We start from the raw sequence: 57,671 nt of genomic DNA on the forward strand, positions 1-57,671 counted from the left end.
CGCCCAGCAGCGTGTCGTTCCCGACACCCCCCTTCAGCGTGTCAGCCCCGTCCCCACCGTCAACAACATCATTCCCGCTGCCCCCATCAACACTGTCAGAACCGATCCCGCCGTATAGCTGGTCGTTTCCGGTGCCACCGGCGAGCGTGTCGTTGCCGTCATTGCCAAGCAGGCGGTCATCCTCGCTGCCGCCGTCGAGGCTGTCATTGCCCAGGCCGCCATCGAGTGTGTCGTTGTTTTCGTTGCCGGCCAGAGTGTCGTTGCCGTCACCGCCCGAAACGCTGTCGTTGTTCAGGCCGCCCGAAAGGGTATCACTCCCCGCGCCACCATCCAGCGTGTCGTTGCCCGCGCTGCCGGTGATGCTGTCGTCGTCACCGCCACCCGCAACAGAGTCGTTTCCGTCACCCCCGGCGAGGGTGTCGTTTCCGGCACCACCGGCGAGCGTGTCATTGCCGGTGCCGCCGTCGAGACTGTCGGTGCCAAGACCGCCATCGAGGCTGTCATTGTCCTCGTTGCCACTGAGCGTGTCGTTGCCGTCGCCGCCGGAGAGGGTGTCATCTCCGAAGCTGCCGACGAGCTTGTCGTCGCCTTCAGCTCCGTCGACCACATCGTTCCCGTTGCCGGCAAAGACCGAGTCATTGCCCGCACCTGCCGCGACGCTGTCGTTACCGGCACCGCCATCGACGGTATCGTCACCCGCGCCTGCGGCGACCGTGTCGTCGCCCAGACCCGAGGCGACCGAGTCGTTGCCCGTTCCCGCGGCAAGGCTGTCATTGCCTGCGCCACCGACCAGGGTATCGTTGCCCGCCCCGCTGTCGGCATTGATGGGTCCGGTTGCCGCGCTGCCGTTCAGGCTGTCGCTGCCGGATCCGGTCAGAACCTTTTCGATTTCCGAGAAGGTGACATCCACGCCCGCATCGGCATCGAGGCCGTTGACCGTGCCGTTCTTGGGGTTGGTTCCATAGATGACGGTCTGCGCCGCCGAACCTGCCGAGAGGTCAAGCTGATCGCCCGCGTCACCGTTTGCGGCATCGTCGGCCGCGCCCTGCGTGCCGTCGGTGCCGCCGTTGACGGTGGCGGCAATGTCGGCGCCGGTATCGGTGCTGTCGACGGTGAACACATCGTCGCCCGTGCCACCAGAGGCAGAATCCGCGCCGCCAAAGGCGATGTCATCATCTCCGGCCCCGCCCGAAAGCGTGTCGGCACCCGGACCACCCGAAAGCGTATCGGCACCGTCGCCACCGTTCAGGCTGTCGTTGCCGTCACCGCCCGAAAGACTGTCTTCGGCCGCGCCACCATCGAGCGTGTCATTTCCCGCCCCGCCGGCAAGGGTATCGCGCCCGTCGCCACCGGTCAGGCTGTCGTTGCCCGCCCCGCCGTCGAGGCTGTCGTTGCCAAGACCACCCGACAGCGTGTCGTCGCCCAAGCCACCCGAGGCCGTGTCATTGCCGTCATCACCTGCGAGGCTGTCGTTGCCGACATTGCCGTCGAGGCTGTCGTCGCCCGTGCCGCCCGACACCGTGTCATTACCCAGTCCGGCATCGACCGTGTCGTTTCCGGAACCGGCCGACACGCTGTCATCGGGTTGGGCACCGTCGATCTGGTCGCCCTGCGGATCGGTATAGGGCGTGCCGCCGGGGCCGCTGGTCGGGGTGATGTTATCCCCCGAAGCGGTGCCGTCGATGACCCCGTTGCTGTCGACAAGGACCTGCTCGATCTGGGAATAGGTGATCGTGACGGTCTGTCCGGCCTTGTTCGTATAGGTCGCCGTGCCTGCCTCGGGGCCTGTCGGTGTCAGGACGACATTCGCAAGGCCGCGCAGGTCGAGCACATCGCCCGAGCCGCCGTTCGTCGGATCCGTCAGATCCTCGGCCGACTCGCCGCCGATGATGGTGATGGGCGCGGTTCCGGCAAGATCGGGATCGATGCGGAATTCGTCATCTCCGTCACCGCCATTTGCGGTGTCGCCCGCGCTGGCCACGATATCGTCGTCGCCTGCGCCGCCGGAAAGGGTATCGTTGCCGACACCGCCTGCCAGCAGGTCAGAGCCGTCGCCTCCGGACAGGCTGTCGTTGCCATCGCCGCCGTCGAGCGTGTCGTTGCCGACATCACCCGAAACCGTGTCATTTCCGGTTCCGCCAAGGAGCGAGTCGTTGCCGTCGCCACCCGAAAGGGTGTCGTCATTCGCGCCACCGTCCAGCGTGTCGTTGCCAAGGTCGCCCGAGAGGCTGTCGTTGCCTGCACCACCGGTCACAGTATCGTCGCCCGCGCCGCCCAGCGCCGTATCGGCACCGTCACCAGAGGCAATACTGTCATTGCCGTCGCCGCCGCTCAGGCTGTCGGCGTCGGCGCCCCCGTCGAGGCTGTCGTTGCCAAGGCCGCCCGCAAGGGTATCGGCCCCGTCGTTTCCGGCAAGGGTATCGGCCCCGTCGCCGCCAGATGCCGAGTCGTTTCCGGCACCGCCAAGCAGCGCATCATTGCCCACGCCACCGTCGAGGGTATCGGCCCCGGCGCCACCGTCGAGGCTGTCATCACCGACGTTTCCGGCAAGGCTGTCGTTGCCTTCGCCGCCCGCGACGGTGTCGTTGCCCTGACCGGCATCGACGGTGTCATTGCCCGCGCCCGCGGCGATAGTGTCGTTCGGGCCGTCGGCCCCGTCGATTTGGTCGCCCTGCGGGTCGGTGAACGGCGTGCCGCCCGGACCGCTTGTCGGGGTCATGTTGTCGCCGCCGCCGGTTCCGTCGACCGTGCCATTGGCGCTGAGCAACACGTTCTCGATTTCCGAGAAGTTGATCGTGACGAGTTGACCTGCAGCGTTGCGATAGGTTGCCGTGCCGCTTTCCGAGGTGCCGGTCAGCGGGTTGGGGTTGGTGTAGGTCACCACAACATCCGTCAACCCGCGCAGGTCAAGCACGTCGCCGATACGGCCACCGGGGTTGTTGGTCGGGTCGGTCAGATCTTCGCTGGCCTCGCCACCCGTGACCGTGATCGGGGTCGATCCGGCAAGCGTCGGGTCGATGGTAAAGACATCGTCGCCATCGCCGCCATTCGCCGTATCGCCCGCGCCGACGACGAAGGAATCGTCGCCCGCACCGCCCGAAAGCGAGTCGTTGCCTTCGCCACCGGCCAGAGTGTCCGAACCTTCGCCGCCGGACAGCGTGTCATTGCCCGTGCCGCCGACAAGGCTGTCGTTGCCGACACCGCCGACAAGGCTGTCGTCGCCGGTTCCGCCATCGAGCGTGTCGTTGCCTTCGTCACCGGCCAGCGTGTCCTTGCCATCGCCGCCGATCAGCGAGTCATTGCCCAGACCGCCGCCAAGGCTGTCGTCGTTCGCGCCACCGTCGAGCGTGTCGTCGCCCGTGCCTCCGGCAAGGGTGTCGTTGCCCGCGTCGCCTGTCAGGCTGTCATTGTCGGCGCCGCCATCGAGGCTGTCGTCACCCGGACCTCCGGCAAGCGTATCGTTGCCGTCGCCGCCCGCCAGCGTGTCGTTGCCATCACCGCCTGCAAGGCTGTCAGCGCCCGCTCCGCCTGCAAGGCTGTCATTGCCGGCACCGCCGTCCAGCGTGTCGTTGCCCAAGCCGCCGTCAAGCGTGTCATTGCCTGCGCCACCGGCAAGGCTGTCGTTGCCGTCGCCGCCCGACAGGGAATCCGCCCCTGCGCCGCCGTCGACGGTATCGTTGCCCGCACCTCCGGCGACCGTATCATTGCCTGCGCCACCCGTGACCGAGTCATTGCCAGCGCCGCCGTCGACGACGACCGGACCTGTCGCGGCCGAGGCATCGACCGTATCGGCACCCGTCCCCGTCAGAACCTTTTCGATTTCCGAGAACGCGATATCGGTCGCGGCATCGGCATCCAGCCCGTTGACGGTGCCGGTCTTCGGGTTTGCACCGAAAACGACCGTCTGCGCGGTCGTGCCGCCTGACAGGTCAAGCACATCGCCCGCGTCGCCATTCGCGGCATCGTCCGCCGCGCCCTGCGTGCCATCGGTGCCCCCGTCGACGGTTGCGTTGACGTTGGCATCCGTATCCGTCGGATCGAGGGTAAAGACATCGTCACCCGTGCCGCCGGTGGCCGAATCCGCTCCACCGATCGCGATATCGTCGTCACCCGCGCCGCCCGCAAGCGTGTCAGCTCCGGGGCCGCCTGCAAGGGTGTCGGCACCAGCGCCACCGGCCAAGCTGTCATTCCCGGCCCCGCCCGTCAGGCTGTCTTCGGCAGCCCCACCGTCGAGCGTGTCGTTTCCAGCCCCGCCGTCCAGCGTATCCGTGCCGTCACCGCCAGCGAGGCTGTCGTTGCCATCGCCGCCACCAAGGCTGTCGTTCCCAGCCTCGCCTGCAAGGGTATCGTCGCCGACACCGCCCGCGACCGTGTCATTGCCATCGCCTCCGGCAAGGCTGTCGTTGCCGACATTGCCGTCGAGGCTGTCATTGCCCGTGCCGCCTGCAACCGTATCGTTGCCCAACCCTGCATCGACCGTGTCGTTTCCGGCACCGGCGTCGACGTTGTCATTGGGCTCGGCCCCGTCGATCTGGTCACCCTGCGGGTCGGTGAACGGCGTGCCGCCCGGCCCGCTTGTCGGGGTCATGTTGTCGCCACCCGCCGTTCCGTCGACGACGTTGTTCGAGTCGATCAGGATCTTCTCGATCTCGGAATAGGTGATCGTGACGGTCTGGCCCGCCGCATTGGTATAGGTCACCGTTCCGGATTCAGGACCGGTCGGCGTAAGAACCACATTCTGCAAGCCCCGCAGGTCGAGCGTATCGCCGGTCCCGCCGTTCGTCGGGTCGGTCAGGTCTTCGATAGTTTCGCCACCGACAATGGTGATGGGGGCGCTGCCCGACAGGGTCGGGCTGACCTTGAAGATATCGTCACCCGAGCCGCCGTTCGCGGTATCTCCGGCACCGACAAACAGGCTGTCATCGCCGTCACCGCCGTCAAGCGTATCATTGCCTTCGCCACCGCCCAGAGAGTCGGACCCCGCCCCGCCTGCAAGGCTGTCGTTCCCCGTGCCGCCGTCGAGCGTGTCGTTGCCCAAGCCACCGTCGAGCGTGTCGCTGCCATCGCCGCCAAGCAGCGAGTCGTTGCCGTCACCGCCTGCAAGGCTGTCGGCATCGGCACCGCCGTCAAGCGTATCATCGCCCGTCCCGCCAAGCAGCGTGTCATTGCCGACATCGCCCTTCAGGCTGTCATTGTCGGCCCCGCCGTCGAGGCTGTCATTCCCCGCGCCACCGTCCAGCGTGTCGGCTCCGGTATCGCCAGCCAGCGTATCGGTGCCGTCGCCGCCGCTCAGGGAATCCGGACCGGCCCCGCCTGCAAGGCTGTCGCTCCCCGTGCCGCCGTCGAGCGTATCGTTGCCCAAGCCACCGTCGAGCGTGTCGCTGCCATCGCCGCCAAGCAGCGAGTCGTTGCCGTCACCGCCTGCAAGGCTGTCGGCATCGGCACCGCCGTCGAGCGTATCATCGCCCGTCCCGCCAAGCAGCGTGTCATTGCCGACATCGCCCTTCAGGCTGTCATTGTCGGCCCCGCCGTCGAGGCTGTCATTCCCCGCGCCGCCGTCCAGCGTGTCGGCTCCGGTATCGCCAGCCAGCGTATCGGTGCCGTCGCCGCCAAGCAGCGAGTCATTTCCGTCGCCGCCTGCAAGGCTGTCGTTCCCCGTGCCACCGTCGAGCGTGTCCGCCCCCGCGCCGCCGTCGACCGTGTCGTTGCCGGTGCCGCCGTCCACGCTGTCGTCGCCTGCGCCTGCCCCGACGCTGTCATTGCCGCCCGCCGCAAGAATGGTGTCGTTCAGGTTCGCCAGGCCGTCGATCTTGTCGCCGTCCTTGTCGGTGAAGCCCGGCGGCATGATGTCATCGCCGTCGGTCCCGTCGACGATACCGTTCGGAACGGCGAAAATCGTGCAGGTGGTGAAGTCGGGCGTGGCGTTCGGATCGACCGCCTTGTCGAACCACAGAAACTGGTAGCTGAAGTTGTTGAAATAGAATTGCTGGTTCGTGGCCGTCGGGCTCCACGAGCCGTTGGTGTTCTGCTTCCAGCCCGCCGCAAGGGCAGCGGTGGAAAAGGCCGCTTCCTGTCCGGGAGGGGCCTTGATGCTGGCCCCGTTGCCGCCGAAGCCGTCGGAGGAAACGACCTGGCTTGTTTCGTTCGTGGCAGGCGCGCCGAGGACGAGGTTGTCGTTGCCCCCCGCCATCGTGATCTGCCCGACGACATACCAGCCGTCGCCGATCTGGATGTATTCGTTGCGGCCCGCGGTCGGGTTGTTGCTTCCCGAGATGTTTCCGCCGACCGAGAGATTGTCACCGATGACGACGCCGTTCTTGGCATCGGTGCCGCCGAACACCACGCTGTTCGTGACGGTGAGGTTGTTGCCGATGCGGACGAGCTGGTCGGTTACGTTGCTGCCAAGGTTCACGTCGCCCTTGACGGTAACGAAGTTGCCGATCGCAAGGCAGTTCTCGGCGTTGTTCGAGTTCATCGCGATCGTGCCGACACCCTTGGCACCGATGATCGTATTGTCGCCGATCTTGAGGTCGTTGTCGCTGAAGTTCGAATTCAGGAAGATGTTCGCGCCGACATCGGAATTGGCCCCGATGATGACGGTGTTGTTGCTGTAGTTCGAATGCAGATCGACGTTGAACCCGATCGAGGCGTTGTTGCCCACGATGAAGCTGTTGTTCGAATAGTTCGACTCCATCGCGACCGTGCCGGTGATGACCAGATTGTCACCTGCCGTGAAGGCCATCGAGTTCTGGTCGCCCGGCGTGCCGTTGCCGATCATGTTGACGGTGCCGTTGATCCGCGCGTCCTGACCAAGGGTCACGGTCTTGTCGACGTTGTTGCCCGGCAGCACGACGTCGCAATTGAAGGTGGCACGGTCGCCGGCCACAAGATCCATCTTGGAATCGAAGCCGTTCATCGTGACCTGGGTGTTGAAGGTCACGTCGCTTCCGACAGTCACCTTGCCGACGGTGCTGTCGCCCATGACGATACCGTTGAAGGTAACGCCATTTCCTGCGGTGATCGTATCGGTCCCCGGCGAGCCGACGATCTGGCCCACGGTCGAGCCGCTGCCTGCGTCGACGGTGATGTTCTTGGCACCGGCAGCGTTGAACTGCATCGCATCGGCATCGACACCCGCGCCGATGTTCACCGTGGCGTCGATACCGGGGTTGAAGGTCGTGATAAGCCCGTTCGTCTGCGGAACGCCGGTGACGTTCTGGTTCAGGTTCACGGTCACCGAACCGGTCTGTCCGTTCGCGAGCTGGATGGTACTGTTCGCGTTCACACCGCCGTCGACGAAGAAGACGTCGCCGGGCTGCGCGGTGATGACACCTGCGTTGACCTGCGGATAGCCGTTGACGTTGCCGGGATCGATGGTTCCGACGGGTGCACCAGCGGCAATGATGTAATAGGTGGCCATACTCGTAAACTCTCGACTATCCGGCCCCGTCGGGGTCGCGGAGGAAATGGGGAAGCAAACGGCGCTGCACCGGAGGCCGCTTCGCGAAGGAGATCAGCTGAGGTGGGAACTCTGCCTACGTGTCACGCGGCCCGTGCGGGCGGCGGCGCTGGCGAGGACGACCCTGATCGATGTCCGGCCCTGCGGCGGGACAAGGGGGCGTTCCGGTCTATGGAGTATCATGGCAGTGAACCCTTGCGACTGGTAAAACGAAAACACACCGACGGGATCGCCCCGACGCACCCTGCCGACACCCCGTGTTTCCTGCCCCCACATGAAACACGCGTACCGACGCGGGCCGTCGCGACGGGATCGAATCCGAATCCACGCCTAGCGGTCACCGTAGCAAAGCGATGCGGCCCCGGTCCTATCGGATGTCGCAAAAGGATCAATTCGACTAAAATTAATACGTAAGTTCACCTTTGCGTAATACTTTTGGCTGTATCCGAGTCACGAATGCCACTTCACGCCGGAAACACGGCATTTGATTGTTTCCATAGTTCGGCAGACCCGCGCGCCCCGACCGCGCATGACGCCAGTTTCACTTGGCGACAGGCGCAAAGACGTAAAAACCGCCGCGCGCACGGCCGATATACGGCAGAATGTATGAAACTGGCGTTTTTCACATCCGACGTCGCTTGAAATGAAACTCGTCACGGTCTTAGTAGACGTTACGTAGGTACGAGTGTCGTGACTGGAGCGAGTGGATGAGTGTCTCTCGGGGAACTGTTCCCTTGGCGGAAATAAGGTTTGCTGACGGAAAGCGCTATTGGATCGCGCCCGCACCGGTCAGCGAGTTCCTTTTGAACCCCGTTTTCCTGAAATTCTTCCTGTGCTGTCTTCTGATCTACGGGCTTCTCGACGCGAACAGCGCCACCGAGGCCGCGCGCGAGACCGGGTTCGCGACCATCGTCCTTTGGACCCTGATCGGTGGCATCGCCCTGCTCTGGTTTGCTGCGGTGCTTGCCGTCCTGCGGTTCCTGTGGCGGCGCGGTCTGGTGCGGGTGATCTATACACCCTTGGTCACCCTGACGCTTTTCGTCTTTGCCGCATCGGCGACGCGTCTGGTCCTGAACGGGTTTCCACACTGGCAATCACTGCTCGAGGCCGCCTGGATCGACGGGCTGGTGCGGGATATGATCGTCATCATCGTGATGGATATCCTGTTCGGCAGTTTCGTTGCGCCGATGCATCCGGTGTTCCTGCCCCATCCTTCCGGCAAGCCCGAGGGCAACGAACCCCTTTCCGCAACCGTCATGGCGGCAGGCATCGAAACCGGTCCCGCGACAAGCCTGCCTGAACCGGGCGTCGAACATCCGGCCGCGAATGACACCGCCGTCCGCATCGGTGCAGAGGACATCTTTCCTGCCGAGCTGGTCTATATCCGCGCCGAGGACCACTATCTGCGCGTCGTCACCACGCGGCGGCGCATCCTTACCCGCGGGCGGCTTTCGGATGCGCTGGCCCAACTGGATTTCCGCCTTGGCATTCAGGTGAACCGCTCAACATGGGTGGCCTTTTCCGCCATCGAAGGGGTCGAGGATGACAGCAAGGGTATCCAGACCCTGACGCTGACAGGAGGCGAGACGGAGCGCGTGGCGCAATCGCGGCGGATCGCCTTTCAAACGGCGATGACCGGTTGGGCGGCGGCGACAGGAACAGTCTAGCTTGCGATGCGCAAAAGCGGGCGCTGCGCGGCGCGGCTGACGACCGGCACGACAGGCGCGCGCGCGTCGAGCAGATCGCGCCGTCGCGCCACCGGGCGCGCCGTCGGCCCGTAAACATCGGCCGCCGGGGCCTGACCCGTCAGGCAAGGTGCCAGCGCCGGAAAGCGCGCAGCCAGATCGGCGACGGCGGCTTCGCCCAGTGCGGCAAGCGCGACCGGACCGGGGTAAAGCGTTTCTGTCGCCATGCCGTTGGCAAAGACGATGGAATGGCACCCCAAGAGGATGTGGTGATAGGTCACCTGCTTCTTGCCCCGCGCAAGTCGGAACCGCTTGTCTCCGATTGCGGCAAGATGGCCTGCGCGAACGAACACCTCGGCCCCGTCAAGCCGGGCAAGGATCGCATGGTTGGGCGACACCATGACATCGCCACGGTTGCCCATCGCACCGTCACGGATGACGACGGGGCGCAGCAGGGGTTCCCGATCCAGCGCGGCGCGGTCCAGATGGCGACGGCCCGCCCAGAGGATCGGCTGTAGACCGTGATCGAGTGTCATGACCAGATCGCCCGCGCGCAGGTCTTCGACAGGGCGCTCGCCGCGATCCGTCAGGATCAGGCTGCCCGAGGTGAAACAAGGCACACCGATCCGCGCGAGGTTGTGCTTGCCCCTGACTTGCGATGGCGCAACCCCCTGAAGCACCAGCCTTTCGCCCATCGGAAAGGTCAGCACGGCATTGCCCGCGCCATCGTCCGTCACGACAATGTCGGCCCAGTCGACCGGGTTGCCCTGCAAATCGCGCAAGGCCGAAACGTCGATCTGGTCGCTGGCCGCCACCCCGCCCGAAACAGGCGTGCGCTGGAAATCGAGGATCTGGTCGGAACCGCCATTCGCCGTCAGGAAAAAGACGTTCTGTCCGGCACCGCCCGAAAGCGTATCGTCGCCCGCGCCGCCGGTCAGAAGATCGTTGCCCTGTCCGCCGGAGATCAGGTCGTTGCCATCATCGCCCAGCAGCGTGTCATCGTCGATGCCGCCATCGAGGCTGTCGCTTCCCGTGCCGCCGTAAAGCAGATCGGCATCGTCCGCGCCAAGGACCGAGTCATTGCCCGCGCCGCCATAGATCGTATCGCGTTCATTGGCGGGGGCGAGATCGGTCGCGTCGGTGATGACGGTCGTATCGACTTCGGTCGGGAAGGTGCCGCCAAAAATGGTGTCGTCACCGTCGCCGCCGTCGATGCTGTCCGACCCCTCGTTGCCCGCTATGCTGTCGTTGCCCAGTTCGCCAAGGACAGTATCGGCATCGAATCCGGCGTCGAGCGTATCGGCCCCGATGCCTCCGTAGACAAGGTCGGCGTCATCGCCGGTCAGGACCGAGTCGCTGCCGGCGCCGCCAAAGACCGTGTCGCGGTCGTCAAAGGGGTTCGCGTCGCCGACGAATGTGCCGGGGTAGCCGATGTCAGGCAGGCCCACCGTCGGGCGGGTGTTGATGAGATCATCGCCGTCGTCGCCGTAGACAAGATCGCTGCCGTCGCTGCCAAAGACCGTATCGTTGCCAATGCCACCCAGAACGGTGTCGTTGCCCGCATCGGCGCGGACCGAATCTGCGCCGTCACCGCCCAGAATGCTGTCGTTGCCAGCTCCGCCGGTGAAGGAATCGTCACCCGCAGCGCCGTCGAGCAGGTCTTCGCCCGCGCCACCGTCGAGAGAGTCGTTGCCGATCCCGCCGTAGACAAGATCGTTATCCTCGTTTCCGGCAAGGGTATCGCTTCCGTCTCCGCCGTAGAGCGTATCGTTCCCAAGGCTTCCGAGCGCGCGGTCGGCACCGTCGCCGCCGTCGATACTGTCATCGCCCGCGCCCGAGCCGAGCGTATCGTTTCCGATCCCGCCAAGAAGCGTGTCGTTGCCCGTGCCGCCATCGAGCGAGTCATTGCCGTCTGCGGCGTCGAGAAGATCGTCGTCCTCGTTGCCGGCCAGAATATCGTCGCCGGTGCCGCCCAAGACGATGTCATTGCCGAAACCGCCCGAGAAGCGGTCGTTCCCCAAGCCGCCGTCCAGCGTATCGTTGCCGGTGCTTGCCGTGATGCTGTCGTCACCGTCCTGGCCGAGGAGTGAATCGTTGCCCGCCCCCCCGATGAAAGAGTCGTTTCCAGCACCGCCTTCGAGCGTGTCGTTGCCGTCGCCGCCGTCCAGCGAGTCGCTGCCCGTTCCGCCATAGACAAGGTCGCTGTCCTCGTTGCCGGCCAGCGTGTCGTTGCCGTCACCGCCAAAGGCCGTGTCGTTGCCGAAACTTCCGGTGACACGGTCATCACCCGCTCCGGCATCGACGTAGTCGTTCCCGTCATTGGAAAAGACCGTATCGTTTCCGCCACCGGAATCGACCCAGTCGTTGCCCGCGCTTCCGAAAACCGAGTCGTTGCCTACACCCAGCACGATCCGTTCGATCTGCGAAAACGTGACGGTGGTGAAATTGTCGTTCAGCGCGCCGGTTTCGGCGGCGCTCATGTTGATGTTGACGTTGACGCCCAGCGCCGAGGCATCGAGAACGTCGCCGGTCGTTTCGGCTGTCTCGCCGCCAAGGATCACATCCGTGCCGAAACCCGTTTCGATGAAGAAGGTATCGTCGCCATCGTCACCGGACAGAGAGTCGGGACCCGTCCCGCCATAAAGCCGGTCATTGCCGAGCCCGCCGAAGAGGGTGTCGTTTCCGGCCTCGCCGAATAGCAGGTCGGCCCCGTCCTCGCCCCGAAGGGTGTCGTTGCCAAGCCCCCCGTAAAGCGTGTCATTCCCCGCCCCAGCCGAGAGCGAGTCGTTCGCGTCACCCGCCCAGAGGATGTTCGCGGCCGTCGAGCCGGTCAGCGTATCGTTGAACGATGTCCCAAGCAGGTTTTCAAAGCCTGCAATCGTGTCGCCCAGCGCCCCGCCCGATGTCGCCCCGGTTGCAAGGTTGACCGAAACGGCTGTCGTCGAGTCGGAATAGTCGAGCAGGTCGTTGCCCGTGCCGCCGTCGAGGCTGTCGTTCCCGATTCCGCCGCGGACCGTATCGTCTCCGCCATTCGCGGCGATGGTGTCGTTTCCCGCCGCGCCGATCAGCGAGTCGTTCCACGCCGAACCGAAAATGCTGTCATTGGCCGCCCCGGTATCAAGCGTGATGCCCGAGGTGAGAGCGCCTGCGTTCACCGTGTCGTTTCCGGCCCCGAAAAGGATCGTCTCGATGCCGCTGAAACTGCTGGTCTGGCCGCCGTTGACAAAGGTGCCGGAACTGCCGCTCGCAAGCGTGATGGCGATGTTCGGGGCAAGGGTCGACAGATCGAGGATGTCGCCCGTCACCTCGCCGCCAGTGTCGCCGAGGATCGTATCTGCCCCCTCGGAGGCGCCGATGACGAAACGGTCATCGCCCGTGCCGCCGGAAAGCAGGTCGTTTTCCGTGCCGCCAAGCAACGTGTCGTTCCCTGACCCGCCGTAAATCGAGTCTGCCCCCGCACCGCCCGAGGCTGAATCGTTTCCTGCGTCCAGCACCACGGAATCGGCGCCGACACTGCCGCTGAAAGTATCGTTGCCGATGCCAAGCGCGATTTGCTCGACCTCGAAGAAGGTGTCGGTATTCGCCCCTTGCACCAGATTGCCAGAGCCGACCCCGGTCATCGTGACCGTCATGCCGGTCGTGATGGCAGATGCGTCGAGAATGTCGGCGGTCGTCTGTGTTCCGCCGTAGTAGAAATCCGACCCGTCGTTCACCGCGACGATGATGCGGTCATCGCCTCCGCCCGCATAGACGCTATCCGCGCCGTTTCCGGCGTTGATGGTGTCGCCGCCTTCGAAAACCTGAATGAAATCTGCGCCATCACCCGACAGGATGCTGTCGTTCCCGTTGCCGCCGACCATGTTGTTGGCCGCCGACTGGGTGAAGGTCTGGTTGACAAGATTGCCATAGCCTACCGTCGAAAGGCCCGTGTCGCTGTTGATGCTGACGGTGGCGGTGATGCCGGGTTGGAGGTCGGTGCTAGACGCATAGCCGACGACCGTTCCGTTCACGTAGACTTCGTAAAGCGTGACGGTCGAAACGCCGTTGCTGAACGTGTAGCCGAAACCGAGGCGGGCCGGACCCGTGGCGACGACCGTTCCCGTGGCACTGGTGACCACGGCGGTCTGCTGCGATGTATCGAGCTGTGTGGTGCTGCTGCCGCCGAAGAACGGATCGTCGTCGGTGATCTCGAATGTGAGGCCGAGCGTCGTGACCGAAAAGTTCGACGCGATCATCGCCGTCGAGCCTTGGGCCAACGGCCCGCCGCCGGTTACGATGATCTGTGACGCGGGAATCCCGACGAACTTGTAAATCGCCATACTCGCAAACCGCCACTGGCTACACTGGTTAAACGCCGGTTACCCGACACCTCACCAAAGACCGTCAAATCGGGCAAAAGAATGACATTGTTGCCAAATATGATCTGATAAGCGCCGCGAACGGATTGATTGTCGACAGTTTGGCACAAAAGACGCGGGTGATTGGCGCGATGGACGGTGCGAAACGCCGGGTGCGCCGTGCCTCGCGACTGCATGGCTGCATTAATATTTCTTAAATTTGGACCGTTGTTGAGTCGCCTCCTGCCTGACGCCGGAGGGCTGACGGGGGTTTCATGACATCGAACCAAAGCAATCGGGCGCGGGTGACGCGGTTCGAGCGGCAAGAGCCTTGGCAGCCGCACAGCTTCGGCCCCGTGCAAAGCCGCCTGTGGCAAGCCCTTGTTGCGCTGACGCTTCTGACGGGGGCGTGGTATCTTGTCTGGCGGTGGACCGTGTCGATCAACTGGGATGCGACATGGGTTTCCCTGCCGCTTGCCATCGCCGAGACGGCAGCCTTTGGCGGAATGGTCCTGCATGGCCTGTCGAACTGGTCGGACTGGCGGCCCGAACGTCCGGACCTGCCCGCCTTTCCGGGGCATATCGGGCTTGACGGGATGCCGCGCGCGCTGAGTGTCGATGTGTTCTTTGCGACCTATGACGAGGACGTCGACATGCTGCGCGACGGGATCCGCGATGCCCGCGCGATGTTCTATCCCTATCCGCTCGATCTGCGCATCCACGTGCTTGATGACGGACGCCGCCCCGCGATGGCGCAGATGGCTGCGGCCGAAGGCGTCGGCTATATCACCCGTGCGAACAATGTCGGCTACAAGGCGGGCAACCTGCGCAACGCGATGGAGCAGACCTCGGGCGACATGATCGTCATCTTCGATGCCGATACCCGCCCCTTCCCCGACTTTCTGACCGAGACGCTGGGCTATTTCCGCGACCCCAAGGTGGCGTGGGTGCAGACACCGCAATGGTTCTGGGACATTCCGCCCGGCGTGCCGCTGCCCGCCTGGCTGGGCCGCCGCTTCGGTGCAGCAGGCCGCGCGATCGGCCGCGCGGTCGAAGCCACGATCGGCCCCGTGCGGTTCGGTGCCGACCCTTTCGGCAATGACCCGCAGATTTTCTACGATTTCATCCAGATGCGGCGCAACGTGGCCTATGCCTCGTTCTGCTGCGGGGCGGGTTCGGTCCACCGGCGCGAGGCCTTGATGGAGGCCGCCATCCGCGCATGGGTCGCCGAACTCGAACGGAACATGGCAACGCAAGAGGCCGAACTTACGGCCATCGGCGCAGGTGGCGCAGATACCGAAACCGAAGGCGCCCTGCGCCACATCACGGCACAAGAGGTGGATTTCACCCCGTTCAAACTGCATGTGTCGGAAGATATCTATACGTCGATCATGCTGCATTCGGACCGCGAACGCGGCTGGCGGTCGGTGATGCACCCAAAGGTGGTCAGCCGGATGCTGTCACCGCAGGATCTTCTGGCCTGGACGATCCAGCGTTACAAATACGCGGGGGGATCGCTCGACATCCTTGTGCATGACAACCCGCTTTTCCGCAGCGGGCTGAGCGCCGGACAAAAGCTGATGTATGCGGCAACCTTCGTGCCCTATCTCTCGCCCCTGTGGACGCTGGTCCTGCTGCTGGCCCCACCCGCCTATATGCTGACCGGAGCCGCGCCGATCGACGCCTATACCGCCGACTACTTCCTGCACCTTCTTCCGTTCCTGCTTTTGAACGAGGTTTCGCAGACCATCGGATTTTGGGGGGCCAACACGCAGGCGTCCAGACGCTGGTATGTGGCGATGTTCCCTCTCAAGCTGAAGGCGCTGGTCGCCGTGCTGCGCGGCGAACGCATCCGCTTTCCGGTCACCCCCAAAGACAGGGCCGAGGGGGCATTCTACCGGCTTGTCCTGCCGCAGATCGGGCTTGTCGCCCTGACACTCTTTGCGCTGGCCTGGGGCTGGGGCCGCAACGCCGCGGGGGCCGAAGGCTATGGTCTTGGCGCGATGATCGCGAATACGCTCTGGTCGGGATACAACATCGTTTCGCTCTGGCCGATCATCAACGCCGCCATGTGGAAACCTGATCCGGAGTTCGATCTTCCGGTCATGACGGAATATCGCAATGTCCTTTCGTAACGGCCTGATCGCCGCACGGGGGCAGATCCTGTGGATCCTGCTTCTTGCTTTGTCCTCGGTGGCGATCCTTCGCACCGATCTTGACCTGACGCCGTCGCGCCCGCCGCTTGAAGCCGCCCCCTAGCGGCGGCGGACCAGGCGAAGGCGCGACAGCTCGTCCTGTTCGTGCAAGGTCACCTCGTCCATCAGGACCATGATCAGCGCCAGACCGCGCCCGCTTTCGGGAATGGCCTGAACGTCGTCGGCATCGAACTCGAAGGTCGCGGTGCCCGCACGCTCCAGAAGGTCGGGCGGCATGGGCGAGGTGAAATCGACGATGTCGATCGAAATGCTCGCATCCGTCAGGTCGATCTCGAGCCGGATGGGGCGGGTTTCGTGCGGAGGGCCGTGGCGGACGATGTTGGTCAGGGCCTCGACCAAGGTCAGGTCAACCGCATCGCGGGCGTCCTCGTCCCATCCGACCATCAGCGCGGTGACGGCCTGCGCGGCAGGGCTTACCTCGGTCAGGGCGCGAAGCATGGCGTGTTCGTGATGCATGCCTCAGCCCGCCGACAGGGCCGAAACCGCCTCGGGCGTTCCGGGATGCATGGCGAAAACACGGTCCATCCGCGTGATCGAGAACAGCCGCGCGACGGCAGGCTGCACGCCCGCAATCGCCAGCTTGCCGAGCGGGTCCATCCGCTTGAGAACCGCGATAAGCGCCCCGAGGGCGGAACTGTCGACAAAACGCACGCCGGACAGATCGAGCACCAGCGCCTTGGCACCGGCTTCGATATGACCGATCAGCGCCTCGCGGATGCTGGCGGCATTGGTGGCATCAAGCCGCGCATCTTCGGGCGTCAGCACAAGCACACCGGCTTCGGTGCGGGCATTAATGGGCATAGGTGGGTTCCTTCGCTTCAAGGATAAGGATGGTGACGTCGTCATCGAAAGCCTCGGTGCCGCACCAGTCCCAAAGGGCCGAGTCGACACTGGCGAACAGCGATTTGACATCCGGTCGGACCGGTCGCGCCAATAGCCCGAGATAGCGGTCATCGCCGAACATGTTCCCGTCGGCATCGGCGGCTTCGGTGACGCCATCGGTCGTCAGGATCAGCCGGTCGCCGGGGTGGAAGGCGCAGGTCAATTCCTCGTATTCCGCCCAAGGCAGCGCCCCGACGGGCATTCCCCCGTCACCCACGGTTTCGACGCCACCAACCAAGGGAAGGCGCAAAAGCGGCGGATGGCCGGCCTGCACAACGCGGGCGGTTCCGGCGCGCGGGTCGATCTCGACGAGAAGCATGGTGAAATAGGGCAGCTCCTCGCTCCATTCACGGTTGATGCGGCTGATGATGTCGGCAAGGCTTTCGGACGGCGCGGCCTGCTGCAGGGCGGTCTTTACCGCGATGTGCGACATGACCGAGACAAGCGCGGCAGCGGCACCGTGGCCAGAGACGTCGATCTGGAACAGCCGCGTGCGCCCGTCGGGCAGCGACACATAATCGTAGGTGTCGCCCGCAATCATGCGGGACGGACGGTAAAATGCGTGAAACTGCGCTCCGGGCAGATCGCATGACGGCGGAAGCTGTGCCGCCTGCACACGGGCCGCCGCCTCGAGTTCGGCGGTCATGCTGTGGTTGGCGGCAACCACACGGTCGTTCAGGCGCGCAAGTTCGGCTTGCATCTTTTCGCGGCGCAGGGCGTTTTCCCGGAACACGGCCAGCGCGTCATACATGACCTGTATTTCGGCAAGACGTGTGGGCGGAACAGGTTCGAAGGTCAGGTCGTCGTTGGCAAGGCGCAGCATCCGGCTGTGAACCTGTTCCAGCGGCGAGACGATGCGGTGCAGCGTGAACCTGACCGCCGAAAGCAGCAGTGCCAGCGCCAGCGCGACCGCCGTCCCCCAGAGCATGATCGCGGCATGATCCTGCTTTTCGGCAAGACGCAACCGCGACCCCGCTTCGGCTGCAAGGGCGGCTTCGGCATTGGTCAGATGTGTCACGGCGTCGTGCGAAGACCGACGCCATGCCGCAAGCGAAGCGTCCCGCGGAGTGCCGGTCAGCATATCCTCGAGCACGCGCATTTCGGCCGGAAGGTAATCTGCCACAAGAAAATCTGTGGCCGACGCGATGCTGCCGAAGGCCGGAGCCCGATCCGAAAGGAACTGGTCCTCGGCCAGATTGGCCGCGCCACGCAGCTGGGCCGAGGAATCGGAGAGCATGACGAGGTGGATGGCGTCTGCCTGCCCGGCGCGGACGGCATCTTCGATTGCGAAACGGTTCGCGATCAGCGCGCGGAAGGCGAAGAGCGCATAGTAGCGCAGCGTCGTCAGTTGCGCGATCCTTGCCGCAGGTTCGCCGGACTCGGCAATCAGGTCATGGCTGATGCCTTCAAGATCGGGATAGGCGGCGTCCAGATACCGGCGCCAATCGTGCAAGGCTGCCTGACGCGCACCCTCATCCGCCCGCAGCGCCGCCGATGCCGCGGCACGCCGCGCATCAAGACCGGCGCGCAGGTCGGACAGCAGGCTGGCCGAGGCGGCATGACCGCCCTGATCGTGGCCGACCAGCAAAGCGGCCGTGCGGTCCAACGCGGCGTCCGTGCTGCGCGCGCCGTCTTGTGGCGAAATCAGCGGCGGCTCTCCGGACAGGGCCTGAAACAGGGCCATATCCTCGCGCCGCAGATCGTAGGACAGCTGGATCAAGGCATCGGTTTCGGCACCGCGCCCGAGTTCGGCCTGTATCCGGAAATGTTCGGACACGGCTGTGCCGAGGTTCCAGACCAGAACCCCAAGCGCAATCATCCCGAGCCATGCAAAGAGCGCGAGCAGGTTGTTACGGAGGGTGTTGTAGATCAGGGCCATGCTGCGCATAACGGCAGATCGGAAAACCTTTTACCCAAGGCCTGCGGTTTGCCGGTCACCGGCACCCATCATAACGGATGGGGTATGTTCGCATGCCGGATGTGCCTACTGCGTGCGGGCGGTTGAAAGCCATGCGGCAAGCGCAGATTTATCGATACAGGCCGGACCAAAGGATCGGCCCTTGGTCACTGGATATGGGCGGACACTGCAAATGGCAGGTCATGCGATGGGGTTGCGCGGCCGGTTCGGCCGCTGGATGACGGGCGCTCCGGTTGTGGAACGGGTCGCCGGAAACGCTGTGCTGCCAGTGGTTCCGGCCATGCGCAAGGCCCATGTGTCGCATCAGCCCCCCGCCGACAGCCTTGCCCCCTTTTCGGGACGTGAGGCTTTGGTCGCGGATGACAACGAGATCAACCGGCTGATCCTTAAGACATTTCTGGAACGTCTCGGTTTTGGCGTCACCCTGGCCTCGGACGGGCTCGAGGCTGTCGAGAACTGGCAGCCGGGCCACGATCTTGTCTGTCTCGACATCGAAATGCCGGGTCAAGACGGTATCGCCGCGCTGGCCGGCATTCAGACCGCGGCAAAAGCCAAGGGCGCGGATATGCCGCTGGCCTTGGCCGTCACGGTGAATTCGCTTAGCCATCAGGTCGCGCAATACCTGTCTGCGGGCTTCGACTCGTGCCTGCCCAAGCCGTTTTCGCGCGCCGAGCTGGAAGTGACCCTGCGCCAACGCTGGCCGCAATAAGGGTCGCGCAGGGATCTGGCCCCTGCGCGCCGGGCGGCTCAGGCGTAGATGTAACCACCTGAAACGATGATATTCTCGCCTGTCATATAGGTGTTCTTCGGCCCGCCTGCCATCAGAACCCATTCGGCCATTTCCGCAGGCTCGCCGCCGCGTCCCAAAGGGCTGGCCGTTGCCAGTTCGCCCAGAAAGCCTGCCTCGCGCGCTTTTTCCGTCGCCATTCCTGCGGGCGCGACCGAGTTGACCAATATCCCGTCAGGGGCGACGGCATGGGCCATGCTTTTCGTCAGGCTGACGACCGCCGCCTTGGTGGCTGCGTAATGCGCGTTCTGCGGATGGGCTTTGAACGCATCGACCGAGGTGATGTTGACGATCCGCCCCCGCACCTTGCCCACCGGTTCCAACCCCTGCATGTGACGGATCGCGGCGACCATCATGTGATAGGTGCCCTTCACGTTGATCGCATTCGACGCATCCCAATCGGCATCGGTGATTTCGAGGATCGGTTTGCGCGGATAGATCGCCGCCGAATTGACCAGCGTATCGACGCGTCCAAGATCTGCCGCCACCTTGGCAAAAGCGGCATGCGCGGCTTCGGCGGTCCGGATGTCGCATGCGGCGAAACTTGCCGGAATGCCCGCGATCCGGGCCGGAGCCAAAGCGGCCTCGGCGGCTTGGGCATTGATGTCGATGATCCCGAGGGCGCTGGCACCGCTTGCCACCGCCATCTGCGCGAGCAATGCGCCAAAGCCCGCTCCTCCGCCCACGATCACCACTGAAAGACCCTGCATCCTCAATCGTCCTTTTTCTGTGCGCCCGTCACGGTCGCCTGATGGGTGGGAAGAATGTCGAACCGCGCCACATCGACAGATTTCGGCAGGCGCAGGGCGGCAAGAACCATCGCAGCCACATCCTCGGGCTGCACTGCGGACTGTCCGGCATACATCGCCTCACGCGCTTCGGGGGACAGCAGGTCTTTGTAAAGACCCGTCTCGACACGCCCGGCCACGATCTCGGTGACGCGCAGACCATGCGGCGCAAGATCGAGCCGCAGGGCCTGCGCGAAACCTCCGATGGCGGCTTTGGTCGCACAATAGACTGCCAGCTTGGCAAAGGGCGCATGGCCTGCGGTCGATCCGGTAAAGAACAGATGACCACCTCCCCGCGCCTTCATTCCGGGAACGATGGCCCGTGTCACCCGCAACGCCGAAGTGAGGTTGACCGAAACGGCGCGGTCGATATCGGCTTCGTCGAGTTCGTCGAAGGGCAGCAAGGGCGGCATCATTCCGGCATTGTTCACAAGGACATCGGGCGCCAGCCCGGCCAAGGAATTGCGCACCGCTTCGGCATCGGACAGGTCAAGACGCAGCGGATGCAGGCCCAGACGGCCAAGGTCGTCCAGAGCCACCGGATCGCGCCCGATGGCGGTCACCGCATAGCCTGCGCCGTGCAGGGCAAGGGCGATGGCGCGGCCGATCCCGCTTGTCGCTCCGGTCACCAATGCTTGCATCATTCCCCCCGTTCCCCGTCATCCGCCGCTGCGCGCGGCCCCTCGCCCCATTCCCCGACGATCCAGCGGCAGAATTCGGCCACCGTCTTGATCCGTCGGTGCGATCGCGGAAGCACCAGATAGAAACCGGGCACCAGCGCCTCGGGCATCTGCTGCATCACCTTGACCCCGAAAGGCGCGACCAGCTTGCCAAGCTTCAGGTCCTCGGTCGCATCGACCGTCGAAATCAGGCCGACGCCCAAGCCTGCAAGGGTCGCGCTGCGCATCGTGGCAGCATCCTGAAAACGGATGTCCTTTTGCCCCAGACGGCCAGCGATGCCGAGATGCCCAAGCACATTGATCCAGAGTTCCGGCGACAGCACCGGATGCAAAAGCGGCAGGTTGCGCAGATCCTCGGGGCCTGCGATCTGCCGCGCCAGTTCGGGCGTGCAGCAGACGATCTTGTAGTCGCGCAAAAGCAGCGTGCTTTCGTAGGGCTTCCACGTGCCGTAACCCCATTGGATCGCCACATCCACCTCGTCCGCGACGAAATCGGGCAGGTCGACCATCGTGGTCAGGCGCAGGTCGGCATCGGGGGCCAGGTTGCGGAAGCCCGCGATCCGGTCAAGCAGGTAGCGGGTCGCGAAATAGGGGCTGGCGTTGACGTTGATGCGGTTGCGCGTCGTGGCCTTTGCGACCCGCCGCACCCCTTCGGCAAGTTCGTCAAAGGCGGCCTGCACATAGTGGGCCAGAAGAATCGCCTGCTCGTTCGGTTCGATGGCGCGGCCCTTGCGCTCGAACAACTCGACGCCCAGCGTCTCTTCGAGCAGTTTGATCTGCTGGCTTACGGCCTGCGGCGACACGCTGAGTTCATCGGCGGCACTGCGAAACGACCGGTGCCGCACCACCGTGTGGAAGACGCGCATCGCGTTCAGGGGCGGCAGCCGCACAGAAGAGTTACCCATCGATCCGCCTTTTCCCTTGCTTCCGGACTGCCGGTCAGATCACCGCCTTTTCGAGGAAAGGCCGCCCTTCGACGATACGTTCGTAACCGACCTCGGAAAGGTCAAGCGCGCGGAAGCCACCGTAGAGGATCAACTCGGCCACCCCGCGCCCCGTGGCGGGCCCCTGTTGCAGACCGTGGCCCGAAAAACCGTTGGCAAAGATGAAGTTCCGCACCTCGGGGTGCGGGCCGACGATCAGGTTATGGTCAAGCGTGTTGAAATCGTAATGTCCCGCCCATTGGTTGACCACCTTGATCGCCTCGAAAGCGGGCGAGCGCCCGGCAAGGGCGGGCCAGATGCAGTTTTCGAATTCTTCCCAACGCGGCTCGAAATCGTCCCAGTCTACGGCGGGGTCGTCAGCCGGTGCGCAGCCGGACAGGAAGTAGCGCCCTTCGGGGCGGCAAAAGACGCCAGTCGGGTCGATCATCAGCGGCAGACGCCCGTTGTTCACTGTGGCCGATCCTTCGGGCGTATGCGCGCAATCAAAGACGAAAAGCGTGCGTTTGCGGGGTTCGACCGGAACGTCCAGCCCGGCCATGCGCGCTGTCAGCGCCGCCCGCGGACCCGAGGCGTTGACGATTGTGCCGGCAGCGATCTTTGCGCCCGATTTCAACGTGATACCTGTCACGCGGTCGCCGCTGCGGGTGATGCCCACCACTTCGTCGGTGATATAGTCGGCCCCCAATTCGCGGGCCTTGGCCTTGAAGCCGTTCATCAGGCCGGTATTGGAAAACCACCCCTCGCCCGACTGGCCATAGCTGGCAAGGCGGATATCGGCGACGTCGAGGTGGGGAAAAGCCCGGGCCAGTTCATCGGGGCCCCACAACACCACATCGGCCCCGCAGGCCTTCTGGACGGCATGGTTTTCGCGCAGGGTGCGTTCCTGCGCCGCGGTATTGGCAAGAAACAGGTAGCCACCCTGATGGAAGTTCAGGTCCGGCCCCGGTTCGCCTGCCACCTGCATCGTCGTGGCGAAATCGCGGATAAAGGCTGATCCGAACTGGCTGATCCTGACGTTGATCGGGTTGGAAAACTGCGTGCGGATGGACGAGGACGAGAGCGAGGTCGAAGCCTTGGCATAGGTCGGGTCGCGTTCCACGACCAGAACCGAGCCGTCGAAATCGGGGTTCGCGGTCAGGAAATAGGCGACAGCCGATCCGATCACCGCCCCGCCGACGATCACCACATCAAAGCTGTCTTTCATTTCGCGGCCCCGTCATCGGGGTGACCCAGATCGACGAACCAACCGCCAAGGCATTGAACCGAAGGGGCTTTCGGGTCGGGCACGGGCACTTTTGCCTCGACGCCGGCGCGGAATCCTTCGGTGTTGTCTTGCGGGTGATAGCCAAGGTGGCCTGCCAGACGGTTGTCTACCGGCTTTACCGCATTGTCGGAAATGCCGAAGGACAGGGTAAAGCCGACGCGCGGTGCGGTCAGGGCCGCAGTCACAAGGCGGACGCAGTCGGCAAAAGAGAGCCATGACCACAGCATCCTTCGGTCGGCCGGTTCGGGAAACGAGGAAAAGATGCGCAGGGCGGCCGTCTCGATGCCGAACTTGTCCCAGTAAAGGCGGCCCAGATCTTCGACGAAACATTTGGACAGGCCGTAGAGCCCGTCGGGGCGATGCGGGGCGTTGGTGTCGATCTGGTCTTCGAGGCGGTGGTAACCGATCGCATGCACAGATGATGCATACACGATGCGAGGCACCCCGTTCTTGCGCGCGCCTTCATAGACGTTGTAGCTGCCGCGGATATTGGCGTTCAGGATGTCTTCCCATCCGGCTTCCAGCGCAATTCCCCCGAAGTGGATGATCGCATCCACCCCGTCGGTCGCCCGCAGCATGGCCGCCTCGTCCGACAGGTCACAGATGATCGCGTCTTCGTTGGGTTGCAGGTCCGCAATCTCGGCCACATCGGTCAGACGCAGGCGGCGGGCAAGAGGGGCCAGACCCCGGCGCAATTCGGTGCCAAGCCGGCCCGCGGCACCGGTGATCAAGAGCGTGTCGAAACGGGGAGAGGTCATGCCGCGTCCTTTGCCGGTTGCAACGCCGCGACAGCGCGGGCGATGCGTGTAAGTGCTTCTGTCAGAACCGCGTCCGAGGTCGCGGTCGAAATGCGGAAGAACGGCGAAAGCCCGTAGGCCGCGCCGGGCACAGAGCCGACGTGGGCCTCGTGCAGCAGATAGGCGACCACGGCGGTATCATCCTGAAGCGTCTCGCCCTTGGGCGTGCGCTTGCCGATCAATCCGGCGCAGCCGATGTAGGCGTAGAATGCACCCTGCGGCGGGTCGAGCGTCAGGCCCGCAATCGCCTTGACGCCATTGACCACCAGATCGCGGCGGCGCTGGAACGCGGTGCGGAATGTGGCGATGCAGTCTTGCGGGCCGGTCAGCGCGGCCAAGGCCGCCGCCTGCATCGGCGCCGCAACCGAGGTGACCGATTGGCTTTGCACCGTGTTCATGGCTTTCAGCAGCGGGGCCGGACCCGCCGCATAGCCGACGCGCCACCCTGTCATGGCATAGGCCTTTGCCACCCCGTTCACGATAAGGCTGCGGTCGCGCAATGCGGGGCAGGCTTTGGCAAAACTGGTAAAGGGCCTACCGTCGAAGATGATGTGTTCGTAGATTTCGTCCGAAAGAACCAGAACCTGCGGATGCCGCGCCAGAACCGCGCCCAGCGCCTGCAAGTCCGCTTCGGTATAGACAGCGCCCGAAGGATTTCCGGGCATGTTCAGGAACAGCCATTTCGTGCGCGGTGTGATCGCGGCGTCCAGCATGGCGGGCGTCAGCCGGAAACCGGTTTCGGCGCCGCAGACCGGCATGACCGGCACGCCGCCGAGGAGTTTGACCATTTCGGGGTAGCTGACGAAATAGGGCGCGGGCAAGATCGCCTCGTCGCCTTCGTTCAAGGTGGCCATCAGGGCGTTGAAGATGATCTGCTTGGCGCCATTGGCGACGACGATGTCGTCGGGGCCATAGTCCAGCCCGTTCTCGCGCCGGAATTTATCGGCAATCGCCGCCCTGAGCGCCGGGGTTCCGGCGGCGGCGGTATAGAGGGTCTCGCCCTTGGCGGCCGCTGCGTGGGCGGCGTCGATTATATGCGCGGGTGTCGGAAAATCGGGCTCGCCCAGCCCGAGGTCGATCACGTCGACCCCGGTTGCCCGCAACGCCTTGGCCGCCATGCTGGCCGCCATCGAGGCCGAGGGTTTCACCGCCGCAAGGCGGGATGCCACATAGGTCATTTCCGCCCCTCCGTCACATAGCCCTTGGACAGATCGTCCTGACGCGCCGCGTCGCTGCGGCGCGCAGGATCGCCATAGCCGCCGCCGCCGGGCAGATGCAGGACAAGCCTGCGCCCTTGGGGAACATGCTGCCAGCCCTTGGGCTTCAGCTTGGTGCCATCGTCCAAGGCAACGCTGCCCGAGGCACCCGCCCCTCCGCCATCGCGGCCCTTGGCGGGATGGTTCACCCGGTCGAACATGGCCGAGAAGTCGAATTCATGGCCGGGCATCGGCTCGATCTCGATCACTTGCCCGAGACCGCCGCGAAATTCGCCATCGCCGCCGCTGTCGGGGCGCAGTTCCTTGCGCCAGACGATGATCGGCCCTGTCTGTTCGGTCGCCTCGATCGGCATGGTCATGACGCCCGAGGGGAAGGCCGTGGCCGAGAGCCCGTCAAGTTCGGGCCGTGCGCCCATGCCGCCCGAGTTGAACATCAGGATTTCCGCCCTCCGCCCCGCCTGCCCCGCCACGGGGCGCACCGACATGTGGATGTTCCACAGGGCGGCTGCCCCTTCGGCCAGCACCTTGCCGGGCAGCGCCTTGGCCAGCGCGCCAAGGACGAGGTCGGGCACCAGATGGCCGATCACGTGCCGCACCGAAACCGGCGCGGGGCGCGGGGCGTTCAGGATGTTTTCGGGCGACGAGATAGTAAACGCCTCGAGCGAGGCCCAGTTGTTCGGAATGTCGGGGGCGACCACGCATTTCAGCGCATATGAGGCATAGGCCTTGGTATAGATGATCGGCACGTTGATGCCCCAGCGGCTGACAGGGGCTGAACCGCCGAAATCGACGTTGACGCGCAGCCCGTCGATTTCGACACGCGCGGCAAGGCGCACGGGTTCGTCGTAGCCGTCGGTGTCGAGCGCATTGTCCCATGCGCCTTGCGGCAGGGCACGAATCCTTTCCTGCATCGCGGCTTCGGTGCGCGAGAAGATGAAGGCGCCCAGATCATCAAGGCTGGTCAGGCCGATTTCGTCCATCATGTCGATCAGCCGGCGGTGACCCACTTCGTTGCAGGCCGCGAGCGAGTAGAAATCGCCGACCACCTGATTGGGTTCGCGCACGTTGGACCGCAGCAGGGTGACGAGCGTGCCGTTCACCTCGCCGCGTTCGGCGAACTTCATGATCGGGATCTGGATACCCTCTTCATAGACCGACTTGCCGTCGGCCCCGAATCCGCGCCCGCCAACATCGACGACATGGGCGGTGCAGGCGAAAAAGCCCACCAGCCTGTCGCCCTTGAACGAGGGCGAGACCATCGTGATGTCGTGCAGGTGGCCGGTGCCTTTCCACGGGTCGTTGGTGACGTAGGTATCGCCGGGGAACATGTTGTCGCGGCCGATTTCGGTGATGAAATGCAACACGGCCTCGGCCATCGTGTTCACATGGCCCGGCGTGCCGGTGACCGCCTGCGCGAGCATCCGGCCCATCGGGTCGAACACGCCCGCCGACAGATCGCCCGCCTCGCGGACCGAGGTGGAAAAGGCGGTGCGCAGCAGGGTCATCGCCTGTTCTTCCACGACCGAGATCAGCCGGTTCCACATGACCTGCATGCGGATTTCCATTGTCGCGTCGGTCATGCCGAACCCTCCTTGCGGACCAGAAGCAGCGATCCGTCATCCTGCATCACCGCGTCGAAGGGCGATGTGACGACCGTCGCGGTTTCCCGCTCGACGATGACGGCGGGGCCGATGACGCGCGCGCCTGCGGGAAGTGTGGCGCGGTCCACGATGCCCGTCTCGCGGCTTGTGCCGCTGGCGGGGTCGAACACGGCGCGGGTGGCCGGCGGTGCGACAGTCCGGCCGACGCGCGTCAGGCTGTGGCGGTCGGGAGGCTGGCGCTGGTCTTGGGCCTTGACCGAGAAGGTCACCACTTCGATTTCGAGGCCGTCGAGACCGTCGATGGCACGGCCGAAGAAGCGCGCGTAATTCTGGCGGAAGGCTTCGCGCAGCAGGGCGGCATCGGCGGCCACGAAGGCGCGGTCGGGGAGGGTTACGGGAATTTCCCACCCCTGCCCGACATAGCGCATGAAGGCGGTGATCTCGCGTTCGATGCTGCCGCCCGATCCGGCGCGGACGAAGCCTTCGGCGGTGGCTTTCAACCCGTCGAGAAGGTGGTTGACCGATGCCGCGTCAAAGGCGGACAGCCGCATGATCTTTGACGCGAGCGCCTCGTATCCGAAGGGAGCCTTGAGAAAGCCGATGGCCGAGCCGACGCCCGCCCCTTGCGGGATCAGGCAGGTGTCGATGCCGAGCTTTTCGCACAGGCGGGCGGCGTGAAGCGGGGCGGCGCCGCCAAAGGCGATCATCATGTTGTCGGAAATGTTCTTGCCGTTTTCGACCGCATGGACACGCGCGGCATTGGCCATGTTCTCGTCGACCACTTCGCAGATGCCGAAGGCGGCGGCCGTGGCGTCAAGGTTCAGCCGGTTGCCGACATCTTTCAGGATGGCGGCGGCGGCGGCTGATGTCGAAAGCGGGATGGCCCCGCCTGCGAAGTTGTCGGGGTCGATCTTGCCAAGGACAAGATCGGCATCGGTGATCGCGGGGCGTTCTCCGCCGCGCTGGTAGCAGGCGGGGCCGGGTTCGGACCCGGCGCTTTCCGGCCCCGTCTGGATGCGACCCAAGGAATCGACCCAAGCGATGGAGCCGCCGCCTGCGCCGATCTCGATCATCTCGATCACGGGGATGGAGATGGGCATGCCCGACCCCTTGCAGAAACGGTAGGTGCGGGCGACCTCGAAGGTGCGGGCGGTCTTGGGCTGGAAATCCTCGATCAGGCAGATCTTCGCGGTGGTGCCGCCCATGTCGTAGCTGACGACCTTGTCCAGTCCGAACCGTTGGGCCACATCGGCGGCAAAGATCGCCCCGCCTGCGGGGCCGGATTCGACCAGACGCACCGGAAAGGCCGAGGCCGTCTCGACCGATATGAGACCGCCGCCCGAATGGATCATGAACACGGGGCAGGTTGCGCCCGTTTCGGCAAGGCGCGTTTGCAGGCGGCCCAGATAGTCGGCCATCTGCGGGCGGACATAGGCATTTGCGCAGACCGTATTGAAACGCTCGAATTCGCGCATCTGCGGCGAGACTTCGGACGAGATCGAGATGGGAACGCCCACCTTGGCGGCGATGATCGCGCGGGCGCGTTCTTCGTGGGCGGGGTTCATGTAGGAATGGATGAAGCCGATGGCGACCGCGCCGTAGCCTGTCGCGGCGATGCGGTCGGCGACTGCTTCCAGCGCCGCTTCGTCGAGAGGTGCCAGTTCCTGCCCCTGCGCGCCGATCCGCCCCGCAACGGCGAAACGGTCTTCGCGCGGGATCAGCGGCTTGGGCAGGCGCAGGTTCAGGTCATATTGCTCGAAACGGTTCTCGGTGCGCATTTCCAGCACGTCGCGGAAGCCTTCGGTCGTGACGAAAGCCGTCCGCGCCCCGCGCCGTTCGATCAGCGCGTTGGTCGCCAGGGTGGTGCCGTGAATCACGATTTCCAGATCGGCAGGCGTAATCTCGGCCTCGGCCAGCACGATTGCGATACCGTCGAGAATTGCCTGTTCCGGTGCGGCATAGGTGGTCAGCACCTTGGTCGAAAACATCCGCCCGTGGCAATCGAGCGCGATGTCCGTAAACGTGCCGCCGATATCGGCACCAAGGCGGATGGTCATGTCTTGTCCTTTGCGGCAAGGGCCGCTTCGCGCATCTGGGTGAGCGTCTGGCGCGGTGTCAGCGCCTCGGCGGAAATGTTCAGGTCAAGCACCGCACCCGTGCGCGACGCGCGGGCGCGGGCGAAGGCTGCGGGGAAATCCTCGGTCCGGTCGACGCGTTCGGCGTGGAAGCCATAGGACCGGGCAAGGGCGGAAAAATCGGGGTTTTCCAGCGTGGTGCCCGAAACGCGGGCGGGATAGTTGCGTTCCTGATGCGCGCGGATGGTGCCATAGGTGCCGTTGTTCAGGATCAGGATGATCGGCTGCGCCCCGGCCTGCATCGCGGTGCCGAGTTCCTGACAGTTCATCTGGAAATCGCCGTCTCCGGCAAAGCAGACGACAGTGCGGTCGGGAAAGGCGACCTTGGCCGCGATGGCCGCCGGAACCCCGTAGCCCATCGCCCCCGACTGGGGCGCGAGCAGACGCGCCTTGGCACCGAATTTGTAGAACTTGTTCGGCCAGACGGTGAAGTTGCCCGCGCCATTGGTCAGGATCGCATCGGCAGGCAGAACCTCGCGCAGATGCGCTGTGGCGAGACCCATGTCGACCGGCGAGGGTTGCGGCGGCAGGTCGAAACCTGCCTCCCACGCGGCCCGTGCCTTGGCGCGCCAATCGGCCCAATCGCCCTTGACGGGCTGCAAGGCCGCGGCAAAGGCGTTCGGCCCCGCGTGAAGCCCGAGCGCGGGCTGGTAGATCTTGCCGATCTCGCGGTCGGAGGCGTGAACGTGGATCAACCTTTGCTTGGGCAACGGCACGTCGAGCAGGGTGTAGGCATCGGTCGTCATCTCGCCGAACCGCACGTTGACGGCAAGGATCGTGTCGGCATCGCGCATCAGGGCGCGGACGTTGGGCGGCATGCCAACACCCGCCTCGCCCGCGTAAACGGGCGAGAAATTGTCGAACTGGTCCTGATAGCGGAAGGCCGCGACAACCGGAATATCGGAGGCTTCGGCAAAGGCTTGAAGTGCGGTCTGCCCCGCTTCGGTCCAGTTGCAGCCGCCCATCAGCAGAAGGGGGCGCTTGGCCGCCGCCAGCATGGCCATCGCATCGGCAAGGGCCACCGGATCGGGCGCCGCCTCGGCGATGCGGGCGGGGCCTTGCAGGGGGGCGGCATCGGTCAGGCTGGTGAGCATATCCTCGGGCAGGGCGATGACCACCGGACCGGGACGCCCCGTCGTGGCCGTGACCCAGGCGCGCCCGATGATCTCGGGCAGGCGTTCGATACGGTCGATTTCGACCGCCCATTTCGCCATGCTGCCGAATACGGCGCGGTAGTCGATTTCCTGAAACGCCTCGCGTCCTTTCATGTCGGTCCCGACCTGACCGACGAAAACGAGCATGGGCGCGGAATCCTGCATCGCGGTGTGGATGCCGATGGAGGCGTTGGTCACCCCCGGCCCGCGCGTCACCAGACACAGGCCGGGCGCACCTGTCAGCTTGCCCCATGCCGCCGCCATGAAGGCTGCGCCGCCCTCGTTCCGGCACAGCACGAAGTCGAGCTTTCCGCGCGTGTCGTGCAGCGCGTCGAGAACCGCGAGATAGCTTTCACCCGGAACGCCAAAGGCTTTGCGGGCGCCAAGCGCCACGAGGCATTCGACCAGAAGCTGTCCGCCGTTTTTCATCCGACCGTTTCCTTGCGCTGGGACCTGTGGCGATCCTGCCCGCAAGGCATCGGTGTGGAAAGCAAGTTTTCTGCGGGATCGGCAAGTTTTTCTTGTCGATCAGGGGCGGGCCCACCGCTTGCCGAAGGTGATCGGCCCCTGCTTTCGCGGGCGCTGGCAAGTGGTGCATCGGGTCACGGCAGGCCAGCTTTGGCCCGCCATGACATGAAGCAATCGCGCGGCCGGTCGAACGCGCGCCTTGGCCCTAGCGTTCTTCCTTGGCCAGCCGCTCGGCAACCAGTTCGTTCACGATCAGGACCGTGGGGCGCAGCAGCTTCAGCGCCGCGCGGATCACCGTCAGCTTGTGCCAGCCGCCCGAAGCCAGAACGATCTGCCGTGTGCCACGCAGCGAAAGCGGGTTCACGGCCAGAACGCGGTCGTTCACCGGGTGGTCGATCACATTCCCCTCGGCATCGATGAAATGGCACAAGAGGTCGCCCACCGCCCCCGCCGCCTCGAGCGAGGCGATCTCGTCGCGCGTGAGCAGGCCGTATTCGGAAAACACGGAATGCGGGGTCAGGTCGCCCACCGAGACCACCGCCATATCCAGCGTCTTGGCGCGGGCGAAAACCTCGGACAGGCCGGGGTGGCCAAGCAGCGCCTCGCGCGTTGCGGGATCGGGGGCGTAGACGGGGGCTGCCAGCATGTAGCATTCGGCCGACAGACGGTCGGCCACGCGCCAGGCGAATTCCGAAGGGTTCACTTCGCTCACCCGTGTCAGGCCGCCCAGCATGGCCAGCACCTTGACCCCGTCGGCCGCGCGCGGCGTGATGGCCGAAACCCCCGAGGTCAGGGTTTTGCCCCAGCCCAGACCCACGGTCATGTTGCTGGTCACGGCCTGCGACATGTAGGCCCCGACCTCGGCCCCGATGATGCCGCGCAGTTGCGACGGATCTTGCGGTTCGGGCACGACGATGGCGCGCGTCAGGCTCCAGCGGCTTTCCAGCATCCGTTCCAGCTCGACGCAGCGCGACATGCGGGTGGTGACGCGGATCTGAACGGTTCCGTCCTGACGGGCGGCGGCAAGGATGCGCAGCACGCGCGAGCGGTTCATGCCGACAAGGTTCGCCACCTCGTCCTGAGTCATGCCTTCGACGTGGTAAAGCCAGGCGATCCGTGTCTTGATTTCGTCGTTCACGTTCACGTCTGACATTGTCACGTTTGTCCCCCGTCGGCTGTCTGTCTGCCCGAAATGTGCGGACATTTGCGCGACAATGGAGTGTTATGTCCTTGGCATCAAGGCCCGATTGGCCAAGGCGGGCTCAGGCCGCCTTGACGGAACAGGCGCGCATGAAGGCCAGCGTATCCTCGAGCGAGACGACCCCCGCCTGACTGCCAAGCCCCGTTGCGTTCAGCGCCGAGGACGCCTGCGCCAGACGCACCGAATCTTGCGGTGACATGCCGTTCAGCAATCCGGCTGCGAAGCCCGCGTTGAACACATCGCCGCATCCGCAGGTGCATTTCACATCGATGGCAAAGGCCGGGATCCTGAAGCTGAGGCCCGTCTTGTCGCGGTAATAGGCCCCGTCGCCGCCCAGCGTGAACACGCAGGCGCCCGCGCCGCGATCCATGAAGAACCTTGCCATGTCGTCCAGATCGCTCAGGCCCGTCAGCGCCTGCGCCTCTTCGACCGAGGGAATGAAGTAATCGGTATGGGGCAGCACCGCATCGACATCCGGCAGATCGGCGGCAGAGCCTGCGAAGATGTCAACCGTCGTGATGCAGCCGCGCTTCTTGGCGTGCGCCATCAGGGCGGCGTTGCGTGGCCCGTCCATCGCATCCATCAGTCCCACGCCGCCCATATGGAACACGCGGGTATCGGTGATGCGGTCGAAATCGGCTTCGTCCACCACGAAATGCCCGGTGGCCCCTTTGACATGCAGCGCGGGGCGCGATCCGTCCTTGCGCGTCAGCACGATCGAGGAGGAGGTCGGCACCCCTGCCAGACGTTGCAGGCCCGAGGTGTCGATGCCGAAGCTTTCCAGCCGGCTGACCGCCCAGTCGCCCATCATGTCGCGGCCATAGCCGCCGACGGCCAGCGTTTTCAGGCCCAGCTTTGCCGCCACGATGGCCGCCGTTCCGGCCGCCCCCGAAACCGCAAGGGTCAGGTCTTCGATGAAATGCGTGCCGCCCCCGGCGGGAATGTCCGACACGGGCCAGCCCAGACAGTCGAATGTGTAGAACCCGACCGAAACGTAATCGTAGCGCATGGCGTCCTCTCCCTCGTGCTTGGCAGGTAGAAAAACTGAACATTTGCGGTTTTGTCAATATCATTGTGCAAAGAGCGGTGGCCGGAAGCGCGCGACGGGCCTGCGCGGGCAGGGCGCGCGCGCCCCTGCGCGGTAAGCACTTGCGCGGCAACCGGTATCGACGGGCAAAGCAGGTCGGATTCTGAATTTTTATGTTGCTCAAAAGTTTTTCTTGTGTGCAAAATGTTCAAACCTAGGGAGGCCGAGATGAAAGCAGCAATTCTTCACGCACCGAATCAGATGCGCCTTGCCACGGTGGCCGACCCCGTGACCGGACGCGGCGATCTGGTCCTGCGCGTCGCTGCGGCCACCGTCTGCGGCACCGATATCCGCGTGTTCCGCGGCCGCAAGACCGCCGGAATCCGCTATCCTTCGACCATCGGCCACGAATTTTCCGGCGAGATCGTCGCCACGGACGGCCCTTCGCCGTTCAGTGTCGGCCAGCGTGTCGGCGTCTGCCCCGCAATTCCTTGTGGCCATTGCTCGCAATGCCTGCGCGGGCTTGAGAACCTTTGCCCCGACCTGCAAGCCATCGGCTACGAAATCGACGGGGCTTTCGCGGAATACATCCGCATTCCCGCCCGTGCGGTCGAACTCGGCAATGTGCATGTCCTGCCCGACCATGTCGGATACGAGGCGGCGGCGCTGATCGAGCCCCTTGCCTGCGTGCTGAACGGCCAAAACAAGGTGGGGCTGAGCCAGGGCGACACGGTTGCCATCCTTGGCGCCGGGCCCATCGGGACGCTGCATGTGAAGCTGGCCCGCCTGCGCGGCGCGGCGCGCGTGATCGTATCCGAACCCAACGCCGCGCGGCGCGCGGCAGCTTTGCAGGCCGGAGCGGATGTCGTGCTTGACCCGACGACGGGCGACCTGCGCGCCGCCATCAGGAACGAGACGCGCGGGCAGGGCGCAGACGTGGTGATCTGCGCCATCGGCATCCCCGCCCTTGCGTCGCAGGCCGTGGGTCTTGCCGCCAAGGGCGGGCGTGTCAGCCTGTTCGCCGGATTTTCCAAGGGCGAGACGGGAACGCTTGACGTGAACGCGATCCACTATGACGAATTGCAGCTGACGGGTGCTTTCGGCCTGACACGGCACGATTACGAGGTCACGCTGCATATGATCGCCGATGGCCGCATTGACCTGTCGGACATGGTCACCCATCGTTTCGGCCTGACCGATATCGAACAGGCCTTTGCCGTGGCCGAAAGCGGGGCCGCCATGAAAGTTGCCGTCTGCAATGGCTGAGACTGCCGAATACGACGCCATCATCCTTGGCGCGGGCATCAACGGCTGCGGCACGTTTCGCGAGCTGGCCTTGCAGGGGTTGCGGGTGCTGCTGCTCGAGCGGGGCGACATTTGCCAAGGCGCGTCGGCAGCCTCGTCGCGGCTGATGCATGGCGGGCTGAAATACCTCGAGACGGGGGAATTCCGGCTGGTGCGCGAGTCGCTGACCGAACGGAACATGCTGCTTGCGACCGCGCCGCATTATGTTCACCCGCTGGAATGCGTGGTGCCGCTTAGCTCGACATGGGGCGGGATTGCGGGGTCGATCGCGCGGTTCTTCGGGATCAAGGCGCGTATCAACGACCGTGGCTATGTGATCACCGCGCTCGGGCTTCAGCTTTACGACATATACGGACGTGCGCTTCGGTCGATGCCGCGCCACCGGATGCTGCGCGGCAAAGCCCTGCGGCGCATGCTGCCCGACCTTGCCCCCGCGATTACAGGCGCGGGCATCTATTACGAGGGCCAGATTACCCATGCGGAACGGCTTGGCCTTGAACTGGTCATCGACGCCGAAGCCGCGAACCCCGATGCGCGTTGCGAAACCCATGTCGACCTGACCGGAGCAGAGCGGGGCACGCTTTTCTATCGGCGGCAATCGGGCGAGACCGTCGCCGCCCGCGCGCCGGTGATCGTCAATGCGGGGGGGGCGTGGATCGACCGCGTCAACGCGGCGCTCGGCATCGAAAGCCGGCTTATGGGGGGAAGCCGCGGGTCGCATCTGATCGTGGACAACCCCGATCTGCTGCGCGCGCTTGGCGGGCGGATGATCTATTTCGGCACGCCGGACGGGCGGGTGAACCTTGTCTATCCGTTTGACGGCAAGGTGATGGTCGGATCGACCGACATTCCCCAGCCCGACCCCGATACCGCCGCATGCAGCGCGGCCGAGGAAGCCTATCTCTGCGCCGCCGTGGCCAGCGTGTTCCCCGACATTCCAGTGACGCCCGACCAGATCGCCTTTCGCTTCTCGGGCGTCCGCCCCCTGCCGCGCGCCGATGGCGATATCGGGCTGGTGACCCGCGACCATTCCATCGCCACACTGGCCCTACCGCACAGCGGGGCGCCGGTGCATTGCCTGATCGGCGGGAAGTGGACGACGTTCCGCGCATTTTCCGAAATGGCGGCTGACCGCGTGCTGGCCGATCTTGGCAAGCCGCGCCGAATTTCGACGGCGGGAATGCCCATCGGCGGGGGGCGCGGGTTTCCCCGTGATGCGGCGGGTCGCACGCGCCTTGTCCAAAGCATTGCCCGCCTTGGCCGCATCACGACCGACCGCGCCGAAACCCTGCTGTCGCGCTATGGCACGCGGGCAGATGCCTATGTCGCAACGCTTGGCGGCAAGGGCGAGACGATGCTGTCCACCCTGCCCGATTACGCGGCCGAGGAACTGCTGCACATCGCGAGAACGGAAAAGGTCGGCGCGCTGGACGATCTGATCCAGCGCCGGACGCTGATTGCCCTGTCGGGCCGCGACCGTCCCGAAGTGCGGGCAGAGATCGGGTCGCTTGTCGCCCCCGTGCCGCAGCGGGTGCGCGCATGAACCTGACCAATCCGCCCCCCGTTGCCGAAGCCGAAGCCAGCCGCCGCCGCTCGGCCCGGCTGCGCCTGCGGGTGGCGTGGATGTATTACGCCGAAGACATGACGCAGGGCGCGATTGCCGAACAGCTTGGCATCGGGCGCGTCACGGTCACGCGGCTGCTGGCCGATGCCAAGGCGATGCACGAGGTGTCCATCTCGCTTTCGCGCGAGATCGCGGATTTGCCCCGCCTCGAAGTCAGCCTCGAGCGCCGCTTCGGCCTGCGCGAGGCCATCGTGGCCCCCCTGTCCAACCCCAAGGCAGACCCGACCGTCGCCATCGGTGCCGCGACGGGGGCATTCCTTGGCGGCATGATGCAACCCGCAACGCGCATCGGCGTCGGCTGGGGCCGTACGCTGCACAGCTCGCTCGACTTTCTCGAAGGCGGGCAGGCCGATACCGTCGTGTCGCTGCTGGGCGGGCTTTCGGCGGTTGAACATTACAACCCCGCCGAGTTCGCCTGGGCCTTCTCGCGGCTGTTCAAGGCGCGCTGCTATCTGGTCGCGGCGCCGGCCATCGTGGACGATGCAGATACCAAGCGCCGCCTGATCGACCATTGCGGCGTGGGCGAGTCGCTCGCCCGTTCGGAAACGCTCGACGCGGTTCTGCTTTCGGTCGGCGGCATGTCTCCGCTGCGGCCGACGGTGACGACCGAACCCTATCCGCCCTCGGTCCACGACGAATTGCTGCGCGCGGGGGCGGTGGGCAACATGCTTTACAACTTCTTCGACGCGCGGGGCCGCGTGGTGGACCACCCGATCAATGCCCGCGTGATGAGCGCGCCGCTGCCCACGCTTTGCCGCGCGCCTGAACGGATCCTCGCCTCGGGCGGGGCGGACAAGATCGCCGCTCTGCGCGGGGCCATGACCTTGATCAAGCCGACCGTGCTGATCACCGACGAGGTGACGGCGGGGCTTTTGCTCGAAGACTGATGCAACGATCCGGCTGGCGCCCCACACCCGCCCGCGGGCTGCATTCGCCTGCCCGCCGGTCGCCGTGGCCTGCTTCGCATGCCAACATTCGACCTGAACATTTTTAATTTGTAATTGACAAAAGATCATATCCACCGCAAATTACCCTCAACACGCTGGCGCCGCTTGCCCTGAGTCTTTCGGCCCATCGCCCTTGGATGAGAGGAGATTCCAACGATGCCGATCAACGTAGCCCCCACCGGACTTGCCCGTGACCTGCGCGCCCGCGCCGAAACCGGCCGCCCGATCCGCATCGGCCTGATCGGCTCGGGCGAGATGGGGACCGATATCGTCGCCCGCGTTGCCCATATGGAAGGCATCGAGATCGGCGCGATTTCCGAACTCAACCCCGTGAACGCGCAGAAGGCCGTCGACATCGCGTTCCGCGAAAAGGGCCATTCGCGCGAAGCCAGCAACACCGACAGCGTCAACGCCGCCATCGAGGCGGGCAAGGTCGCCGTCACCAGTGACGCCAATGCCATCCTGAATTCGGGCCTGATCGATGTGGTGATCGACGCCACGGGCATTCCCGCCGTGGGTGCGGAAATCGGCCTGCGGGCGATGGAACACGGCAAGCATCTGGTGATGATGAACGTGGAAGCCGATGTGACGATCGGGGCCTATCTGAAATCGGAAGCCGACCGACTGGGCGTGACCTATTCGCTTGGCGCGGGGGACGAGCCTTCGTCCTGCATGGAACTGATCGAATTCGTCAGCGCGATGGGCCACCGGATCGTGGCCGCAGGCAAGGGCAAGAACAACCCGCTCAACATCGACGCAACCCCGCCCGCCTATCAGGAAGAAGCGATCCGCCGCCACATGAACGTGCGGATGCTGGTCGAATTCGTCGACGGCTCGAAAACGATGGTGGAAATGGCCGCGATTGCCAACGCGACCGGCCTTGTGCCCGATGTCGCGGGGATGCACGGGCCTGCCGCCACGCTGGACGAGCTGAACAAGGTGCTGGTGCCGAAGGCCGACGGCGGTGTGCTGAACCGCGTGGGCGTGGTCGATTATTCGATCGGCAAGGGCGTGGCCCCCGGTGTCTTTGTCGTCGCCGAAATGGACCACCCGCGCATCTGGGAACGGATGGAAGACCTGAAGATGGGCAAAGGCCCCTACTTCACCTTTCACCGCCCCTATCACCTGACCAGCCTAGAGGTGCCGCTGACCTGCGCCCGTGTGGTGCTTTACGGCAAGGCCGACATGGTCCCGCTGGCCAAGCCCGTGGCCGAGGTCTGCGCCGTGGCCAAGAAGGACATGGCCGTGGGCGAGCGTTTGGACCAGATCGGCGAATTCTGCTACCGCGCATGGGTCATGGAAACCGCCGTTGCCCGCAAGGACGGGGCTATCCCCTGCGGCTTGCTGGCAGGCGGCACCGTCACCGCGCCGATCCGCAAGGGCGAGCTGATCACCTATGCCAACGCCAAACCGGCCGAGGGCAGCAAGATCGCCGCGCTTCGCGCCCGGCAGGACGAACTGGTCTACGGGCTGGAGCGGGTGTGACCATGGCGCGCGACACGCAAGAGAACCTGCCCTTCGCCATCCGCGCCTTTTCGCCTGAACAGCTGAAAGAGGCGCTGCGCAAGATGCACCTTATCCGCCTGTTCGAGGAGGGGGCCGAAGAAAGCTATATGCGCGGCCTGATCCACGGCACCATGCACCTGTCCATCGGGCAGGAAGCCAGCGCCGTTGCCTCGTGCATGGAACTGACGGACGCCGACAAGATCACCTCGACCCACCGTGGCCACGGCCATTGCATCGCCAAGGGCGCGGATGTGGGCCGGATGTTCGCGGAATTCTTCGGCAAGGAAACCGGCTATTGCCACGGGCGCGGCGGGTCGATGCACATCGCCGATGTGAAAACCGGCAACCTCGGGGCCAATGGCATCGTCGGCGGTGGCCTTCCCATCGCCGTGGGCGCCGGGTTGACCGCCAAGCGGCTGGGCCGCGATGACGTTACGCTTTGCTTCTTTGGCGACGGGGCCAATAACGAAGGTGCCTTCCACGAGGCGCTGAACATGGCCTCGATCTGGAAGCTGCCCGTCATCTTCGTGTGCGAGAACAACAAATACGGCATGTCGACGGCCGCAGCCTATGCGACCGCCGTGCCGAACATTTCCGACCGCGCCGCCGCCTATGCCATGCCCGGCGTCACCGTGGACGGCAACGACTTTTCCGCCGTGGCCGAGGCGCTGCACATCGCCATTGCCCGCGCCCGTGCGGGCGAGGGGCCGTCACTGGTGGAAAACCTGACCTACCGCTGGCGCGGACACTCGAAATCAGACCGCAACCGCTATCGGACCAAGGACGAGATCGAGGATTGGATGAGCCGCGACCCGATCCAGCGCTTCCGCGCCGAACTGGTCGCCCACGGCATCATCGACGAGGCGGGGGCCGACGCCATCGAGACCGCCGCCAAAGATGCGGTCGCAGCCGGCATCGAATTCGCCAAGGCGGGGCCTGCGCCGGCCATCACCGATGTCACCAAATTCGTCCATGCGGAGGAAGCGGCATGAACGCCCAGACCCATATCTCCCAGCCGGAAACCAAGACCCGCGAGATGAGCTATGCCGAAGCGATCCGCGACGCGATGGCGATTGCGCTGGAACGTGACCCGACCGTCATCCTGATGGGCGAGGATATCGGCACCTATGGCGGCGCGTTCCAGGTCACCGGCGATCTTGTCGAACGTTTCGGCAAGGACCGCGTGATGGACACGCCCATTTCCGAGCTTGGCGGTGCCGGTGTCGCCGTCGGTGCGGCGCTGACGGGGCTGAAACCCATCTACGAATTCCAGTTTTCCGACTTTGCCGCGCTGGCGATGGAGCAGATCGTCAATCAGGCCGCCAAGCTGCGCTACATGCTGGGCGGCGAGGCTGCGGTGCCGGTCGTGTTCCGGATGCCTTCGGGTTCGGGCACGGGGGCGGCGGCGCAGCACAGCCAGTCGTTCGAGGCGTGGTTCGGCCATGTTCCGGGGCTGAAGGTCGTCCAACCCTCGACCCCTGCCGATGCCAAAGGGCTGCTTCTGGCAGCGCTGGCCGACCCCGATCCGGTGATCGTGTTTGAACACAAGCTGCTTTACAAGATGAAGGGCGAGGTGCCGGAAGGCTATTATACCACCCCCATCGGCAAGGCCGCCGTGGTGCGGCAAGGCAAGGATGTGACCATCGTCGCCTCGGCCATCATGGTGCATCGCGCGCTTGAAGCGGCGGCGAAGCTGGCGAAAGAGGGGATCGAGGCCGAGGTGATCGACCTGCGCTCGGTCCGGCCGATCGACCGCGAGACGATCATCGCCTCGGTCAAGAAAACCGGCAAACTGCTTTGCGTCTATGAAGGGGTCCGCACGCTGGGCGTCGGGGCCGAAATCAGCGCGCTGATCGCGGAAAGCGATGCCTTCGACTATCTCGACGCGCCGATCCAGCGCCTTGGCGGGGCGGAAGCGCCGATTCCCTACAACCCCGATCTTGAACGCGCTGCCGTGCCGCAAGCCGCCGGAATCGAGGATGTGGCCCGCAAACTGGCGCGGGGGCAGGTCTGAGATGCCAACCGAAGTCATCATGCCCAAGGTCGACATGGACATGGCGTCGGGGAAACTCGCCGTCTGGCATGTGGCCGAAGGCGAGGCGGTGAAGAAGGGCGCGGCCCTTTTCGACATCGAAACCGACAAGGCCGCGATGGAAGTGGAAGCCCCCGCTTCCGGCATCTTGCGCCACATCCTTGCCAATCCGGGCGTCGATGTGCCCGTGGGCAGCCCCGTGGCCTATATCTATGCCGAGGGTGAAGCGATAGGCCCCGCCCCTGTGGCCGCGCCGCCTGCTTTGGCCGAGCCTGACGCGGCCAAGCCCGCCGCCGAACCCGAAGCGGTGGAAGCCGCCGCTTTGCCCTTGGCCGGGGCGGCGGATGAAGCCCCCCGCGCCACGCCCGTCGCCCGCCGACTGGCCCGCGAAGGTGGCATCGAGCTTGCCGCCCTTGCCGGAACCGGACCCAAGGGCCGCATCCAGCGCAGCGATGTCGAGGCGGAAATCGAGCGCCGCAAGACGCCCGTGGCAGCACCTGCACCTGTTCCGGCACCTGCACCGGCCGCGCCCGCCTATGTCATGGACTGGACGCCGCAAGCGGGTGACCTGCATGTCACCACGCGCAAAGGAAACGGTGTGCCGCTGGTCATGGTGCATGGCTTTGCCGCCGACTCGGCGGGGTGGACCCCTCTTGAGCGCGCCCTGCCACGCGACCTGCCGCTGATCCGCATCGACCTGCCGTCGCATGGCCGCTCGCCATTGCGCAGGATCGCGGGCTTTGCCGATCTGGCCAAGGCGCTGGTGCAGACCTTTGACCGCATCGCGGAAGGGCCGGTCCACCTGCTGGGCCATTCGCTGGGGGGTGCGCTGTCGCTGGCGTTGGCCGACATCCGCCCGCGCCAGATCAAGACGCTGTCGCTGATCGCGCCTGCGGGTCTTGGCCCCGAAATCGACGGCGCGGCACTGAACGGAATCGCGCGGGCCAGCACGGCCGACAGCCTTGCCCCGTGGCTGAAACGCCTGACCGCGCGCCCCGAAGGCATCAGCCACGACTTTGCCAAGGCGGCGATGCTGTCGCGGCTGGACCCTGCGCTCCGGTCAGCGCAGCAGGAATTGGCCGAAAGCCTGTTCCCCGACGGGGTGCAAGCCTTTGACCTGACGGCGGCCCTGTCACGCGTGACGGCGCCAACGCTGATGGTCTGGGGCCGTGACGACCATATCCTTCCGTGGAAACAGGCGCTTGCCGCCCCCGGAGAGGTGGCGTTGCACCTGATGCGGGGGGTGGGCCACGTGCCGCATATGGAAGACCCCGAGGCGGTCGCTGCCCTGATCGGGCGACACCTCAGACCGTGACAGAACACCACCCCGGCCCGTCCGGGGTGTTTTCTTTTCCACCCCGCGCATCTGTTTCGACGCACATCTTGGTGCTAGACTCGGCCCCGAACAAGGACATTGCCATGACCCTGCGCCATACCCTTCCGCGTCTTGATCCGGCCCCGCTGAAAGACATGGCCCGTAGCCTGCGCTTCGTGGCCGAACGCGGCGGCAAGACGCTGAAAAGCGCTCTCCCGCTTGATGTGCTGCCCGATCCGGCGGCGCGTGTGGCCGATGCCGCGCTCGACGCCGTGCTGAAGGTGGGCCAGGGCGCGGAACGCGGCGTGACCGCGCTTGCCCATGCCCTGCTTGACCGGGACGAAGCCCCCCCGACCTTGTCCCGCCCCGAGGACGCCGAAGCCGAGGCCCGCTTTGCCACCGCCGCCCATGACGGGCTGCGCGCGGCTTTGGCGCATCTGGGCGCGGAAAGCGCACTGGTCAGCGAGATGGCGGCACGCCGGGCATGGCAGGCGGTGACAGGGGCGGGCAGCGGACAGGAGGATACCGCGACTGCGGCCGCGCTGTTCCTTGGCCTTATCGCCACGCATTGCCTGCGCGAGGCGATCTGGCCCGAAACCTTTGCCCTTCCGGCGGCCGAGGCTGCGCGCATCGCGACCTTTGCCGTGCTTCTGTCGATGCTTTCCGATGCCGCCGGCTTCCGCGCGCTGTTGCCCGCTGCCGTTGACATCACCCTTGCCCTGCGTGCCGATCTTGCCGCTGCGGGCGAAGATCCCGCGCTGCTTGCCGCCCTGTTCGACGAATTCCGCAACCATGTCTGACCGTATCGACATCCACCTGCCCGAAACCGCGGAACCGCTGCGCGATGCCATCCGCCGCCTGCGCTGGTTCAGGCAGGCGCTGGACCGCCAGCTTGACGACCTGCGTGCCGAAACGGGGCTGAGCTTTGCTGTCGATGACCGCAAACTTGCACAGATCTTCGTCAACTGGCTGCGAGAGGTCGACGCGCAAAAACCCAAGGACGCCTCGGCACGGCGCGCCTATTTCGATTTCGTCTCGGGCCTGATGCTGCGCGATCTTCTGCGCGAGATGCCCTTGCAGGCGGGTCCGCTGCCCCCGCAGGCCGACACGACGCAGCCCGAATATTTCTGGCCCGAGGGCTTTGCCCTTACGCTGTTCTGCCTGAACGTCCGCGCCGCCGTGATCGAGCAGGAGTTCAACGCCGAAACCACGCTGGCACCCGAATTCTTCAGCCTGCGCCAGTGGTGGACGTTCAAAGAGAATGTCACGCAAGACTCCGCCACTGCCATCGGCTTTTTCGATGTGTTTGCGGGCAACCATCCCGACTGGCAGATGCCCGACAGCTTCCGCCACCGCCTGAACGCGGTGCTGATTGAACAGGCAAAGGCGGCGCGACTGACCGAATAGGCCCGCGGTTCACAACGACGAAAGGGCGGGGTTCTTCCCGCCCTTTTCCATCGGCAGCGATAGGCTGGCCCCGCTTTCATACTCGCCCAAATATCCCACGGGGGTGCGGGGGTGTGAAACCCCCGCTTCTACGCCCCCTCAGGCCGCGCCCGGTTTCTTGCCGAAGGCCACGGCCACGATGATGATCGCGCCCGAGATCATCATCTGCTCGGACACGTCGAGCCCCATGATGATCAGCCCGTTGTTGATCGTGCCGATCAGCAGCGACCCGGCGAAGGTGCCAAGGATCGTCCCCTTGCCACCGAACAGGCTGGTCCCGCCAAGGATGACGGCGGCAATCGCCATCAGCTCGGCTCCTTCGCCGAAATTGAAGCGCGCGGTCTGCATCATGCCGGAATAGAGCATCCCCGCCAAAGCCGCGGCGGCGCCCGACAGAAGGAAGGCATAAAACTTCACCCGCCGCGTCTTGACGCCCGAATATTCCGCAGCCTGACGGTTGCCACCCGTTGCAAGGATCTCGCGGCCGAAGCCCGTGTATTTCAGCACGACATGGCCCAGAACCGCGATGACCACCGACCAGATCAGCAGCGACGGCACGCCGAAAACATAGCCCGACCCGAACAGGCCATTGAAACTCTGGTTCGAGATCGAGATCGGATTTGTATAGGTCACGCGCATGTCGACGCCGCGGATGAACTGCATCATCCCGAGGGTGACGAGGAAGGACGGAATACCGATGACCGTCACGAAAAAGCCGTTCAGGACGCCGACCACCAACCCCGACGCGATGGCGGCCAGAACCGCCACGGGCCAGGGAAAGCCCGCCTGCATCACCAGCGCGCAGACGAGTGCGGCCAGTGCCGTGGTCGAACCGACCGAAAGGTCAAGCTCGCCCGCCGAGATGACGAAGGTCATGGCGACGGCGATCACCGTGATCATCGCCGTGGTGCGGGCGATGTTGAACAGGTTGGTGACGCTCAGAAATCCGCTGTCGCCGATGGTGAAGCCGAAGAAGGCCAGCACGATGATGAAGAAGATGTAGACGACGTAGTTCTGCCACTGGATATCAGGCATGGACAGCATCGGTCTGCTGGGCACGGTGGCCTTGGATTGCATGATGGAGTTCCTCCTCAGACGCCACGTTGCGGCGGTTCAATTCCTGCGAGATGCGGCCGCCATGCAGCACAAGGATGCGGTCGCTGATCGCCATGAGTTCTTCGAGTTCGGACGAGATCACCAGAACAGCCATCCCCGCATCGGCCATGCGGCGGACGGTTTCCACGATTTCCGACTTGGCCCCGATGTCCACGCCGATGGTCGGCTCATCAAGGATCAGAAGGCGCGGGCCACGGGCAAGCCACTTGCCCAGAACGATTTTCTGCTGGTTTCCGCCCGACAGAAGCCGCGCCAGCTTTTCCGGCCCGTCGGTCTTGATCGACAGGTCGCGGATGGTGCGGTTGACGGTTTGCAAGCCTTCGGCATCGCGCACGAAGAAATGGCGCGTGAACCGCGACAGGTTCGGCAGCAAGATGTTGTCGCGCACCGAATGGTCCAGCACGAGGCCCATCTTGCGGCGGTCCTCGGGCACCAGCGCGATGCCGCGGTCGATGGCATCGGATTGGCCGCGCACGGGTTTGCCGTCAAAGACCACCTCGCCGGACAGCGGCGCGCGGCGTCCGAAGATGGTGTCGGCAATCTCGGTCCGGCCCGATCCCATCAGCCCGGCAAGGCCGACGATCTCGCCGGGGCGGATATCGAAGCTGACATCGTTGATGCGGGTGGCAAGGCGCAGGTTGCGCACTTGCAGGATGGGGTCGGCGTCAAGCCGGTCGCCGCGGTCGTGCCATTCGAAGGATGCCGCATTGCCTGCACCAAGCATCGCCTCGACGATCTGTTCCACGGTCAGGCCGGCGCAGTCTTCGGTCATGACCGTCTCGCCGTCGCGCATCACGGTGACGCGGTCGCAGATGGTCAGGATTTCGGCCATGCGGTGCGAGATGTAGACGATGGTGATCCCGCTGGCCTTGAGTTTGGCGACCAGTTCGAACAGCGCCTCGGTCTCGGCCTCGGACAGGGACGAGGTCGGCTCGTCCATCACAAGGATCCGCGCTTTCTTCGACAGCGCCTTGGCGATTTCCACGATCTGCATCAGGCCGACGCTGAGGTTGCCGACCAGTGTTTCGGGGTCGATATCGACGCCCAGTTCCTGCAACAAGAGGCGCGACCTGCGGACCATTTCGGCGTTGTTGATGAACGGGGTTCCGGCGACACGCGGCTCGCGCTTGAGCCAGATGTTCTGCGCCACGGTCAGGGTGGGAACCAGCGAGAATTCCTGAAAGATCATCGCGATTCCGGCACGCTCGGCGGCGGAGGTGTCGTGCAGGTCGACGGGTTCGCCTTCGATCAGCACGGTGCCGGAGTCTTTCTGGTACACTCCGGTCAAGATCTTCATCAGCGTGGACTTGCCCGCGCCGTTGCCCCCCATCAGGGCATGGACCTCGCCACGCCGAAGATGGAAGTGGACCCGCTTCAGAACCGGAACGTTGCCAAAGCTTTTCCGGATGTCGGTCATTTCCAGAAAGTCGTGATTGGGCATGGCGAACCTCGGGGCCAAGGGGGGGAAAGAGGGGCGCGGCAGGGAGCTTGCCGCGCCCGAAGCCGCTTATTGCGACAGCGCGTCCGACATTTCGGCGGGCAGATCGACGCGGTAGATCGTCTTGTAGCCTTCGGCCAGGGTCGAGCGGGTCACCTTGAGCGGCGGCACGACGACATAGGACGGGGTCTGTTCGCCGATCAGCGCCAAGGCGCCGACGGTCGCTTCGGCAACACCCTGGTCATAGGGACGCTGCGAAGAGATGCCGGCGATGAAGCCGTTCTGCGCCATGTTGAGAGCAACGATCTGGTCGAAGTTCTCGTTCACGATCTTGAAGTCGCCCGGCGTGCGGCCTGCCACGTTGGCAGCGGTCACGGCGCCCATCGCGGGGATCGACCAGCTTGCATACATGCCGTTGAGCGTGGGGTAACGGGCCAGAACGCCCTGTGCCACTTCCTGCCCCTTGTTCGGGTCGTTGTGACCGGCGGCGGCGACCACGTTGATGTCGGGATATTTTGCCATGACGCGGGCGATGAAGCCTTCGTAGCGCAGGTTGGTCACGTAGAAGTCGTTGGCGAAGTACATCGCCGCGACGTCACCCTTGCCGCCCAGCGATTCCGCCAGCGCGTCGGCCAGATACATGCCCAGCGCGAGGTTGTCGGACGAGATGATCGAGGCGTAGTCCTTGCCCGGCTCCATGCCATCGACCGCCTGGTCGATGAAAACGACCTTGGTGCCGGCATCCGCGATCTTCTTGTAGGCCGAAGCGGTGGTCTGGCCGTTCAGCGGGATCGAGACAAGCAGGTCGGGCTTGAGCACCGAAATGGCTTCGAGGTCGGCGATCTGCTTGGCGTCATCCCAGTTGGCGTTGGTTTCGGCAACGACCTTGATGCCCAGCTTCTCGAACGATTCCTTGAGGCCGATCAGCTGCTGGCTTGCCCAGTCATCGCCCAGCCAGCCCATCGAGATGCCGACGGTGAATTCGCCGGCCTTGACCTTGGCGATCTGCTCGTCGGTCAGTTTCAGGTCGGCTGCGGGAAAGCCCGGCTCGCCACGCTGGCCGTCCGAGACGACGACGCCTTCGAGGTTGTCGAGCTTGGCAAGTTCCATCGTCTTTTCGGACGGGGCCTTGTACCACAGCGGGTGCTGGATATCGGCCGCGATTTCGGCCATCGCAAAGCCGGGCAGCACGGCGACAGACATCGCCAGCGCGAAGCTTTTGAATTTGAACGCTTTCATTGGGTCTTCCTCCTGTTTGATGGGTGTGACGGACCCTCCCTCATCCTCCGAGGGCCGCGCCAAGTTTGGGGTGGTGGGGTTCTTGGGGGGTGGCCACCGCGTCAGGACGCGGCGACAGCCCCTTTCTTGCGGTCGAGCATGAACTCGCGCAGCGTCTGGGCCAGCCGCTCGGGCGCTTCCAAGGCAAGGCTGTGCCCGCATTCCTGGAACACTTCCGACCGTTCGACGCCCTTGGCCACATTCTCCATCTGCCCGCGCACCAGTTCTCCGAAGAATTCGGGCGCGCCGATGGTCAGGATGGGCAGATCGAGCTTGGACTTCTTCAGCTCGGCGTTGATGCGCGCGTTCTTGAGGCCCGCGCGATAGGTTTCAAGGCAGCCGCGCAGACCGCCGGGGGCGGAAAGGCGGGCAATCCATTCGTCGATCGCCTCGTTGGTGATGGCGTTCGGGTTCCACGTCTCGGCCTTGATCCAGAATTCCCAGAATTCCCGCTCGCGCCCCGTGATGAGCATTTCGGGCAGGTGCGGGATCCAGAAGAAGGGGATGTGCCAGACCCAGACGCCGCGCAGGTCGAACTGCGACGAAACGTTGGCGGGCGTGAAGTTGGACCATTCTTCCAGACCTTCGCCCGAAAGCAGCATCTCGCTGAAGGACAGCGTCTTGACCCGCGCGCGTTCGGTCGCGGCAAGGGCGTAGGCGAATTCCGCGCCACGATCCTCGCCATGCAGGTGGAAGCTGTCATGGCCCAGATGGGTCATCAGCGCCGCCACGTCCTTGGCGTTGGTCAGGCTGTCATAACCTTCTTCGGCCGGCGGCTTGTCGGTATCGCCAAAGCCGCGCAGGTCGGGCGCCACCACGGTGAAATGGGGCGTCAGAAGCGGGATCAGCTTGTACCAGTAGAAGTGGGTCTTGGGTGTTCCGTGCAGCAGAAGCAGCGGCTCTCCCTGTCCCGCAGTCACGTAATGCATGCGGATGCCGTTCACGCGGGCCCGCCCATGCTTTACCGGCGCACCGGTATGATCGAAAATCTCGGCCATGCAGAACCTCCTCCTGCCTGCACATTTACAATTTCAAGATACCTATTGTTCAGAACAAATGTCAATCACAGAATCGATCTGTTCATCAGCTGCAAGCAAATGGTTTCATTGAATTATTACAGGCGTTGGCGCGTACAGGTCTGGAATCGCACCTGAATACGCCGAATCAGCCGATGCTCTGGCGTCGCAACAGGCTGCGCAAAATTGAATCGGAGACACCAAAAGCACAAAGAGAAACCCCCGCGGCGCGGGCCGCGGGGGTCGGGTATGGGCTGGTTTGCGGTGTCAGCTGGCGCGGCGGCGGAGCAGGTCGACAAGCACGGCGACAAGCACCACGGCGCCGACGATGACACGCTGCCAGAAGCCGGAGACGTTCATCATCACCGTGCCGTTGGCCAGCACCGTCAAAAGCAGCGCCCCCAGCACGGTGCCCACGATGGACCCCTGCCCCCCGCGCAACGAGGTGCCGCCAAGGATCGCTGCCGTGATCGCGCCCATCAGCCAACCCTCGCCCACTGATGGCTGCGCTGCGTCCATGCGGCTGGCAAACAGGATCCCTGCCATCGAGGCCAGCATGCCCGACAGGCCAAAGGCGATGAATTCGACCCGTCGCACCGGAATGCCTGCCAGAAGCGCCGCGTCGCGGTTGCCACCCACGGCAAAGATGTTGCGACCGAAGCGCGTCTGCGTCAGCACCCAGATCAGCACCAGCGCCGAGGCGAGGAAGATCAGCACAGGCACGGGCAGGCCAAGGATCTCGCCCTTGCCGAAGATGCCGAACTCTTCGCCCAGGGGCCGGATCGGGTAGCCTTTGGTGATGACGAGGGTCAGGCCCGCGAAGATCTCCCATGTCGCCAAGGTCACGATAAAGGGGTTCAGCCGCAACCAGGCAACGAAGACGCCGTTGATGGAACCGAGGAAGAAGCCGAAGGCCATGGTGAAGGGAATGACCAGATAGGGATGCAGCCCCCATTGCGTCAGCACGATGGCCCCCACGGTCGAGGCAAGGCCCGCCCCCGCCCCCACCGACAGGTCGATCCCGCCGACGAGCAGGACCAAGGTCTGCCCAAGGGCGACCAGCCCGACAAAGGCCGCCTGCCGCACCACGACAGAGACGTTATAGGCCGACAGGAAGTTGTCGGTCGCAAGACTTAGCGCCAGCACCAGAACGGCAAGCGCAACCAGAACCCCGCTCGCCTCCCACCCCCAGAAGCGCGCCAGCAAAGCGGGTTGGCGGCGGTCATGCTTGCGCCCGTCGGGCGTCGAGATCGCAGAAGTCATCCTTGCATCCTTTCTTCAGGCCATCGCCAGTTGCAGCAGGCCTTCCTGCGTTGCGTCCCGGCGGTCCACCACGCCCTTCACCCGCCCCTCGTGCATCACAAGGATGCGGTCGGCGACGTCGAGCAATTCTTCCATTTCCGATGAAATCACGATGATCGACAGCCCGCGTTCTTCGGTCAGCTTTCGCAGAACGCTTTGGATTTCGAACTTGGCGTTCACGTCGATCCCGCGCGTGGGTTCGTCCATCACCAGCACTTTGGCATCGCGCATAAGCCAGCGGGCGATGATGAATTTCTGCTGGTTGCCGCCCGACAGGCTGGTAATCGGGTCTTTCAGCGCGTTGAACTTGGCTTTCATCTGGTCGGCCAGTCGGGCCACTTCGGCCATCATGTCGCGGTTGCGCAGATGCAGCAGACCGCTGAAGCGGTCGATGGTGGGAAGCGCCGTGTTTTCGGCAATCGACAGCAGCGGGAAGATGCCTTCCTGCTTGCGCTCCTCTGGCAGGTAGATCAGCCCTGCGTTGATGGCCTGATAGGGGCCGGAGAAGGCGACCTCTTGCCCGTCGAGCCGGATCTTGCCCGATTGCGCGCGGGTCACGCCGAACAGGCATTTCGCCATTTCCGTGCGGCCCGCCCCGATCAGCCCCGAGACGCCGAGGATTTCGCCCTTGCGCAAGGTAAAGGACACATCCTCGAACTCTCCGGCGCGGGTGAGGCCCTGCACTTCGAGTATCGGCGCGGCGGTCGAGACGGGGCGGATGTCCTGCGCGCCCACCTTTGGCGGCCGCCCTGCCATAAGGCGCACCATCGCATCGCGGCTGGCCTCGTCGGGCGACAGCTCGCCCACATGCACCCCGTCGCGCAGCACGGTGATCCGGTGCGAAAGGCGGCGCACCTCGTCAAGGCGGTGCGAGATGTAAAAGGCCGAACGCCCCTCGCGCGCGAGGTTTTCGATATAGGCGAGAAGGACCTCTTCCTCGCGATAGGTCAGGGTTGCGGTGGGTTCGTCGAAAATCAGGATGCGGGCTTCGGTCGCTGCCGCGCGGGCGATCTGCACAAGCTGTTGCTGCGCCTTGGACAGGCCCGACACCTTGGCACGGGGGTCGATCGACTTGTCCACCTCGTGCAGATGCCGCGTCGCCTCGTCGCGCGTCCTGGCCCAGTCGATGGACAGAAACCCCGAGCGCTGCGCGCCGAGCATGATGTTCTCGTAGACCGTCAGATCGGGAACAAGGCTGATCTCTTGCGGTGCGATGGCGATGCCCTGACGCTGCGCATCCTTGGGGTTGTGGAAGTGGACGGGGGTTCCGTCGATGAACAACTGCCCGCTTGTCGGCTGCAATCGCCCGCAGATGATGTTCATGAGCGTCGATTTTCCCGCCCCGTTCTCACCGATGATCGAATGCACTTCGCCGCGGTTGAGGGTGACGGTCACATCGCTGAGCGCCCTGACCGGCCCGAAGGCTTTCGAGACGGCGCGGGCTTCGAAAACGGGGGTCGGCATCGGGTCGTCCTCGCAAAGGCAAAGGCCGGACGCAGTTTTGCGCCCGGCCCTGAAGGTTTACTTGCAGTCGTCTTTGGTCAGGAAGCGCGATCCGGTGTTGTGGAACATCGGGATTGTGTGGTTCTCGTTCATGGCGACCATGTAGTTGATGGCCCAATAGCCCATATCCCACTGGCGCTGCGCTTTCAGGGCGTCGATGGTGCCCTTGCAGACGAAGTCCACGGCTTCCGGCAGGTCATCCATGCCGACGATGGCGACCTTGCCGGACAGGCCGGCATTGTCCACCGCACGCGCGGCGCCGATCGGGTTCGACGCGTTCGAGCCGAAGATGCCCGCAAGGTCGGGGTTGGCCGAAAGCGCGGATTCGGTCAGCGACACGGCGTTTTCCAGAATGTCGTCGTCGGGCTGTTCAAAGACGATCTGCATGTCCGGATACTGTTCCAGCGCCTTCTTGAAGCCGGTGATGCGCTGCACATGGTCGGACGCGGTCAGGCTGCCGGCGAGGATGGCGATCTTGCCTTTGCCGTCCAGACGCTTGGCCAGATATTCGCCAAGGTCATAACCGTCCTGTTCCGAGGATTTCGGGCCGATGAAGGGGAAGGCATCGTCGCAGAACGAGTTGAAGGTGATCGTGTTGATCCCTGCGCCCACGGCTTCCTTCAGAAGCTGCACGTTGGTCGCCTGGTCAAGGCAGGCCACGGCAAGACCATCGGGATGGCGGCCGATGTTGGCCTCGATCCGGGCGTTCTGGTCGACGACATCGGCTTGCGGCGGCTGGTCCCAGATCATGTTGATCTTGATGCCCTGCTTGGCGAATTCGTCCACCGCGAATTGCGCACCCTCGGCCACGACATCATACCACGGGTGGATGACCTTGGGGACGAAGACGAAGGTCAGTTCCTTGTCGACCGGCTTGATCAGATCGCCCTGTCCCGCAGCAAAGGCGGGGACCGAGGCACCAAGCGCGCCCGCGAGTGTAAGGGCAGCCAGTCCTGCCGCAAATTTCTTCATGGGTACTTCCTCCTGTTGACCCTGTTTTGCCATCGGCGATGGCAGATCGCTCCGGAAGGCAGCGGCCCGTTCGCGGGATGGCGGCAAACGCCAATTCCGCTCGGGCGACCCCTCCCAAGGCAGCCGAACAAAGATAATCGGACAAAATTATTTTCGTCAACACAATTGTTCGTCGCTTGCAGGTGCCGTCCGGCGCGGCAAGGCGGCCAGAAGGTTCGCGCGCCAGATCGCCAAGCAATCGGGCATGTCGCGCGGCGGATAAAATAGCGCATGTTTACAGCCTTGGCGACCGGAAGCCGCACTTCGGCGGCCAGTGCGGGCGGCTACCCGTCACTTCCGAGGTTGCGCCGCGCAAAGGCGTCTTTGTCGGCGTCGGCGGGCCGCTCGCCACAAAAGGCAAGAACATAGTCCGACAGCAAGGCCATGCGCTGCGCGGGCGTTTCGCTTATGTCCAAGGCGTAATAGCCAAGCTGCATGAAATAGAGCGTTCTTGCCCGGACGATGGCCTGCGTCGGAGACGCGCCGAAGCGGGTGAAAAGTGCGGCAATGGCGTCGAGACGACGGGAATCTGCGCGGCCAACTTCGGCCGCGACCGCAGCGGACCGGCGCGCCCATTCACGCACGGCGAAGTCGAGCCTTGCGTCGAACAGGTCGGGATTGGCCCAGCAATCGAAGATGTTGAGGACGCCTTGCGAAATCCGCGCAGCGGGGCGGGCGGCGCGGTCGATGATGGCGGCTGTGTTCCTTGCTTGCCAATATGCGAGCAGTTCGGCCAGCAACGCCTCGCGGTCCTTGAAGAACCAGTAGAAGTTCGAGCGCGAGCATCCCATGCGCTTGGCAAGCGTCATGATCTTTACCGCGGCCGCGCCTTCTTCGACCAGAATTTGCAGGGCGGTGCGGACCCAATCCTCGCGCGTGGTGCTGACAGGGGTTTCGGCCATGCGCGCCTAGTCTTCGGGCAGCATGCCGCCTGCCGCGATCTGGGCCGCGACATAGGGGGCAAGCCGCGCGCCCGCATCCTTGCAGGCGGGCGGGGGGGTGAATTCGGCCAGCGTCCTTTGCCAGATCGCGGTGGCCCGTTGGTCGGCCCTGAGCGCGCCGTTTTCAGTCCACAGCCCGTGGTTGGACAGATCGGCAACCAAAGGGGCGTAAAAGGCGGTCTGGTAGCGTTCCATCGTGTGATGCGCCGCAAAGAAATGCCCGCCGGGGGCGACCTCGGCAATCGCGTCATAGGCGAGGGCCGCGGCATCGGCTGCGGCGGGGCGGCAAAGTTCGGCCAGCGTTTGCAGGGCTTCGACATCGAGGATGAATTTCTCGTAGCCAAAGGACAACCCACCCTCGAGCCAGCCCGCCGCATGGACGGTGACGGTGGCTTGCGCCAGCATTGCAGCCCAAAGCGCGTTGACGGTTTCGGCCGCGCCCTGCGCATCGGCGGCATTCGACGCAGAGCCTGTGGCCGACCGCCAAGGCAGCCCGATGAACCGCGCCAGCTGGCCCGATCCCAGGTTGGCGCGGATATGTTCGGGCGTGCCAAAGGCGGGCGAGCCGGATTTCATATCGACGTTCGACGAAAAGCCGCCGTAAGCCACCGGCGCCCCCGCGCGTGCAAGTTGTGCCAGCGTGATCCCGGCCAGCGCTTCGGCATGTTGCAGGACAAGCGCGCCTGCGACGGTTACGGGGGCCATCGCTCCGGCAAGGCAGAAGGGGGTTATCAGGCTGAGCTGTCCCGCACGGGCGAAATCGATGATCCCGCGCGCCATCGGTATGTCGAGCTGTCGCGGGGAATTGGAGTTGATGACGGTGGTGGCCCAGACGCCGTCCTGAAACGCGGCGTCGTCCAGATTGTGGGCAAGGCGGATCATCTCGAAGGATTGCGCGACCTGTCCGCGCCCGCGGGAATAGACGAAAAGCGGCTTGGTGCAGTTGGTCAACTGCTCTTGCATCAGCGTGTAATGGCGCAGGTGAATCGGCACGTCCTGCGGTTCGGCACTTGGGCCGTGCATATGGATGACGTCGAAACTTTGTTGCAGGCGCAGGGTTTCGACAAAGCTTTCGCGGCTGCCGGGGCGGCGGCCACGCAGGGCATCGGTGACGTTGGGGCAACCCGATCCGGCCATGAACAGCGCGGCGCCGGGTTCAAAGATTTGCTCATGCGCGGGATCGGCGGCCCGCAGACGGATGCTGCGCGGGGCGGCGGAAAGGGCTTCTGCCACCAGATCGCGCCCGATGCGGACCATCTGGCTGTCGTCATCGACCAGTGCGCCAGCCGCGCGAAAGATCGACCGCGCCTCGTCGAGCAGAATGCGGATGCCAAGATTTTCCAGCACACGAAGGGCCGTGTCGTGCATCGCGGCGATTTCATCACCGGAAAACGCGGCTTGCGGCGCGAAGGGGTGGCGCAACTGCTTGTAACCCGCGCGAAGCGGCACGGGCGCGCGCGGGCGGCGCTGTCTTGGGGTATCGGTCATTCGCCTGTCCGTCCGGGGCCGGAATCGCGGGACAGGCGCGCAATCGCCCCGCTGCCCTGTCGTGCGCCCTTCGTCGCGGCCTGATCCTGCGCTTTCATGAATGCCCCCCGCCTTCGGTGACATCTTTCAGCCACTGGACAGTTCTGTCCAGCACTTGCGCGGCAGATTTGTCGGTTTCGGAACAGGTCACACAGACCCGTCGCGGCCCGTCATTTGACCAGTTCGACCTTTACGGCCGAAAGCAGGTCGACGCGATGGAAGGGTTTGCGCAGCAGTGCGATCCCTTCGGCCAAACGGCCATCGCGGATCAAGACGTCCTTGTCATAGCCCGACATGAACAGCGTCCGCAGCGAAGCGGTGTCTTTCGACAGCCGCTGCGAAAGCTGCAAACCGTTCATTCCGCCGGGCAAGACCACATCGGCCAGCAACAGGTCGATCGGCGCGATGCTGCGGTGCATTTCGACCGCCTCGTCGCCGGTTGCCGCATGCCAGACCTTGTAGCCCGCAACGCGCAACTGGTTGACGATATAGGCCGCCACACCTTCGTCATCCTCGACCACCAGCACGCGTTCGCCCTGACCGCTGACGGCATCGCCGCGCTTCGAGGGAAGCAGCAATTCTCCCTTGGAGCGCGGGAAATACATGCTCAGCGACGTGCCGACACCAAGCTGGCTTTCGATGCGGACGGTGCCGGAGGACTGGCGGACGAAGCCCTGCACCATGCTCAGGCCAAGTCCGCTGCCGCGACCGACTTCCTTAGTCGTGAAGAAAGGCTCGAACACGCGGTGCAACAGGTGTTCGGGTATTCCCGCCCCGTGGTCGGTTACGGTGATGACGACGTATTCTCCGGCCACGAGATCGCCGGAAGGGTCGTTCCCGATGGTCTGGTCGGTTGCGGAAATCGTCACCTTGCCGCCATCGGGCATGGCGTCACGCGCGTTCAGCACAAGGTTCAGCGTCGCAGACGAAAGTTGCGCCTTGTCGATCAGGGCATACCAGTTCGACTTGCAGGAAATTGCCAGTTCGATATCGGCCGGCAAAGCCCGGTCCAGCAGGTCACGCATTCCCTCTACGACGGCACCCGGACGGATAAGTTCGGGTGCCAGCGGTTGCTTGCGGGCATAGGCGAGAAGATGGTTCGTAAGCTCGGCCCCCCTCTCGGCGGCTTGCTGGATGCGCGATGCAAGCCGGGCTTCCTCGCTGCCTTGGGGAAGGATGTCGGACAGGAATTCCGCCTTGCCCAGAATGATCGTGAGCAGGTTGTTGAAGTCATGCGCGAAGCCACCGGTCAGCTGGCCCATCGCCTCGAGTTTCTGCGACTGGCGAACCTGTTCTTCAAGTTTGGCGCGTTCGGTGATGTCGACGATGCTGCCCAGAACCCGCGTCGGCGCGCCCTGTGCGTCGCGGATCACGAAACCGCTGGCGATGCAGGTCACCACAGACCCGTCCGAACAGGTAAAGTCGTATTGTTCACGCCAGATATCATGGCCGTCGGCAAAGGCCGTGGACAGGCTTTGGCGCACCCTGTCGCGGTCTTCCTGCGCGATCAGCCTGTGTGACTCGCGTGCCGAAAGCACGGGGTCGGGGAAATCATGCCCGAAGCGCGACTTTACGTGGTCGCTCCACCAGACTTCGTCGGTCCGAACGTTCCAGTCCCAGACGACGTCACTGGTCGCATGGGCCAGCAGCCGGAACCGCTCTTCGCTCAGGCGCAGCGACTCGGCCGAAGCGGCCCTTTCCTGTATCGAATGTCGCAGCGCATCGAACATCTGGTTGAAACGCTCGCCCACGTTGTAAATCTCGTAAGGCCCGGCGGGTTGCAGACGGACGGACAGGTCGCCTTCGGCAAATTCGCCCGCCGCCTTTGCCAGTTGTTTCACCGGAGTCGAAATCGACCGCGCGAAAACCCAGGCGAGGCCGAAAGCCATCGAGGTGACGACAAGCCCGAGCAGGCCGCTGACGAAGATCTTGGTCTTGAAGGGCAACAGGAATTCATCGAGCGGATAGCCCAAAGCGACGATCCATTTCGAGCGTGGCAATTGCGTGAAAGCGCCGATGCGCCGCACACCGGCAAGGTCTTTTGCAATAAAAGTCCCCTCGCCCCCGTTACGGTAGATGTCGGTAATGAATTCGGGAAGGGGCTTTCCGATCCGGTCCAGCAGGTCACGCGACCTCAGGGCGACGTTCAGATCGGGGTCCACCACTGTTGCAATCGCATTCGCGGGAACATTTCCGAGCAAGCGCTTTGACAGCTGTTCAAGGTCGATCGCCGCGATCACGACACCGACGGGCTTTCCGGCCTGGTCACGGATCGCATGTGTCACGATCACGACCCACAGGTTTACCGTCGGCGGGTAGAGAACGCCCGTAAAATACGGGCCATCTGCGGTGATGGCCTTTTCCAGCAAGGGGACGTAGGCGGGGTTGATCGGATAGGGCGCATCCTGCATCGACGAACAGACGAGGTTTCCCTGCGTATCGCGGATCGAGACCGAGATCAGTTCCGTGTAGAGCGAGTCGAAGTGGTTGATCATGGGATCGCAGTCGTTGCGATCCATTCGGCGGACTTGCGGGCGGCTGACCAGTTCGCCCAGAACCTCGCCATAGTCGCGGAAGACGCCGTCGAGGTCTCCGCCGATGGATTTGGCAAGGGTCATCGACTTGGAATACCCCTGATCGATCGCCGCATTCCATTCGGACCGCAGGTAAAGCGCCCATGCGCCCAGCGTTACCAGAAGCATGCATGCCGCCGGTATGAGCAGGCTAGAGGTTACGCGCAGACGCAGGTTTCCAATCATCCCGGAACGCCCATATCCTGCCGGCCAATAGCATGTGCAACATCGGGCATCGGCCAGCCATGGACCCGTGGGCCGTCAGGCTGCCGATGCATTCGGGCGGGCTGGCCGGAATGGCGCAAAGACCGGATCTGCATCATCGGCTTTCCCCCCTTTGGCGGCAAACGGACCAACCGGCGCCATGCCGCCGGGACGGGTGCCACCTGCACCAAGGCACACCGGATGCTAGCAGCCGCAGTTTTTGAAAATTCGCGAGATTTGTGCAATTTTGTGAAAGCGAGAGGGGTCGGCACCTGTGCGGCCCGTCACACAAGCATGTAGCCGAAGCCGTGAACCGTGCGGATGGAGTGGCTTCCTTCGGACATCCGTGGCAATTTGCGGCGCAGGCGGCTGACCAGGCCGTCAATGACCCTGTCATAGCTTTCCCATTCGCGCCCCTTGGCGAAGGTCATGATCTGGTCACGCGACAGGACCCTGCCGCGCGCCTCGAGCAGGGCCAGCAAGACCGAGAACTCTGCCGTCGTAAGGTCGATCTCGACCCCGTCCGGCGACCAGATTTGCCGCGCCGAGGAGCTGACCTTGTAGCCGTCGAATTCGTGGTCGATGTTTGCTGCCGGATAGAAATCGGCCGCTTTCAGGCCCGCGTCCTTTTGCAAGGCATGCCCTGACGTGCGGCGATAGACGGCATTCACCCGCGCCGCCAGTTCGCGGGGGCGGAACGGCTTGGTCACATAGTCATCAGCGCCGATCTCGAGCCCGAGAACATGGTCCAACTCTCCGTTGCGGCCCGTCAGGATGATAATTCCCGCTTCGGTCTGGCTGCGCAATTCGCGCACGACGTTCAGGCCGTTGCCATCAGGCAAGGTCAGGTCGATACAGCAGACATCGAAATTCCGCTCGGCGAGAAGGCTTTGAAACGTCGCGATGTTTCCGGCTCCGGTGAAGCTGTATCCCTCGCGCACAAGTGCGGTTTCAAGAATCTCCAGCATTTCCGGCTCGTCATCCAAGGCGAGGATGCTGGGTTTCGGCACGATCGGGCTTCCCTTTC

Annotated in this window: 40 protein-coding genes; 13 read left to right on the forward strand and 27 right to left on the reverse strand. The window is 64.4% G+C overall.

Annotation, left to right across the window (positions count from 1 at the left end):
• On the reverse strand, window positions 1-7,420 hold a 7,420-nt coding region (locus tag H7F16_RS18795; protein ID WP_206682622.1), incomplete at its 3' end, for a hypothetical protein.
• Between the two features lie 842 nt (window positions 7,421-8,262).
• Between H7F16_RS18795 and H7F16_RS18800 the strand changes: the two genes are divergently transcribed.
• A complete protein-coding gene (locus H7F16_RS18800; RefSeq protein WP_185799189.1) occupies window positions 8,263-9,126 on the forward strand; it encodes a LytTR family DNA-binding domain-containing protein in 864 nt (287 codons plus the stop codon).
• On the opposite strand, the gene H7F16_RS18805 is transcribed toward H7F16_RS18800, so the two are convergent.
• Window positions 9,123-13,463, reverse strand: coding sequence for a Hint domain-containing protein (locus tag H7F16_RS18805; RefSeq protein ID WP_185799190.1), 4,341 nt, complete (start codon window positions 13,461-13,463; stop codon window positions 9,123-9,125). The genes H7F16_RS18800 and H7F16_RS18805 overlap by 4 nt on opposite strands.
• Before the next feature lie 293 nt (window positions 13,464-13,756).
• Here H7F16_RS18805 and H7F16_RS18810 point away from each other — a divergent pair, with 293 nt between their 5' ends.
• Complete coding sequence (locus tag H7F16_RS18810; protein WP_185799191.1) at window positions 13,757-15,616, forward strand: glycosyltransferase family 2 protein; 1,860 nt, start codon at window positions 13,757-13,759, stop codon at window positions 15,614-15,616.
• A complete protein-coding gene (locus H7F16_RS18815) occupies window positions 15,603-15,740 on the forward strand; it encodes a hypothetical protein (protein ID WP_185799192.1) in 138 nt (45 codons plus the stop codon). The genes H7F16_RS18810 and H7F16_RS18815 overlap by 14 nt, the downstream gene beginning before the upstream one ends.
• On the opposite strand, the gene H7F16_RS18820 is transcribed toward H7F16_RS18815, so the two are convergent.
• Genes H7F16_RS18820 through H7F16_RS18830 form a run of 3 tightly spaced genes read right to left on the reverse strand, consistent with a single transcriptional unit; the run spans window position 15,737 to window position 18,458 of the window.
• Window positions 15,737-16,153 (reverse strand): ATP-binding protein, encoded by a 417-nt coding sequence (locus H7F16_RS18820; RefSeq protein WP_185799193.1) that lies wholly within the window; start codon window positions 16,151-16,153, stop codon window positions 15,737-15,739. The two genes, H7F16_RS18815 and H7F16_RS18820, sit on opposite strands and share 4 nt — an antisense overlap.
• Window positions 16,154-16,156: 3 nt before the next feature.
• Entirely contained in the window at window positions 16,157-16,498 is a 342-nt protein-coding gene (locus tag H7F16_RS18825) for an STAS domain-containing protein (RefSeq protein ID WP_185799194.1), read from the reverse strand.
• A complete protein-coding gene (locus H7F16_RS18830) occupies window positions 16,488-18,458 on the reverse strand; it encodes a PP2C family protein-serine/threonine phosphatase (protein WP_185799195.1) in 1,971 nt (656 codons plus the stop codon). Before H7F16_RS18830 ends, H7F16_RS18825 begins: the two co-directional genes overlap by 11 nt.
• A gap of 211 nt (window positions 18,459-18,669) precedes the next feature.
• Between H7F16_RS18830 and H7F16_RS18835 the strand changes: the two genes are divergently transcribed.
• Window positions 18,670-19,206: a response regulator gene (locus tag H7F16_RS18835; RefSeq protein WP_185799196.1), complete on the forward strand. Its 537-nt coding sequence runs from the start codon at window positions 18,670-18,672 to the stop codon at window positions 19,204-19,206.
• 38 nt (window positions 19,207-19,244) lie between these two features.
• Here H7F16_RS18835 and H7F16_RS18840 read toward each other — a convergent pair whose 3' ends face one another.
• From H7F16_RS18840 to H7F16_RS18890, 11 genes are all read right to left on the reverse strand, one after another.
• Window positions 19,245-19,994, reverse strand: coding sequence for an SDR family NAD(P)-dependent oxidoreductase (locus H7F16_RS18840; RefSeq protein WP_185799197.1), 750 nt, complete (start codon window positions 19,992-19,994; stop codon window positions 19,245-19,247).
• Between the two features lie 2 nt (window positions 19,995-19,996).
• Complete coding sequence (locus tag H7F16_RS18845; RefSeq protein WP_185799198.1) at window positions 19,997-20,716, reverse strand: SDR family oxidoreductase; 720 nt, start codon at window positions 20,714-20,716, stop codon at window positions 19,997-19,999.
• Window positions 20,713-21,657, reverse strand: coding sequence for a LysR substrate-binding domain-containing protein (locus H7F16_RS18850; protein ID WP_185799199.1), 945 nt, complete (start codon window positions 21,655-21,657; stop codon window positions 20,713-20,715). The genes H7F16_RS18845 and H7F16_RS18850 overlap by 4 nt, the downstream gene beginning before the upstream one ends.
• A 34-nt stretch (window positions 21,658-21,691) precedes the next feature.
• The gene (locus H7F16_RS18855; RefSeq protein WP_185799200.1) at window positions 21,692-22,900 is read right to left on the reverse strand and encodes an NAD(P)/FAD-dependent oxidoreductase; all 1,209 of its coding nucleotides are present in this window, start codon (window positions 22,898-22,900) and stop codon (window positions 21,692-21,694) included.
• On the reverse strand, window positions 22,897-23,718 hold the full coding sequence (locus H7F16_RS18860; RefSeq protein ID WP_185799201.1) for an NAD-dependent epimerase/dehydratase family protein: 822 nt from the start codon (window positions 23,716-23,718) through the stop codon (window positions 22,897-22,899). Before H7F16_RS18860 ends, H7F16_RS18855 begins: the two co-directional genes overlap by 4 nt.
• Window positions 23,715-24,935 carry a pyridoxal phosphate-dependent aminotransferase gene (locus tag H7F16_RS18865; protein ID WP_185799202.1) on the reverse strand — a complete coding sequence of 407 codons (1,221 nt, stop codon included), beginning with the start codon at window positions 24,933-24,935 and terminating at the stop codon, window positions 23,715-23,717. The genes H7F16_RS18860 and H7F16_RS18865 overlap by 4 nt, the downstream gene beginning before the upstream one ends.
• On the reverse strand, window positions 24,932-26,554 hold the full coding sequence (locus tag H7F16_RS18870) for a hydantoinase B/oxoprolinase family protein (RefSeq protein ID WP_185799203.1): 1,623 nt from the start codon (window positions 26,552-26,554) through the stop codon (window positions 24,932-24,934). The genes H7F16_RS18865 and H7F16_RS18870 overlap by 4 nt, the downstream gene beginning before the upstream one ends.
• Window positions 26,551-28,632, reverse strand: coding sequence for a hydantoinase/oxoprolinase family protein (locus tag H7F16_RS18875; RefSeq protein WP_185799204.1), 2,082 nt, complete (start codon window positions 28,630-28,632; stop codon window positions 26,551-26,553). The genes H7F16_RS18870 and H7F16_RS18875 overlap by 4 nt, the downstream gene beginning before the upstream one ends.
• Window positions 28,629-30,293 carry a thiamine pyrophosphate-dependent enzyme gene (locus tag H7F16_RS18880; protein WP_185799205.1) on the reverse strand — a complete coding sequence of 555 codons (1,665 nt, stop codon included), beginning with the start codon at window positions 30,291-30,293 and terminating at the stop codon, window positions 28,629-28,631. The genes H7F16_RS18875 and H7F16_RS18880 overlap by 4 nt, the downstream gene beginning before the upstream one ends.
• A 244-nt stretch (window positions 30,294-30,537) precedes the next feature.
• Window positions 30,538-31,485, reverse strand: a complete 948-nt coding sequence (locus H7F16_RS18885; protein ID WP_185799230.1) for a sugar-binding transcriptional regulator — start codon at window positions 31,483-31,485, stop codon at window positions 30,538-30,540.
• Between the two features lie 109 nt (window positions 31,486-31,594).
• The gene (locus H7F16_RS18890; protein WP_185799206.1) at window positions 31,595-32,542 is read right to left on the reverse strand and encodes a carbohydrate kinase family protein; all 948 of its coding nucleotides are present in this window, start codon (window positions 32,540-32,542) and stop codon (window positions 31,595-31,597) included.
• Window positions 32,543-32,788: 246 nt separating this feature from the next.
• Here H7F16_RS18890 and H7F16_RS18895 point away from each other — a divergent pair, with 246 nt between their 5' ends.
• The 9 genes from H7F16_RS18895 to H7F16_RS18935 all read left to right on the forward strand — a co-directional run bounded on the left by H7F16_RS18895 (window position 32,789) and on the right by H7F16_RS18935 (window position 42,696).
• The gene (locus tag H7F16_RS18895; protein ID WP_185799207.1) at window positions 32,789-33,826 is read left to right on the forward strand and encodes a zinc-dependent dehydrogenase; all 1,038 of its coding nucleotides are present in this window, start codon (window positions 32,789-32,791) and stop codon (window positions 33,824-33,826) included.
• On the forward strand, window positions 33,819-35,408 hold the full coding sequence (locus H7F16_RS18900; protein WP_185799208.1) for a glycerol-3-phosphate dehydrogenase/oxidase: 1,590 nt from the start codon (window positions 33,819-33,821) through the stop codon (window positions 35,406-35,408). The genes H7F16_RS18895 and H7F16_RS18900 overlap by 8 nt, the downstream gene beginning before the upstream one ends.
• Entirely contained in the window at window positions 35,405-36,376 is a 972-nt protein-coding gene (locus H7F16_RS18905; protein ID WP_185799209.1) for a sugar-binding transcriptional regulator, read from the forward strand. Before H7F16_RS18900 ends, H7F16_RS18905 begins: the two co-directional genes overlap by 4 nt.
• 216 nt (window positions 36,377-36,592) lie before the next feature.
• On the forward strand, window positions 36,593-37,921 hold the full coding sequence (locus H7F16_RS18910; protein ID WP_185799210.1) for an NAD(P)H-dependent oxidoreductase: 1,329 nt from the start codon (window positions 36,593-36,595) through the stop codon (window positions 37,919-37,921).
• Window positions 37,922-37,923: 2 nt separating this feature from the next.
• A complete protein-coding gene (locus H7F16_RS18915; RefSeq protein WP_185799211.1) occupies window positions 37,924-38,934 on the forward strand; it encodes a thiamine pyrophosphate-dependent dehydrogenase E1 component subunit alpha in 1,011 nt (336 codons plus the stop codon).
• Window positions 38,931-39,956 (forward strand): alpha-ketoacid dehydrogenase subunit beta, encoded by a 1,026-nt coding sequence (locus H7F16_RS18920; RefSeq protein ID WP_185799212.1) that lies wholly within the window; start codon window positions 38,931-38,933, stop codon window positions 39,954-39,956. The genes H7F16_RS18915 and H7F16_RS18920 overlap by 4 nt, the downstream gene beginning before the upstream one ends.
• A 1-nt stretch (window position 39,957) precedes the next feature.
• A complete protein-coding gene (locus tag H7F16_RS18925) occupies window positions 39,958-41,289 on the forward strand; it encodes an acetoin dehydrogenase dihydrolipoyllysine-residue acetyltransferase subunit (RefSeq protein WP_185799213.1) in 1,332 nt (443 codons plus the stop codon).
• Window positions 41,290-41,393: 104 nt separating this feature from the next.
• Window positions 41,394-42,089 carry a hypothetical protein gene (locus tag H7F16_RS18930; RefSeq protein ID WP_185799214.1) on the forward strand — a complete coding sequence of 232 codons (696 nt, stop codon included), beginning with the start codon at window positions 41,394-41,396 and terminating at the stop codon, window positions 42,087-42,089.
• Complete coding sequence (locus H7F16_RS18935) at window positions 42,082-42,696, forward strand: hypothetical protein (protein WP_185799215.1); 615 nt, start codon at window positions 42,082-42,084, stop codon at window positions 42,694-42,696. Before H7F16_RS18930 ends, H7F16_RS18935 begins: the two co-directional genes overlap by 8 nt.
• Window positions 42,697-42,834: 138 nt before the next feature.
• On the opposite strand, the gene H7F16_RS18940 is transcribed toward H7F16_RS18935, so the two are convergent.
• The 11 genes from H7F16_RS18940 to H7F16_RS18990 form a co-directional block, all read right to left on the reverse strand.
• Entirely contained in the window at window positions 42,835-43,770 is a 936-nt protein-coding gene (locus H7F16_RS18940; RefSeq protein WP_241741534.1) for an ABC transporter permease, read from the reverse strand.
• Window positions 43,763-45,292 (reverse strand): sugar ABC transporter ATP-binding protein, encoded by a 1,530-nt coding sequence (locus H7F16_RS18945; RefSeq protein WP_185799217.1) that lies wholly within the window; start codon window positions 45,290-45,292, stop codon window positions 43,763-43,765. The genes H7F16_RS18940 and H7F16_RS18945 overlap by 8 nt, the downstream gene beginning before the upstream one ends.
• A gap of 66 nt (window positions 45,293-45,358) precedes the next feature.
• Entirely contained in the window at window positions 45,359-46,528 is a 1,170-nt protein-coding gene (locus H7F16_RS18950) for a substrate-binding domain-containing protein (protein WP_185799218.1), read from the reverse strand.
• A 101-nt stretch (window positions 46,529-46,629) separates the two neighbouring features.
• Window positions 46,630-47,565, reverse strand: coding sequence for an alpha/beta fold hydrolase (locus H7F16_RS18955; RefSeq protein WP_185799219.1), 936 nt, complete (start codon window positions 47,563-47,565; stop codon window positions 46,630-46,632).
• Window positions 47,566-47,850: 285 nt separating this feature from the next.
• Window positions 47,851-48,846, reverse strand: a complete 996-nt coding sequence (locus H7F16_RS18960; protein WP_185799220.1) for an ABC transporter permease — start codon at window positions 48,844-48,846, stop codon at window positions 47,851-47,853.
• Between the two features lie 15 nt (window positions 48,847-48,861).
• Window positions 48,862-50,349 (reverse strand): sugar ABC transporter ATP-binding protein, encoded by a 1,488-nt coding sequence (locus H7F16_RS18965; protein WP_185799221.1) that lies wholly within the window; start codon window positions 50,347-50,349, stop codon window positions 48,862-48,864.
• Window positions 50,350-50,406: 57 nt separating this feature from the next.
• Complete coding sequence (locus tag H7F16_RS18970) at window positions 50,407-51,360, reverse strand: substrate-binding domain-containing protein (RefSeq protein ID WP_185799222.1); 954 nt, start codon at window positions 51,358-51,360, stop codon at window positions 50,407-50,409.
• A 323-nt stretch (window positions 51,361-51,683) separates the two neighbouring features.
• A complete protein-coding gene (locus tag H7F16_RS18975) occupies window positions 51,684-52,301 on the reverse strand; it encodes a TetR/AcrR family transcriptional regulator (protein ID WP_185799223.1) in 618 nt (205 codons plus the stop codon).
• Between the two features lie 6 nt (window positions 52,302-52,307).
• A complete protein-coding gene (locus H7F16_RS18980) occupies window positions 52,308-53,828 on the reverse strand; it encodes a trimethylamine methyltransferase family protein (RefSeq protein ID WP_185799224.1) in 1,521 nt (506 codons plus the stop codon).
• Window positions 53,829-54,037: 209 nt separating this feature from the next.
• Complete coding sequence (locus H7F16_RS18985) at window positions 54,038-56,569, reverse strand: ATP-binding protein (protein ID WP_185799225.1); 2,532 nt, start codon at window positions 56,567-56,569, stop codon at window positions 54,038-54,040.
• A gap of 359 nt (window positions 56,570-56,928) precedes the next feature.
• A complete protein-coding gene (locus H7F16_RS18990) occupies window positions 56,929-57,654 on the reverse strand; it encodes a response regulator transcription factor (protein WP_338402034.1) in 726 nt (241 codons plus the stop codon).
• Window positions 57,655-57,671: the final 17 nt, after the last annotated feature.

This window comes from Paragemmobacter straminiformis (genome assembly GCF_014243445.1).
GTDB lineage: Bacteria > Pseudomonadota > Alphaproteobacteria > Rhodobacterales > Rhodobacteraceae > Paragemmobacter > Paragemmobacter straminiformis.

Excerpts from the sequence above, each read along its gene's own strand:
- H7F16_RS18825 (WP_185799194.1), bottom strand. The coding sequence starts at position 16,498 with ATGCCCATTAATGCCCGCACCGAAGCCGGTGTGCTTGTGCTGACGCCC.
- H7F16_RS18965 (WP_185799221.1), bottom strand. The coding sequence starts at position 50,349 with ATGCCGACCCCCGTTTTCGAAGCCCGCGCCGTCTCGAAAGCCTTCGGG.
- H7F16_RS18975 (WP_185799223.1), bottom strand. The coding sequence starts at position 52,301 with ATGGCCGAAACCCCTGTCAGCACCACGCGCGAGGATTGGGTCCGCACC.
- H7F16_RS18850 (WP_185799199.1), bottom strand. The coding sequence starts at position 21,657 with ATGGGTAACTCTTCTGTGCGGCTGCCGCCCCTGAACGCGATGCGCGTC.
- H7F16_RS18915 (WP_185799211.1), top strand. The coding sequence starts at position 37,924 with ATGGCGCGCGACACGCAAGAGAACCTGCCCTTCGCCATCCGCGCCTTT.
- H7F16_RS18905 (WP_185799209.1), top strand. The coding sequence starts at position 35,405 with ATGAACCTGACCAATCCGCCCCCCGTTGCCGAAGCCGAAGCCAGCCGC.
- H7F16_RS18870 (WP_185799203.1), bottom strand. The coding sequence starts at position 26,554 with ATGACCGACGCGACAATGGAAATCCGCATGCAGGTCATGTGGAACCGG.
- H7F16_RS18970 (WP_185799222.1), bottom strand. The coding sequence starts at position 51,360 with ATGAAGAAATTTGCGGCAGGACTGGCTGCCCTTACACTCGCGGGCGCG.
- H7F16_RS18880 (WP_185799205.1), bottom strand. The coding sequence starts at position 30,293 with ATGAAAAACGGCGGACAGCTTCTGGTCGAATGCCTCGTGGCGCTTGGC.
- H7F16_RS18860 (WP_185799201.1), bottom strand. The coding sequence starts at position 23,718 with ATGACCTCTCCCCGTTTCGACACGCTCTTGATCACCGGTGCCGCGGGC.
- H7F16_RS18845 (WP_185799198.1), bottom strand. The coding sequence starts at position 20,716 with ATGATGCAAGCATTGGTGACCGGAGCGACAAGCGGGATCGGCCGCGCC.
- H7F16_RS18835 (WP_185799196.1), top strand. The coding sequence starts at position 18,670 with ATGGCAGGTCATGCGATGGGGTTGCGCGGCCGGTTCGGCCGCTGGATG.
- H7F16_RS18955 (WP_185799219.1), bottom strand. The coding sequence starts at position 47,565 with ATGGCCGAGATTTTCGATCATACCGGTGCGCCGGTAAAGCATGGGCGG.
- H7F16_RS18930 (WP_185799214.1), top strand. The coding sequence starts at position 41,394 with ATGACCCTGCGCCATACCCTTCCGCGTCTTGATCCGGCCCCGCTGAAA.
- H7F16_RS18855 (WP_185799200.1), bottom strand. The coding sequence starts at position 22,900 with ATGAAAGACAGCTTTGATGTGGTGATCGTCGGCGGGGCGGTGATCGGA.
- H7F16_RS18890 (WP_185799206.1), bottom strand. The coding sequence starts at position 32,542 with ATGCGCTACGATTACGTTTCGGTCGGGTTCTACACATTCGACTGTCTG.
- H7F16_RS18940 (WP_241741534.1), bottom strand. The coding sequence starts at position 43,770 with ATGCCTGATATCCAGTGGCAGAACTACGTCGTCTACATCTTCTTCATC.
- H7F16_RS18885 (WP_185799230.1), bottom strand. The coding sequence starts at position 31,485 with ATGTCAGACGTGAACGTGAACGACGAAATCAAGACACGGATCGCCTGG.
- H7F16_RS18805 (WP_185799190.1), bottom strand. The coding sequence starts at position 13,463 with ATGGCGATTTACAAGTTCGTCGGGATTCCCGCGTCACAGATCATCGTA.
- H7F16_RS18900 (WP_185799208.1), top strand. The coding sequence starts at position 33,819 with ATGGCTGAGACTGCCGAATACGACGCCATCATCCTTGGCGCGGGCATC.
- H7F16_RS18815 (WP_185799192.1), top strand. The coding sequence starts at position 15,603 with ATGTCCTTTCGTAACGGCCTGATCGCCGCACGGGGGCAGATCCTGTGG.
- H7F16_RS18980 (WP_185799224.1), bottom strand. The coding sequence starts at position 53,828 with ATGACCGATACCCCAAGACAGCGCCGCCCGCGCGCGCCCGTGCCGCTT.
- H7F16_RS18910 (WP_185799210.1), top strand. The coding sequence starts at position 36,593 with ATGCCGATCAACGTAGCCCCCACCGGACTTGCCCGTGACCTGCGCGCC.
- H7F16_RS18945 (WP_185799217.1), bottom strand. The coding sequence starts at position 45,292 with ATGCCCAATCACGACTTTCTGGAAATGACCGACATCCGGAAAAGCTTT.
- H7F16_RS18895 (WP_185799207.1), top strand. The coding sequence starts at position 32,789 with ATGAAAGCAGCAATTCTTCACGCACCGAATCAGATGCGCCTTGCCACG.
- H7F16_RS18865 (WP_185799202.1), bottom strand. The coding sequence starts at position 24,935 with ATGACCTATGTGGCATCCCGCCTTGCGGCGGTGAAACCCTCGGCCTCG.
- H7F16_RS18840 (WP_185799197.1), bottom strand. The coding sequence starts at position 19,994 with ATGCAGGGTCTTTCAGTGGTGATCGTGGGCGGAGGAGCGGGCTTTGGC.
- H7F16_RS18925 (WP_185799213.1), top strand. The coding sequence starts at position 39,958 with ATGCCAACCGAAGTCATCATGCCCAAGGTCGACATGGACATGGCGTCG.
- H7F16_RS18960 (WP_185799220.1), bottom strand. The coding sequence starts at position 48,846 with ATGACTTCTGCGATCTCGACGCCCGACGGGCGCAAGCATGACCGCCGC.
- H7F16_RS18920 (WP_185799212.1), top strand. The coding sequence starts at position 38,931 with ATGAACGCCCAGACCCATATCTCCCAGCCGGAAACCAAGACCCGCGAG.
- H7F16_RS18985 (WP_185799225.1), bottom strand. The coding sequence starts at position 56,569 with ATGCTTCTGGTAACGCTGGGCGCATGGGCGCTTTACCTGCGGTCCGAA.
- H7F16_RS18830 (WP_185799195.1), bottom strand. The coding sequence starts at position 18,458 with ATGGCCCTGATCTACAACACCCTCCGTAACAACCTGCTCGCGCTCTTT.
- H7F16_RS18935 (WP_185799215.1), top strand. The coding sequence starts at position 42,082 with ATGTCTGACCGTATCGACATCCACCTGCCCGAAACCGCGGAACCGCTG.
- H7F16_RS18810 (WP_185799191.1), top strand. The coding sequence starts at position 13,757 with ATGACATCGAACCAAAGCAATCGGGCGCGGGTGACGCGGTTCGAGCGG.
- H7F16_RS18820 (WP_185799193.1), bottom strand. The coding sequence starts at position 16,153 with ATGCATCACGAACACGCCATGCTTCGCGCCCTGACCGAGGTAAGCCCT.
- H7F16_RS18875 (WP_185799204.1), bottom strand. The coding sequence starts at position 28,632 with ATGACCATCCGCCTTGGTGCCGATATCGGCGGCACGTTTACGGACATC.
- H7F16_RS18950 (WP_185799218.1), bottom strand. The coding sequence starts at position 46,528 with ATGAAAGCGTTCAAATTCAAAAGCTTCGCGCTGGCGATGTCTGTCGCC.